Annotated in this window: 47 protein-coding genes (2 of these 47 cut by a window edge); 8 read left to right on the top strand and 39 right to left on the bottom strand. The window is 60.1% G+C overall.

Annotated elements, in window-relative coordinates; translation table 11 throughout:
- Nucleotides 1-1,848: the 3' portion of a methionine synthase gene (gene metH, locus E0L37_RS05640; RefSeq protein WP_133490800.1), read on the top strand. 1,854 nt of this gene lie to the left of the window's left edge; only the last 1,848 of its 3,702 coding nucleotides appear in the window; the start codon falls outside the window, past its left edge; it ends in the stop codon at nt 1,846-1,848.
- 117 nt (nt 1,849-1,965) lie between these two features.
- On the opposite strand, the gene E0L37_RS05635 is transcribed toward metH, so the two are convergent.
- From E0L37_RS05635 to E0L37_RS05490, 30 genes are all read right to left on the bottom strand, one after another.
- Complete coding sequence (locus E0L37_RS05635; protein ID WP_133490799.1) at nt 1,966-4,026, bottom strand: PEP-utilizing enzyme; 2,061 nt, start codon at nt 4,024-4,026, stop codon at nt 1,966-1,968.
- On the bottom strand, nt 4,023-4,763 hold the full coding sequence (locus tag E0L37_RS05630) for a DUF1461 domain-containing protein (RefSeq protein ID WP_133490798.1): 741 nt from the start codon (nt 4,761-4,763) through the stop codon (nt 4,023-4,025). Before E0L37_RS05630 ends, E0L37_RS05635 begins: the two co-directional genes overlap by 4 nt.
- Nucleotides 4,764-4,766: 3 nt before the next feature.
- Nucleotides 4,767-5,297: a type II secretion system protein GspM gene (gspM, locus tag E0L37_RS05625; RefSeq protein WP_133490797.1), complete on the bottom strand. Its 531-nt coding sequence runs from the start codon at nt 5,295-5,297 to the stop codon at nt 4,767-4,769.
- The gene (gene gspL / locus E0L37_RS05620; protein WP_133490796.1) at nt 5,294-6,496 is read right to left on the bottom strand and encodes a type II secretion system protein GspL; all 1,203 of its coding nucleotides are present in this window, start codon (nt 6,494-6,496) and stop codon (nt 5,294-5,296) included. The genes gspM and gspL overlap by 4 nt, the downstream gene beginning before the upstream one ends.
- A 77-nt stretch (nt 6,497-6,573) precedes the next feature.
- Entirely contained in the window at nt 6,574-7,665 is a 1,092-nt protein-coding gene (gene gspK, locus E0L37_RS05615; protein WP_133490795.1) for a type II secretion system minor pseudopilin GspK, read from the bottom strand.
- Entirely contained in the window at nt 7,656-8,279 is a 624-nt protein-coding gene (gspJ, locus tag E0L37_RS05610; RefSeq protein WP_133490794.1) for a type II secretion system minor pseudopilin GspJ, read from the bottom strand. Before gspJ ends, gspK begins: the two co-directional genes overlap by 10 nt.
- Nucleotides 8,279-8,686: a type II secretion system minor pseudopilin GspI gene (gspI, locus tag E0L37_RS05605; RefSeq protein ID WP_133490793.1), complete on the bottom strand. Its 408-nt coding sequence runs from the start codon at nt 8,684-8,686 to the stop codon at nt 8,279-8,281. The genes gspJ and gspI overlap by 1 nt, the downstream gene beginning before the upstream one ends.
- The gene (locus E0L37_RS05600) at nt 8,683-9,402 is read right to left on the bottom strand and encodes a prepilin-type N-terminal cleavage/methylation domain-containing protein (RefSeq protein WP_133490792.1); all 720 of its coding nucleotides are present in this window, start codon (nt 9,400-9,402) and stop codon (nt 8,683-8,685) included. The genes gspI and E0L37_RS05600 overlap by 4 nt, the downstream gene beginning before the upstream one ends.
- A 31-nt stretch (nt 9,403-9,433) precedes the next feature.
- Nucleotides 9,434-9,865, bottom strand: coding sequence for a type II secretion system major pseudopilin GspG (gene gspG, locus E0L37_RS05595; RefSeq protein WP_133490791.1), 432 nt, complete (start codon nt 9,863-9,865; stop codon nt 9,434-9,436).
- Nucleotides 9,866-9,910: 45 nt separating this feature from the next.
- Complete coding sequence (gene gspF / locus E0L37_RS05590) at nt 9,911-11,131, bottom strand: type II secretion system inner membrane protein GspF (protein WP_133490790.1); 1,221 nt, start codon at nt 11,129-11,131, stop codon at nt 9,911-9,913.
- Nucleotides 11,132-11,298: 167 nt separating this feature from the next.
- Complete coding sequence (gspE, locus tag E0L37_RS05585; protein ID WP_133491005.1) at nt 11,299-12,780, bottom strand: type II secretion system ATPase GspE; 1,482 nt, start codon at nt 12,778-12,780, stop codon at nt 11,299-11,301.
- Nucleotides 12,781-12,830: 50 nt separating this feature from the next.
- Nucleotides 12,831-13,964, bottom strand: a complete 1,134-nt coding sequence (locus tag E0L37_RS05580) for a response regulator (protein ID WP_166643011.1) — start codon at nt 13,962-13,964, stop codon at nt 12,831-12,833.
- A gap of 1 nt (nt 13,965) precedes the next feature.
- On the bottom strand, nt 13,966-14,541 hold the full coding sequence (locus E0L37_RS05575) for a chemotaxis protein CheB (RefSeq protein ID WP_133490789.1): 576 nt from the start codon (nt 14,539-14,541) through the stop codon (nt 13,966-13,968).
- A gap of 89 nt (nt 14,542-14,630) precedes the next feature.
- Nucleotides 14,631-15,110, bottom strand: coding sequence for a two-component system response regulator (locus E0L37_RS05570; RefSeq protein WP_133490788.1), 480 nt, complete (start codon nt 15,108-15,110; stop codon nt 14,631-14,633).
- 13 nt (nt 15,111-15,123) lie between these two features.
- Nucleotides 15,124-15,990, bottom strand: a complete 867-nt coding sequence (locus E0L37_RS05565) for a protein-glutamate O-methyltransferase CheR (protein WP_133490787.1) — start codon at nt 15,988-15,990, stop codon at nt 15,124-15,126.
- An 11-nt stretch (nt 15,991-16,001) separates the two neighbouring features.
- A complete protein-coding gene (locus E0L37_RS05560; protein WP_133490786.1) occupies nt 16,002-19,670 on the bottom strand; it encodes a response regulator in 3,669 nt (1,222 codons plus the stop codon).
- Between the two features lie 275 nt (nt 19,671-19,945).
- On the bottom strand, nt 19,946-20,647 hold the full coding sequence (locus E0L37_RS05555) for a hypothetical protein (protein WP_133490785.1): 702 nt from the start codon (nt 20,645-20,647) through the stop codon (nt 19,946-19,948).
- Between the two features lie 46 nt (nt 20,648-20,693).
- Entirely contained in the window at nt 20,694-21,752 is a 1,059-nt protein-coding gene (locus E0L37_RS05550; RefSeq protein ID WP_133490784.1) for a DUF6708 domain-containing protein, read from the bottom strand.
- Nucleotides 21,753-21,755: 3 nt separating this feature from the next.
- Nucleotides 21,756-24,464, bottom strand: a complete 2,709-nt coding sequence (locus tag E0L37_RS05545) for a T6SS effector BTH_I2691 family protein (RefSeq protein ID WP_133490783.1) — start codon at nt 24,462-24,464, stop codon at nt 21,756-21,758.
- 1 nt (nt 24,465) lies between these two features.
- Nucleotides 24,466-25,329, bottom strand: coding sequence for a DUF4123 domain-containing protein (locus E0L37_RS05540; RefSeq protein WP_166643010.1), 864 nt, complete (start codon nt 25,327-25,329; stop codon nt 24,466-24,468).
- Between the two features lie 55 nt (nt 25,330-25,384).
- Entirely contained in the window at nt 25,385-28,429 is a 3,045-nt protein-coding gene (locus tag E0L37_RS05535) for a type VI secretion system Vgr family protein (RefSeq protein WP_133490781.1), read from the bottom strand.
- Nucleotides 28,430-28,494: 65 nt separating this feature from the next.
- Complete coding sequence (locus tag E0L37_RS05530) at nt 28,495-28,845, bottom strand: hypothetical protein (protein ID WP_133490780.1); 351 nt, start codon at nt 28,843-28,845, stop codon at nt 28,495-28,497.
- A complete protein-coding gene (gene tssH, locus E0L37_RS05525; RefSeq protein ID WP_133490779.1) occupies nt 28,842-31,547 on the bottom strand; it encodes a type VI secretion system ATPase TssH in 2,706 nt (901 codons plus the stop codon). Before tssH ends, E0L37_RS05530 begins: the two co-directional genes overlap by 4 nt.
- 39 nt (nt 31,548-31,586) lie before the next feature.
- Nucleotides 31,587-32,681 carry a type VI secretion system baseplate subunit TssG gene (gene tssG, locus E0L37_RS05520; protein ID WP_133490778.1) on the bottom strand — a complete coding sequence of 365 codons (1,095 nt, stop codon included), beginning with the start codon at nt 32,679-32,681 and terminating at the stop codon, nt 31,587-31,589.
- Entirely contained in the window at nt 32,645-34,480 is a 1,836-nt protein-coding gene (gene tssF, locus E0L37_RS05515) for a type VI secretion system baseplate subunit TssF (RefSeq protein WP_133490777.1), read from the bottom strand. The genes tssG and tssF overlap by 37 nt, the downstream gene beginning before the upstream one ends.
- Before the next feature lie 2 nt (nt 34,481-34,482).
- Nucleotides 34,483-34,992, bottom strand: a complete 510-nt coding sequence (tssE, locus tag E0L37_RS05510) for a type VI secretion system baseplate subunit TssE (RefSeq protein WP_133490776.1) — start codon at nt 34,990-34,992, stop codon at nt 34,483-34,485.
- 117 nt (nt 34,993-35,109) lie between these two features.
- Nucleotides 35,110-35,601 (bottom strand): type VI secretion system tube protein Hcp, encoded by a 492-nt coding sequence (locus E0L37_RS05505; RefSeq protein WP_133490775.1) that lies wholly within the window; start codon nt 35,599-35,601, stop codon nt 35,110-35,112.
- Nucleotides 35,602-35,724: 123 nt separating this feature from the next.
- A complete protein-coding gene (gene tssC / locus E0L37_RS05500) occupies nt 35,725-37,215 on the bottom strand; it encodes a type VI secretion system contractile sheath large subunit (protein ID WP_133490774.1) in 1,491 nt (496 codons plus the stop codon).
- Nucleotides 37,216-37,220: 5 nt separating this feature from the next.
- The gene (gene tssB, locus E0L37_RS05495) at nt 37,221-37,736 is read right to left on the bottom strand and encodes a type VI secretion system contractile sheath small subunit (RefSeq protein ID WP_133490773.1); all 516 of its coding nucleotides are present in this window, start codon (nt 37,734-37,736) and stop codon (nt 37,221-37,223) included.
- Between the two features lie 35 nt (nt 37,737-37,771).
- Complete coding sequence (locus E0L37_RS05490) at nt 37,772-38,335, bottom strand: M48 family metallopeptidase (RefSeq protein WP_133490772.1); 564 nt, start codon at nt 38,333-38,335, stop codon at nt 37,772-37,774.
- Nucleotides 38,336-38,885: 550 nt separating this feature from the next.
- On the opposite strand from E0L37_RS05490, the gene tssJ reads away from it, so the two are divergent.
- From tssJ to tssA, 4 genes are all read left to right on the top strand, one after another.
- Nucleotides 38,886-39,479 (top strand): type VI secretion system lipoprotein TssJ, encoded by a 594-nt coding sequence (gene tssJ, locus E0L37_RS05485; RefSeq protein WP_240687428.1) that lies wholly within the window; start codon nt 38,886-38,888, stop codon nt 39,477-39,479.
- A 151-nt stretch (nt 39,480-39,630) separates the two neighbouring features.
- The gene (gene tssK, locus E0L37_RS05480; protein ID WP_133490771.1) at nt 39,631-40,959 is read left to right on the top strand and encodes a type VI secretion system baseplate subunit TssK; all 1,329 of its coding nucleotides are present in this window, start codon (nt 39,631-39,633) and stop codon (nt 40,957-40,959) included.
- On the top strand, nt 40,956-41,747 hold the full coding sequence (icmH, locus tag E0L37_RS05475; protein ID WP_133490770.1) for a type IVB secretion system protein IcmH/DotU: 792 nt from the start codon (nt 40,956-40,958) through the stop codon (nt 41,745-41,747). The genes tssK and icmH overlap by 4 nt, the downstream gene beginning before the upstream one ends.
- A gap of 31 nt (nt 41,748-41,778) precedes the next feature.
- Entirely contained in the window at nt 41,779-42,822 is a 1,044-nt protein-coding gene (tssA, locus tag E0L37_RS05470; RefSeq protein ID WP_133490769.1) for a type VI secretion system protein TssA, read from the top strand.
- Nucleotides 42,823-42,841: 19 nt separating this feature from the next.
- Here tssA and E0L37_RS05465 read toward each other — a convergent pair whose 3' ends face one another.
- From E0L37_RS05465 to E0L37_RS05435, 7 genes are all read right to left on the bottom strand, one after another.
- Nucleotides 42,842-43,627 carry an OmpA family protein gene (locus E0L37_RS05465; RefSeq protein WP_133490768.1) on the bottom strand — a complete coding sequence of 262 codons (786 nt, stop codon included), beginning with the start codon at nt 43,625-43,627 and terminating at the stop codon, nt 42,842-42,844.
- A complete protein-coding gene (tagF, locus tag E0L37_RS05460) occupies nt 43,624-44,622 on the bottom strand; it encodes a type VI secretion system-associated protein TagF (protein ID WP_133490767.1) in 999 nt (332 codons plus the stop codon). The genes E0L37_RS05465 and tagF overlap by 4 nt, the downstream gene beginning before the upstream one ends.
- Nucleotides 44,615-48,367 carry a type VI secretion system membrane subunit TssM gene (gene tssM / locus E0L37_RS05455; RefSeq protein ID WP_133490766.1) on the bottom strand — a complete coding sequence of 1,251 codons (3,753 nt, stop codon included), beginning with the start codon at nt 48,365-48,367 and terminating at the stop codon, nt 44,615-44,617. The genes tagF and tssM overlap by 8 nt, the downstream gene beginning before the upstream one ends.
- Before the next feature lie 8 nt (nt 48,368-48,375).
- Nucleotides 48,376-49,821 (bottom strand): hypothetical protein, encoded by a 1,446-nt coding sequence (locus E0L37_RS05450; RefSeq protein ID WP_133490765.1) that lies wholly within the window; start codon nt 49,819-49,821, stop codon nt 48,376-48,378.
- 6 nt (nt 49,822-49,827) lie between these two features.
- Nucleotides 49,828-50,322 carry a hypothetical protein gene (locus tag E0L37_RS05445; protein WP_133490764.1) on the bottom strand — a complete coding sequence of 165 codons (495 nt, stop codon included), beginning with the start codon at nt 50,320-50,322 and terminating at the stop codon, nt 49,828-49,830.
- Nucleotides 50,319-51,611 carry a PAAR domain-containing protein gene (locus tag E0L37_RS05440; protein ID WP_133490763.1) on the bottom strand — a complete coding sequence of 431 codons (1,293 nt, stop codon included), beginning with the start codon at nt 51,609-51,611 and terminating at the stop codon, nt 50,319-50,321. The genes E0L37_RS05445 and E0L37_RS05440 overlap by 4 nt, the downstream gene beginning before the upstream one ends.
- A gap of 159 nt (nt 51,612-51,770) precedes the next feature.
- Nucleotides 51,771-52,562 (bottom strand): M15 family metallopeptidase, encoded by a 792-nt coding sequence (locus tag E0L37_RS05435; protein WP_133490762.1) that lies wholly within the window; start codon nt 52,560-52,562, stop codon nt 51,771-51,773.
- Nucleotides 52,563-52,739: 177 nt separating this feature from the next.
- On the opposite strand from E0L37_RS05435, the gene E0L37_RS05430 reads away from it, so the two are divergent.
- From E0L37_RS05430 to E0L37_RS05420, 3 genes are all read left to right on the top strand, one after another.
- On the top strand, nt 52,740-53,576 hold the full coding sequence (locus E0L37_RS05430) for a hypothetical protein (protein ID WP_133490761.1): 837 nt from the start codon (nt 52,740-52,742) through the stop codon (nt 53,574-53,576).
- A gap of 72 nt (nt 53,577-53,648) precedes the next feature.
- Nucleotides 53,649-54,596 carry a pirin family protein gene (locus E0L37_RS05425; RefSeq protein WP_133490760.1) on the top strand — a complete coding sequence of 316 codons (948 nt, stop codon included), beginning with the start codon at nt 53,649-53,651 and terminating at the stop codon, nt 54,594-54,596.
- Nucleotides 54,597-54,792: 196 nt separating this feature from the next.
- Nucleotides 54,793-56,052 (top strand): MFS transporter, encoded by a 1,260-nt coding sequence (locus tag E0L37_RS05420; protein WP_133490759.1) that lies wholly within the window; start codon nt 54,793-54,795, stop codon nt 56,050-56,052.
- A gap of 38 nt (nt 56,053-56,090) precedes the next feature.
- Here the strand turns inward: E0L37_RS05420 and E0L37_RS05415 are convergent, their stop codons facing one another.
- Both E0L37_RS05415 and E0L37_RS05410 read right to left on the bottom strand, forming a co-directional pair.
- Complete coding sequence (locus E0L37_RS05415) at nt 56,091-57,491, bottom strand: amidase (protein WP_133490758.1); 1,401 nt, start codon at nt 57,489-57,491, stop codon at nt 56,091-56,093.
- A 103-nt stretch (nt 57,492-57,594) separates the two neighbouring features.
- A protein-coding gene (locus E0L37_RS05410; RefSeq protein WP_133490757.1) for an AraC family transcriptional regulator crosses the window boundary here: on the bottom strand, nt 57,595-57,671 show its 3' portion. It continues 859 nt past the right edge of the window; only the last 77 of its 936 coding nucleotides appear in the window; the start codon falls outside the window, past its right edge; it ends in the stop codon at nt 57,595-57,597.

Raw genomic sequence — 57,671 nt, 5'->3', positions numbered from 1 at the left:
GTGCTGAATCGCCGGGATGATGGCACCGAACGGCTTCTCGACCTGGCGGAGAAATATCGCGACAGCGGTGACAAGGAAATCAAGAAAGAGGATCAGGAATGGCGTTCCTGGCCGGTGGAGAAGCGCCTTGAACACGCCCTGGTCAAAGGCATCACCGACCATGTGGAAACCGATACCGAAGAAGCCCGCTTGCGGGCGGAGCGCCCTCTGCATGTGATAGAAGGCCCGTTGATGGACGGCATGAACGTGGTCGGCGACTTGTTCGGCGCCGGTAAGATGTTCCTGCCGCAAGTGGTCAAATCCGCCCGGGTCATGAAAAAAGCAGTGGCCTATTTGCTGCCTTTCATGGAAAAGGAAAAAGAGGAAATGGGCACCCAGGATGAGTCCAACGGGCGCATCCTGATGGCCACGGTGAAAGGCGATGTCCACGATATCGGTAAGAACATTGTTGGTGTGGTACTGCAGTGTAACGGTTACGAGGTCATCGACCTCGGCGTTATGGTGCCCTGCGATAAAATTCTCGAAGCCGCTCGCGCCGAAAACGTGGACATCGTCGGACTGTCTGGCCTGATCACTCCGTCGCTGGACGAAATGGTCCATGTGGCCAGTGAAATGGAACGGCTGGAAATGGATCTGCCGCTGATGATCGGCGGCGCCACCACCAGCCGCATTCACACCGCGGTGAAGATCGATCCCAACTATCGTCATGCCGTGGTCCACGTGGCGGACGCGTCCCGCGCTGTGGGCGTGGTTTCCCGGCTGCTGTCCGATACCCAGAAAGACGGCTATGTGGCGGAAACCAAATCCACCTATCAGGACCTGCGCGACCGGCGTAAACAACAACAGGTGGACCGCTCCCTGGTCAGCATCGAAAAGGCCCGGCAACACCGTTTTCAGCCTGACTGGAGCGGTTACACCCCGCCGGAGCCAAAGGTCAAAGGCATCAAGGTGTTTGACGACTATCCCCTGGAAGAGCTGGTGGAGCGCATCGACTGGACACCGTTTTTCCGATCCTGGGAATTGGCTGGCCGCTACCCGCGAATTCTCGAGGATGAGGTTGTCGGCGAGGAGGCCACCCGCCTCTACCATGACGCTCGTGCCATGCTGGATCGACTGCTCAAGGAGAAATGGCTCACCGCGCGGGGAGTGATCGGTTTCTGGCCGGCGCAATCGGATATGGACGATATTCAGCTGTTCCGGCAACCCGGTGATAGCGAACCGTTCATGACGCTGCATCACCTGCGTCAACAACTCGACCGGGAAAAGAACGATAAACCGGATTATTGCCTGAGTGACTTCATCGCCCCGGCGGACAGCGGAAAGCAGGATTGGCTCGGCGGCTTCGCGGTCACCACCGGCATTGGTATTGATGAGCATGTGGCGCGCTTCGAGGCGGATCATGACGATTACTCCGCGATCATGCTCAAGGCCCTGGCCGACCGACTCGCCGAGGCATTCGCCGAGCGCATGCACGAACGGGTACGCAAGGAATTCTGGGGATACGCCGCCGATGAGACCCTGGATAATGATGCACTGATTTCCGAGCAGTACCGGGGAATCCGCCCTGCTCCCGGCTACCCGGCCTGCCCGGACCACACCGAGAAGGCACTGTTGTGGGCGTTGCTGGAGCCGGAGAAAAACGCCGGCATGACGCTCACTGAGCACTACGCCATGTTCCCCGCCGCGGCGGTGTCCGGCTGGTACTTCTCGCACCCGGAAGCCAAGTATTTCGGTACTGGTAAGCTCGGCAAGGATCAAATGGACGATTATGCCGCCCGCAAGGGAATGAGCCGGAAGGAAATCGAAAAGATGGTTCCTCACCTGCTCGGTTATATCGACGAGGACTAGACGCCAGACGACAGACGCCAAGAGATGAAAAACCGGCCCTACAGCGCTGGCAAACATTAAAAACGCTTATTGAGATCCGCAAGGTTTGAATATCTGGTGTTCTAAAGCGTCCGGCGTCTAGCGTCCAGCATCTGGCGATTCATTCCGGGCCACGGTGCCCGCCGCGCCATCCAGGGATACCCACTCCTCGTCACGCACGCCATGGACGGCGTCGGCCAGTCCCCATACCGCCGGAATACCGCAGGCACGGGCCAGACTGGCGGCGGGATTGGCCGGATCCCGGCGGCTCAGGATCAAGGCGCCGGCGCGCGCCAGCCAGGGGGTCCAGGCCGCATCCACCTCATCCACCACCAGCACATCTCCCGGCCGGATATTGTTCAGCGCCCAGGCGCTGCAGAGCCGACGTACCGGCCCTTCCACCCGTCCGGGCACCAGCGGCAAACCCAGCAGTAATGGCTCCGAGGGTTTGCCCCCAAAACCATAGCCAATGCGGTCCATTTTCCAATCCGGCGCGCCAACCAGGGCGTCTTCCAGGAAACGGACCTTACGCTGGGCGATGATCCGCCCGGCGGCGGATTTTGGGATCCGTCGTTGCATCCACAGGATCCAGAGCTCATCGAAATACAGGAAATGGACATCGTCCGGATGCGCCAGTAACTCTTGTGATACCAGCTCCTTGGCGGCGTGCATCAGCAGGTCCCGCAGCTGTTGCGCCAACGACTGACGTAATGTCCGTGCCTGCCTTGCCAGCGACAACCAGGCGGCCGTTTCCGCTCCCAGCCGGTCATCGGAATCTTCGCGCCGGCGCCGTTCGCCAGCGGCTTCCAATACCGCTCTCAGGGTCGGGCTGTCCCGCACGGGCGCATGCACCGGGTCATCGCCGGGGCGCAGTGCCGCCAGTTCGTCCGCGGGTCCGACACTCGCCTGTTCCTCCCCGCTCTTCCCCTCATCCCTCGTTCTCAACTCAAGGGCCTGATCCAATGCCCGCAGTTCGGAGGCCGTCAGCAGCGAGGCCAGCGGAAAGGGTTGATCGGCGCAACCGGGCAACTCCGGTAACCATAGATAACACAACCGGCCTTCCAGGCGGGCCAGGCGCTCACCGATGCGATCCAGCGCGATCAGTTGACGCCAAAACGCATCCCGATCCGAGTTCATCGCCCGTTCTTGTTTCGATTGAAGCTGTTTCAGGTGACGTTCCAGCATCACCAGCGTCCAAAGCCAGCGCCGTCGCGGAGGAGACAACTTCCGGCGAGTGGCCATATCCTCAAGGGATTCCGGCGGCTGCCAGGCAGGCGGCACCTGGGACCAGGCCGCCGGCCAGGTTTCCGCCAGGCGGCGAAAGTAAATCCCGTTACTGTACAAATGACTGTGCTGGCGGCGGTAAGGTTCGACGTTCTCCAGCTCCTTCCAACCGTGGCGGCGGGCCAACGGCCACCAGAACGCGGTTTTCAACCAACGCCCTTCCAGCGTATACCAAAGGGGCGTCAGCGCCTGATTGAACACGGCGCCGCCGGCCCGCCGGTTCCAGGCTTCCTCGGGTACCGGCAGCGACCCCACCGGCAGGCTCTGCAGTAGCCAGATCCGGTCTCCGTCATACCCCCACTCTCCGGCCTGCGGATGGTGAAACTGGTTGCGCAGCAAGTGCCCCAGGGTCACCAGCGCCTCAGCGGGCACAATCCGCTCCAGACCCGGGGAACCGTCCCCGCGATGCACCAACCGTCCATCGGTATCGAACACCAACCGTTGCCGCTGCCCTGCCCCGGCGGGAACGCCCTCCACCACCATATGTGGCAGATCCTGGCGCAACGGATGGCGTGTGAACAGGACGCCCGCGGCCTGCAGGTCCGGCAAGGCCTGGATGATTGCATGGTCCGGTCCGGGGCGGTGTTCGAACAGTTCATGGAGGGCATGGGCCAGGGCCTGGTCACTGTCCAGTTTCAGCAGGCTCTCCCGCCGGGAGCGGGGGTTGATCACGCCGTGATGCAGTACCCAGCGGCGCTGCCGCCCGAACATTCGCGGCAAGGCACGCAGCCGGCGGGCGAGATCATCCACCTGCAGCGCCAGCACCGTTTCACGGCTGACCCGCCAACTGGGCGGTATTGGCAACCCGGATGCCGCCCAGCGTTGGACGTTCTCGGCCCCGTTGACGTCAGGGCCCAGTACCTCGATCCCGCTCATGCTTTGGCGAGACTCCCCCGCCCCGCCAACCGCAGACCGGTGAAATAAATCACGGGCGTCAAGACGGCAACCCCCGCCGACAGCACCAGGGCGATACCACCAAACAACACCGGGGCCTTCATCAAAGTGCTCATCAGCGAATCCTGCCAATAAAAAAACCATTCATGTTCCGGCGGAAACAGCCAGATATGAAACTGGTAAAACACGGCTTCCGGGCCCGCCACCGCGAGCCAGAGTGCCAGCCCGAGCAAGGGCACCGCCAGAGCGAGGGCCCGGCTGCTCCGGGACGGGCGGCGCTGTCGCCTTACCAATAGGGCCAGTGGCCACCAGAGACAAGCCGCGATCAGCGTAACCACCGTACCCAGCCGGATCAGATGGGCGACGTCCTTGAGATGCAGGATTTCCGCCTGCCGCAGCAGTGGGACCGGCTCACCCAGACGGTTTGGATAGTGGATCGCCTCCAGCCCTTCACCATTGTCATGGACGGCCTGGCGGATTTCGTGGAACAGCGTCTGATATTGCTCCGCCTCGAGCCGCTCGAAGTCCCTACGGTACCGGTTCTGAGGACCGTATTCCTGAATGTGCCCCTCAATATCAAGCGTTGGATACCAGAATGCGTAGCCGTAGTCGCACAGGCTGTAGAGTCCCCAGCTAACGCCGAGCGCCAGGATCATGGCATTGAGGGTATAGAGCCACCAGGCCGCCAGGGAGGCGGCGCCACGAGCAGGGCCGACCATCGCCTAGCGGCTCAGGGAGGCGCGGAGCGTGGCGGTGCCGGACTCATTGCCGGGTCCCAGCTCCAGGGTGCCCAGGTTCAGCCCCTGGTCCTCGAGGAAATGCAACCAGATCAACACCGCATTGGCGGGCTGGTCCTCCAACTGAATACGCACCGAGCGGTTACCATCCGGGGTGAACCCCTGCAGGGTCAGGCCGTGATTCTGCGCCGAGCGACTGATTTCACTGACCCAGCTATCACCGAAGGCACTGCTCTTGTCGCGATTATCGTTCTGGCCCCGGGCGGCGCGTACCGCCGGCGCGTTCAATTCAATCCACTGCCGTGTTTGCTCATTGGCGACGTAACGCTGACGGGCGGATTCCCGTGCATTCCAGACCGGCTGCCAGATCAACCAGTAAATCAGGAACAATACGACAACCGCACCCAGTAACTGCAGAATGGTCTGCTCCCGGGGCTCCCTGGAGGCATACCATTCAAAGGCCGGCTGCAACCGTTTGTTCATCTGGGTCCGGGCTTGCTCTATATGCTGTTTCATCCGGCCTGCTCCACCCGAATACGCGCGGTAACCCCATTGGGGCCGTTGCGATAGTTGGCGATGGACGCGTTAACGCCTTTTTCCCGTAATGCGGTTTGCAGTTTCTCCAGGTCGGCGTATTCCTTGGCACCCAGATCCAGCAGCAGGTTGCCCTGACGCTCATCGAATTGCAGCCGTTTGGGCTCCACCTTACTGGCGGACAGCACCGCGGCCACCGAAGGCAGCACCTGGAACAACCGGGCATTGCCCGTGGCGCCACCGCCATTGGAAAGACGGGCCAGACGGGCCTCGAACTGCCGTCGCAAACCGGCGGTGGCCCGGTCCCCGGGGAACAGGCTCTGATAGAGTTTGCCGGCGTCGGCGAAGGCCTGATCGGCGGCCCGTTCATAGCGCCAGGTCTGGACACCGAGCGCCACCAGAGAGAGCACGAACACCGCCGCGGCCAACCCCAACACCGGTTTCCACGGGGCCCATGGAGAAGGCGCGCCCCGGCGATTCTGACGCGGCGCCAGGGCCCCCTGCAGGATTTCCACCATACCGGCCTCGTTAATGCCGTCCCGAAGTTGCTGAAACAGCGCGGTGGGAGAGTCCACACGGGCCAGAGGCTGTTCCGGGTCATTCGGCGCGGGTTCCGCGGCAGCGGTGATGTCTTCCCCGTCCGGAGCCGTGCACAGCGCCATCAGTGAGCTGAGCTGGGCCTCATCGGCGTAACTCAGAGCCCGTTCGCGATCCAGTACCAGCGTCTGGCAACCAGGTATCGCCACCGCCACAGGCGCGGCGCGGGACAACACATCCCCCAGGGACTTGAGGCTGCTGATGTGCACTTGGGCATCCCTGGCCAGAGTCAGCAGCGCATCCAGCGCCTCGCGGTCCACCACGGTGACCGGGTAGCGGCCGTGATCGCCCTTGCCGGCGGCAAACCAGAGCCGCTCGGGCGCGTCCAGTAGCTGCTCCTCCAACAGAAAAGGCAGCACCCTTTGCAGGTGACGCGCCTGCTTCCGGGACAGATTGACATGGGTGCACAGGGCATCGGCGCCGCCGATGACGATCCGCGCACCGCCGCCCCGCAGCGCCTCCAGAGCCTGCGACAGACTGCCCTCGCTGACCGGGTCCGCCGGCGATTCCTGGTACAGCGCCGGGCTTTCGGCGAGTCCATTACGGAATGCCCCCGGGGCCAGATAAATCAGTGCTGTGGCCACAAATTTCGTCCTTTTCCGTTGTGGGAACAGGGTTCCTGTTCTCTGCCCGTTTTCACCACCCGCGCCACCTTTGCCGGTCAGCCATTCGGGTTCAGCTCCACGGTATTATTGCTTTCGTTTTCCGCATTGTAGAAGGGATTGCAGGCCGGTTCGAGGGGGCTCAGCAGTGGCGTTACCTGACGGCTGAACACCCGGGTTCCGTCCGGCCCGCCCTGGGAGGAACGGCGCAACCGGCTGACCAGGCGGCTGACCTGCCCGTCCACCTCCACATCCACCATGATCTGAAAGTATTCGCTGCCCACCGTCAGCATGCCTGACAGATTCTGTTTTTGCTCGTCTTCCAGGGACGTAAACGGGGCCAGAGCCATGACGTCCTCGACATTGGCGATCGGCCCTTCCTCGCGCAAGGCGATTACCGCTTCGGCGGCGTCGTTGCCCGCCACGGTCCCCAGTACCGCGTCCAGCACTGGCCGCGGCGCGGTGTTGACGTTCAGCTTGGTACCCGACGGCAACGCGGTGAACAGCCCCCACATCATCATGTCAGGAAACAGATCCTCGACGGTGAAGCTGCGCAATGCCCGCAATTCGGTTTCATGCGCCACCGCCATGTTGGGTGTGCGGCGGGAGCGGTACTCGGTGTCTTCCGCGCCTTCCACGTTGTCCACGATGTTGTTGGTATCAATCCAATCGGCCATTTCATTGGACAGCAGAGAAGCCTTGTTCGGTTCCGGCAGCAGTTGCTCCAGCAATCGCCGCAAGCGCTCGCGGTTATCCTCATTGCGCTCAAACCCGGGACCGCTGGCGGTGCCCAGCCAGTTAAGGTTGAACCGGCCTTGCAGGTCCTGCACCGAGGCACTGAGGATGGCGTCTTCATAGGGCGTGGCGGGCAGTTCCACCGCCCATTGTTCTTCCACGCAGTCGTCCACCATGGCGTTGTTGCGCTTGTCGTCCTCGAGATCGTCGATCAGACCCTGCGTGGCCACGACTTCCACCGCCATGGCGTATTGATAACGCTTGTCCCATTGCAACAGATTGTCAGCGCGGGTGCGGAAACGATCCTGGCGGAACATCACTTCCGTGGCCACGGCGGCGAGGATCGCGAACAGCATCAACACGATAATCAGCGCCATGCCACGTTGGCGTCGCGGGCTCATCGAGGTCACGCCCATGGATTCACCACGGTGCGGAAGAAACGGTGCAACACGTCGCCACTTTCCAGTTCGACACTGATTTCAACGCTGCGCGGCAAACGCTGCAGCCAGACCGGCTGGGTCGCCACGTTCGGCTCGGGCCAGAATTCCAGCCATTGCCATTCACCCTGGTCGTTCTGATCCAGGTAGCGCACGGTGAACCGCTTGACGTTGTCGATCAGAATGTCTTCCTGATACTCCGTGGCCACGGTGGTGTCGAGTACCGGCCAGTAGCGCCGGTACAAAGTACCGTTCTCGAAAACGTAGATGACCCTCTGCATCTCGCTACGGCGGCGCAGTTGGAAGGGGTTGGACCAGCCCAGGCGAGTGAACTCCACGTACTGCTCGGTGCCGATCATGGCCGGCTGGTAGTCGCCATAGCCATCACGAACAGGGCGGGAAATAAGCTGCTCGAAATCGAGGGTGAGATAGGTCACCGCGCGCTGGCTGTTTTCCATCTCGGCGGCGCCTTCCGCCAGTTGCTCCCGGCTGTCCAGCGCATTGCTGAGAAACTCCACCGCCACTATGTACATCATGGCGAAGATGCCGATCACCACCAGCATTTCCAGCAAGGTAAAGCCACGCTGGCGCATTATCCCCCCGGGTTATTCTGATTGTTCATGGCGGCGGCGGGTTTGCCAATCAGGCTGGCCAGGCTGTACGCCAGCCCCATCTCCTCATCACCGATCAGCGGGCCCACGTCGATATCCACGCGGCGGGTATCCGGATACGGACCGTCGCTGATTTTGGTCTGCACCCACCATTCACGCTCGCCATGTTTGACGCGGTCATCCTGCTCACCGTTTTCCGGCCACAGTTGGAAGGTTTGCATCTCCACCAGCTTGTCCGCCGCGACCATATAAGCGAGCCGGGTATCATCGATGTTGCGATAGGCCACCGCACTGGCACCAAGCGTTTGCCCGAGCGCGATCATCGCCAGGGACAGGACGGCCAGGGCCAGCAACACTTCCACCAGAGTGAACCCGCTTTGCGTTTTCATTCCTCGTCTCGCTTAAGGTTGAACAGACTGCCGGGATCCTCGCTGCTTCGGGTGCGCATCTCACGGATGGTCTGACTACGCTCTTCCTCTTCGCGCACGGCATCCACATCATCCGGATCGCGAATCTGCCCCAGAGCGGTGAGACGCCGGCGAACTTCCAGATCCGGCTCGTTGATGGCACGGAGTGTGAGCAACACCGGCGTGGTCTCACCACTGGGGAAGAAAAACACCTGGGGTAATGGCTCTGAGCGGGCCTCTTCATCCTTCTCGGACTGCTCTTTGTCCAGCAGCCCGATACCTCCGGAGAACTTGCTGTCATCCACCAGACGCTCCGCCACGTCCCCGAGATTCACTGGTGTCACCCGGTCATCGTCGTCGCGCTCCAGCTCCTCCACTTCCCACAGCAATTCGATGCCCTCGGGCAAGGACTCGGCACTCAGGCCGTTGCCCTCCGCCGGGCGGAATACACGCGCGCCCACATCGTATTCCACCGGAGTCCAGCCGCGGTCAGTAAAACGCATCGCCATCAGCCTGCCGGAAAACAGGCTTTGCTCGTTGAGCAATACCAGTTGGTCCGTGAGTTTGGCCACATTGGTGTCCAATTGACGGCCGTCATCGGTCCACACCGGCACCACCAGCACGGCCAGCGACAGCAATGCCATGAGGCCGATAACCACCAGGATTTCCAGCAGGGTGAAACCGCGCTGCATGCGCATGACAGATCCTTCCGGCCGTCGGTCGCCGACGCTAGTTGCTGCTTTCGCGCCAACTGATGTCGGCGTCCACGCCAGTGCCGCCTTCGGCGCCGTCCGCGCCCAGGGAGTAAAGATCGAAGGGACCGTCCACACCCGGACTCAGATAGACGTAATCATTGCCCCAGGGGTCTTCGGGGATCTGCGGGAGGTAGCCCCCTTCAGGCCATTTTTTCGCCGACGCCGGACGCTCCACCAGAGCCCGGATACCTTCCTCGGTACTCGGATAACGACCGTTATTGAACTTGTACATGTCCAGCTGCTGGACAATGCGGGACATATTGGTCTTGGCGATATCGACCTTCGCTTGCTCCCCCTGGCCGATCACGTTGGGCACGATCATCGCCGCCAACAGGCCGAGAATCGCCACCACCACCATGATTTCCAGGAGGGTAAAACCGCGCTGGCTCCGTCGCTTGGTTTTCATCTGTTCACCTTCTTTACGTTGTCGAGCATCTAGGAAAAAAAGGGATTATCCCGCCATGAAGTTGTTCATCTGCAAGATCGGCAGCATCACCGCCAGGACAATCATAATCACGAATCCCGCCATCACCAGCAGCATGATCGGCCCCAGCAGCCCCACAAGAGTACTGACCGTACTATTGAGCTCCCGTTCCTGGTAATCCGCTGCCCGGGTGAGCATATGATCCAGTTCGCCGGACGTTTCACCACTGGCGATCATCTGCACCAACATGGGTGGGAAAAAGCCACTCTTGTCCAGCGCACGGCTGAGGTTGCCACCTTCGCGCACCCGTGCCGCCGCATTCTTGACTGCCTCGCGGATGGCCAGATTACCGACCACCTGGGCCGCGATGAACAGAGCGTCCACCAACGGTACGCCGGAGCGCCCGAGAATCCCCAGTGTACTGGCCAGGCGGGCGCTGTCCGAAGCGCGCAGCATGGTCCCCACCAGAGGGGTATTGACCAGGCGCCGATGCACCCGCAGACGGAATGCCGGTTCACGCAAGGCACGGGCAAACAGCACAATGGCCGCGATGATGGCCAGTATCACCAGCCAGCCCCAATCGCGGGAAAAATCACTAAGCCAGATCACCACCTCGGTGATGGTGGGCAACTTCTGATCGCGGTTTTCGAACACCGCCACCATTTTCGGCACCACGAAGGTCATCAGGAAGGCGATCAACACCATGGAAAAAACCATGATGAAGGCCGGGTAGATCATCGCTTGTGATACCGACCGGCCGGTGTCATGACGGGTTTCCAGATAATCGGCCAGTTGCTCGAGTACCTGCTCCAGATGCCCGCTCTGTTCACCGGCGGCCACCGTCGCCCGGTACATCTCCGGGAACGCTCGCGGGAACTCCGCCAGGGCGCGGGCCAGACTGAAGCCCTCCAGAACCTTGGCGCGTACCGCCATCATGATCCGTTCGACGCGCGGGTTGGCGGCCTGCTTGGCCACCGCGGAGAGCGCCTGTTCCACCGGCAGGCCGGATTTCAGCAATGTGGCCAACTGGCGTGTTACCAGGGCCTGCTCGGCGCTCTTGAGCTTGTTGGAGCCCCCGGAGAGGCGTAGTCCGCCCTGCCCGCCGCGATCACGGGTTTCCACCACTTCCAGCGGCACCCAGCCTTTATCACGCAACTGTTGACGGACCTGGCGGGCACTGTCGGCCTCGGCGGTGCCTTTTTTGACTTTGCCCCGGTGGTCCAGGGAACGATATTCAAACGCGGGCATGATGGTGACCTGTTACTGCGTACCCAAAGGCGCAAAGTGCGGGCACTGTCACCGCAAACCATGACCGTTGCATGACAAACTCTTGCCGGCCGTCTTCGATTACTCGAATTCCATACTTCACGACATGTCTCCATGCGCCTTTCCGGCGTCTTATTGGAAGCGACGAATCAATCTTCCCGAGTGACCCGCAGCACTTCCTCGATGGTGGTTTCTCCGGCCAGCACCTTGCGCCAGCCGTCATCACGGATGCTCGGCGTCAAAGTGCGGGCGTGACGGGCCAGCTTCAGTTCGCCGGCGCGATCATGAATCAGCTGACGCATGGGCTCATCGATGATCACCAGCTCATAGATACCGGTACGTCCGCGATAACCTTGGTGGTTGCATTTTTCACAGCCCACCGGGCGATACAGGGTCGCCTCCTGGTCCGCCGCCAGCCCCATCATCTCGCGCTCGCTCTCGGTGGGTTGATGGCCTTCCTTGCAATCATCGCAAAGCACTCGCACCAACCGTTGAGCCAGGGCTCCAAGCAAGGAGCTGGAGAGCAGGAAAGGTTCGATACCCATGTCCTGCAAACGGGTCACCGCGCCCACCGCTGTATTGGTGTGCAGGGTGGAAAGCACCAAGTGACCGGTCAGGGACGCCTGCACGGCGATCTCCGCGGTTTCCAGGTCCCGGATCTCCCCCACCATCACCACGTCCGGGTCCTGACGCAGGATGGCGCGCAGGCCACGGGCGAAGGTCATATCCACCTTGCTGTTGACCTGGGTCTGCCCGATCCCTTCCAACTGATATTCGATCGGGTCTTCCACGGTCAGGATATTGCGGGTGGATTCGTTCAGCTCGGTGAGGGATGCGTACAAAGTGGTGGTTTTACCGGAACCCGTGGGCCCGGTGACCAGAATGATGCCGTGGGGTTTGTGGATCAGCTCGCGCATGCGCGCGTCACACACTTCCCCCATGCCCAAGTGGGATACCTGCAGGCGACCGGCCTGCTTGTCCAATAAACGCAGCACCACCCGTTCACCGTTGCTGGAGGGCATGGTGGATACCCGCACATCCACATCACGGCCACCCAGGCGAAGGGAAATCCGACCGTCCTGGGGAACCCGTTTCTCAGCGATATCCATGCGCGCCATGACCTTGATGCGCGATACCAACAGTGGCGCCAGTTCCCGCTTCGGGGTCAGCACTTCGCGCAGCACACCGTCCACGCGCATGCGCACCACCAGGCGGCGTTCGAAAGTCTCGATGTGGATATCGGAGGCGTTCTCGCGGATGGCTTCCTGAAACAAGGCATTGATCAGGCGAATGATGGGAGCGTCGTCTTCCTGCTCCAGCAGGTCGGAGGTTTCCGGCAGAGAATCCGCCAGGCTGGCCAGGTCCAGGCCTTCCAGGTTATCGGCGGCTTCCGCCGCGGCACCGCGCTGCTGTTCATAGGTCAGCGCCATGGCGGTGCTGAACGCCCCTTCATCCAGCGTCACCACCGGGGGCAAGGTGCCCAACCAGCGTTGCACCTCTGACAAGGCGGAGAGGTTCGCGCCACGACGACAGCATAACTCCTGGCGCCCTTCCCTCTCCCTAAGCAACACGCCAAAGCGGCGCGCGAAACCATAGGGCAACAGCAAGGGGCCGTCCTGCATTTCTTCCATATCGGCCGGTTGCCGTTCTTCGGTGCCTTCCAGGACTGCTTCGCTCATGGTCAATACCTGTTCATTAACGTCTCCACAATCTCCCGATTCGCCTCCGAGAGATCCAGGAACTGGAACCCCCCGTGATATTCAGAAGGACCGGTTCCTTGCTCACTCCACACCACCCGGGCGTCGAAGCTCATGGTGTTCACGTCTCCGATGCGATCCGGAAGCACCATGCCCAGTTCCCAGTGCTCGCCCGGCGCCGCTTCACGGCGCATGGCCAGCCGGAACCCGCCCAGGCTCAAGTTGGTCAGCCTGCCCACATTACCACCGGTGCCGCGATCAAACACCACCAATTCCCGAAACATCTGTTTACGGGGATGTTTGCGACGCTCCGGGCCACGCATCGGTTCCTCGCCATGGCGCGGCCGCAGCACGAATACCGTTCCGGTGAACGGATCGTCCTGGCGACACACCGGATTGGCGTGGACCCGCAGGTATTGAGGCGCTTCCTCGCTGCCGCTTTCCAGGGTCAGATCACCTTCCCAGGCTCCCCCTTGTGAGCAACGGGCGAATATGGGGCTATCCTGCCAGCTTGCGTTGCTGTCGTCACCTGCGGCGATAGGCAGCACTTGCGTAATCGGCAGGCTCAATAGCGAATCCCGCTCGCGATCCAGCAACGCACAGGCGGACGCGTTGCAGAAACTGACCACGCCGTCGGCGTCGGTACCGATGACGGCATCCCCCAGCGCCTGCAGCAAACGCTCGTTCTCGTCCTTGAGGCGCTTCATCTGCACCACCGCTTGCCGCAGGCGCCAGCGCTGACGATCCAGTTCGAGGAAGACATTGACCTTGGCTTCCAGGATCTGTTCATCCACCGGTTTGAACAGGTAGTCCACCGCCCCGTGCTGATAGCCCTTGAAGACGTAACTCTGGTCTTTGGAAATGGCGGTGACGAAAATGATCGGGATATGCCGGGTGCGACGATTCTGTCGCAGCAACGTGGCGACCTCGAAGCCATCCATATCCGGCATCTGCACATCGAGCAGAATCAGGGCGAGATCATGCTTGAGCGCCCATGCCAGAGCCTCGTCACCGGATTTCGCCATGATCAGGTTCCGGTCCTCCCCCTCCAGTACCGCCTCCATGGCGACCAGGTTCTCATGACGATCGTCCACCACCAGAATATTCTGTTTCTTCATGTCACAACCCAACCAGATAGTCCGCCAGGTACGGGCCGATCCGTTCCAGATCAAGCACCTCCCGTGCCGCGCCTTTTATTATCGCCGCCTCTGGCATCACCGGCGCCTCGCTACTTTGCGGTGACTGCACCAGAGTATGGCCGCCGCGCCGACGGATATAGTCGAGACCGTCGGAGCCATCATCGTTGGCGCCGGTCAGCAGCACCCCGACCAGCGCCGAGCCGTAGGCGTGGCCGGCCGAGAAGAACAGTTCATCGATGGACGGCCGGGAAAAGTGCACCGGCCGATAGGTGGAAAGTGCCACGGTGTCATCCTCACTGACCAGCATGTGGTATCCCGGCGGTGCCACGTAAACGTGACCGGGCAGAATCTCCTCTTTGTCCTCCGGGGACCTCATCGGCAAGGTGCTGTAGCGGGACAGCAGCCATGCCAACCGGTTATCGGCGCTGGCGTGCTGATGCTGGACCAACAGTACGGCCGCCGGAAACCGCGACGGCAAACCGGCCAGAATCGTGGAGAAGGCGTTCAACCCTCCCCAGGACGCCCCCATCACCACCGCCTTCACCGCCCGGCCCATGACGCCCACCCGGCACGGCGCCCACGGGCTTGCCGGTATCGTGTCATTGCCACCCGCTCCCTGTTCGCCACGCCTCCTGTCTGCTGATTTCAGCCGTCTCCCCGCTCACGTTGCATACGGGCCTTCTCCGCCTCATAGGCGGCACGGTGAGCCTGGGCTTCCTTCAGTTTGGCGAGCAAGTCCCGGCGTTGCCGGTCCAGCTCCAGGAAGAAATTGACCTTACTTTTCAGAATCAGCGGGTCCAGCGGTTTGAACAGGTAGTCCACCGCCCCGGCCTGATAGCCCTTGAAGACGTACTTTTTCTCCTTGGAGATGGCGGTCACGAAAATAATGGGAATGGTCTGGGTGTCCTTGCGCTGACGCATCAGCTCCGCCACCTCGAAACCGTCCATGCCTGGCATCTGCACATCCAGCAGCACCAGTGAAATGTCTTCCCTGAGCATGATTCTCAAAGCGGCCTGACCGGACTCGGCCTTGAGCAACACCCGCCCGTCCTCCTCCAGAATGGCTTCCAGGGATACCAGATTGGCGGGTTGGTCATCGACCAAAAGCAGCTTCTGCTCGATCATCACTCTTCTCGGTTTAGGCGTTATGTGGGATCTGTCGCTTACGGAAGATGCGCAGCGACTTGTTGATCACGTCGAAGGCATCTTCGTTACCACTGAAACGCAGGCTTTCCTTGGTCCCCAGGCAGAGGAAACCGCCCAGATCCAGGCTGTCGTCGAACAGGCGGATCACCCGTTCCTGTAACGGCCGGTCAAAGTAGATCAGTACATTCCGGCACAAAATCACGTGCATCTCGCCGAACACCTGGTCCGTCGCCAGATCATGATCGGCAAAAACGATGTTGCGCTTTAGCCTTTGTTCCATGATCACGCTGTCGTACCGTGCCGTGGCGTATTCCGACAACGACTTGCGGCCACCGGCCCGGCGGTAGTTCTCGGTATACTGCTTGAAGGCGTCGATCGGGTAGATGCCTTTCTTCGCCGCCAACAGCACGTTCTTGTCGATGTCGGTGGCATACAGCATGGTCCGGTCGTAAAGCCCTTCCTCCTCCAGCAGAATGGCCATGGAATAGATTTCCTCGCCGGTGGAGCAACCGGCATGCCAGATCTTGATGAACGGAAAGGTTTTCAGCACCGGGATAACATCCTCGCGGAAGGCGCGATAGAACTCGGGATCCCGGTACATTTCGGTCACATTGACGGTCAGATCGTTCAGTAAAGTGACGAAGAACTGCCGATCCCGCAGCACCCGCTCGGTCATTTGCGTCACCGATGGGAAACCCGACATGGTCAACCGGTGCATCACCCTGCGCCGCATGGACGCCCTGCTGTAGGCGCGAAAATCGTAGCCGTAGAGCTGGTAGATCGCCTCCAGCAGCAGGCGAATCTCAATGTCCTCGATTTGAATCTGATCATCGTCGATCACGTCCGTGGACTGCTGCACGACATGCCCTCCTAGCGATGCAGCCAGACCCGCATCAGCGAGGTCAGCTTGCTCATGTCGATGGGTTTGGAGCAGTAGTCATTGGCGCCCGCCTCCAGGCACTTGGCCCGGTCATCCTTCATCGCCTTGGCGGTAAGGGCAAGAATTGGCAAGGAGGCGAATCGGGCCTGTTGGCGGATATGCCCCATGGCCTGATAGCCGTCCATCTCCGGCATCATGATGTCCATCAACACGATGTCGGTTTGCGGTGAGGCTTCCAGGGCTTCGACCGCCTCACGGCCGTTGTTGGCGATCTCAATATCGAATCCGAGCTCCTCCAATTGAGCCGACAACGCGTAGATATTGCGCATGTCATCATCCACCAGCAGCAGCCGTTTGCCCTCGAAAATGTCGTCGCGGTGCTCGATCAGTTCCGGATTGCCACGCCGATGGCTCGGCAGCGTTGATTCCAGCCAGTGCAGGAACAATGAGGCTTCGTTGAGCAACCGCTCGTGAGACCGCTCGGTCTTCAGAATGATGCGGTCCGCGTACTTGCGCAGCTTGGCTTCTTCTTCCCGGGTCAAATCCTTGCCGGTGTAAATCACCACCGGCAGTGTCTCGTTCTCGTCGCCTTCGTGCAGACGTTCCAGCAACTCGAAGCCAGTCATGTCCGGCAGGGTCAGATCCAGGATCATGCAGTCGTAGACCCGTTCGCCCAGTGCCGCCAATGCCTCCTCGCCGCTGGTTACCGCGGTAATCTCCACGCCTTTCTGATCGAACAGCTCGCGGATACTGGCGTGCTGTGCCTCGCTGTCTTCCACCACCAGGAGGCGGCGAACATTCTTTTCGATGGCCTGCTCAATGGTGCCGAACGCGGCCAGCATTTGCTCCTGGCTGACCGGCTTGGTCAGGAAGTCAATGGCACCGAGATCCAGCGCTTTCTTGCGCTCATCCTTACCGGACAGGAAGTGCACCGGGATGTCCTGGGTGCGCGGGTCGGCCTTGAGGCGCTCCATTACTTCCCAGCCATCAATCCCCGGCAAACCGATATCCAGAATGATGGCGCTCGGGCGGTAGCGGCTGGCGTATTCCAGACCGCTTTCGCCGTCCATGCAGATATGGCTCTCCAGTCCGTAGTCCGCGGCCAGATCCACCAGCACATTGGCGAACTCCCGATCGTCCTCCACCACCAGCACGGTCTTCTCCCGGACCACATACTCTTCCGCTGACGGCTCCATGGCGAGGGGGGCGGTAGGCGCCGTGTGAGCCTCGGCGTTGGCCCCCACGTCCATACTCTCCTCCAGGGCCGCCTCGACGCCCAGCGCCTCGCCTTCCGGCAAATACAGAGTGAAGGTGGCCCCCTGCCCCAGCCCATCACTGCGCAGGCCGATTTCCCCGCCCAGCAGGCGGGCCAGCTCCCGGGAAATGGTCAGTCCCAGTCCGGTGCCGCCATATTTTCGGCTGGTGGTGCCGTCGGCCTGCTGGAAGGCCTCGAAGATCAACTTCTGCTTGTCCTCGGCGATGCCCACCCCGGTGTCGGTGACGGCGAAACACAAGGTGCCTTCACGCTCCAGAGTCCGTCCGGGAATGCGCTCGTCCTGGGCGGGACGCCCGATGGTCAACGTCACGCCGCCTGTGTCGGTGAACTTGAGGGCGTTGGAAAGCAGGTTCTTGACGATCTGCTCCAGACGCTGCTTGTCCGTGTAAAAATGCGGCGGCACGTCCTCCTGAATCACCACGTTGAAACCCACGCCTTTATTCTCGGCCACATGGGTGAAATGCCGCTGGAAGTAGTCGGAGACGTCCCGGGGTGTGATCTCATCGATCATCACATCCATTTTGCCTTCCTCGATCTTGGAGATATCGAGAATGTCGTTGATCAGCGATAGCAGATCGGAGCCGGCGGAATGAATGACCTGGGCATGCTCCACCTGCTTCTCTTCCAGGTTGCCTTTCTTGTTCTGCCCCAGGGCGTTGGACAGAATCAGGATCGAGTTCAGCGGCGTACGCAGCTCGTGGGACATGGTGGAGAGGAACTCGGATTTGTACTTGGACGACAGTTCCAGTTCCTTGACCTTGTCCTCCAGCTCCTCATGCAGTGTCTCCAGTTCGGTATTCTTGCGCGACATCTCCCCTTTTTGCTCACTGAGCATGCGCGCCTGGGCTTCCAGCTCCTCATTGGTAACCCGAAGCTCTTCCTGCTGCGCCTGCAGTGACTCCTCCGACGCCCGTAACGCCTGCGTCTGCGACTCCAGCTCCTCGTTAATGGCCTTGAGCTCTTCCTGTTGCTGCTGCAGGCGCGATTCCGACGCCGCCAGCTCGGAGGCCTGACGCTCCAGATCCTGATTGGCCCGGGCCATCTCCTCCTTCTGCTGACTCAACTCCTTGGCCTGCTCCTGGGTGCGGGTCAGCATTTCCCCCAAACGCAACCGGCTTTGCGCGCTATGCAATGCCACTCCGATCAGTTCCACCCCTTGCTCGAGGAACGTCAGATCATCATCCTCAAAACGTCGGAAGGAGCCGATTTCCAGCACCCCCTTGAGCTCTTCCTCATGGAAGATGGGAATTACCATCAGATTACGGGGCACCGCGTTGCCCGTGCCGGAGGACACCAGGATGTAATCTTCCGGAACCTCCTCGAGAATGATGGGCTTGCCTTCCAGTCCACATTGGCCGACCAGGGATTCCCCCAGAGCGAAGTCATTGGCCAGATGCTTACGGCGCTGCATGGCGTAGGCTGCCCGCATGTACAGGCGCTCGCGCTCCACATCGAAGGTATAAAAAGCGCCGATCTGAGCGTTCAAGGTGGGAATCACATAACCCAGCAAATTGCTGCCAAGCTTGTCGATGGCCATGTCGCCCCGCATCAGATCCCCCAATTGGGAAAGCCGGGTTTTGATCTGCTCCTGGCGTTTTTCGTCCTCGATGCGATGTTTGATTGTGTCCCGCATCTTGCGGATGGCACGGATCAGATGACCGGTCTCATCCCGGCTTTCACTCTGAATCGCCGTATCCCAGTTGCCGTTGGCGATGCTGTCCGCGGCTCCCGCCGCATCCTCCAAGGGGCGCGTGATCGAGCGCGTCACCCTCAAGGCGATCCAGCCCAGCAGAGTAAAGGCCATCACCCCCAGTGCCAGCCCGATCATCTGGGTGCTGCGGTTGTCTTCACGGCTCCGCAGCAGAGTGCCACGGAAGGCCTCATAGCGCTTTGCCTGGAATTCGTCCTGCGTCTGCTTGAGCTGCCGCTCCAGCAGCTCCACCCGATCAAGCCAAGCGTAGCTGTTCACCAGGGTCATGGGGTCTTCAATCAGCGCCTGGGCGAGCCCCGTTGCCTCGTTCAGATAATCGATGAAGGACATGCGGATCTTGTCCACGTCATCGGTCAGTGCCGGATCCAGCCGGTCGATATCACCAAGCCGTTCCAGAAACTGGTCCGAGCGCACCCTGGCCTCATCCAGCGGCCGCTCGTCGATCTGGGCGATGGCCGTACTGTAGGCGTCGGCGATCCCCACGAACTCGAGATTGTTGGCGTTCACCAGCTCCAGCACCGGGAAGTCATGGTTCTCGATGCGGCTCAAGTGATCAATATTGGTCGCGGCGATATAGTAGCTGTACAAAAAGTAAGCCAGAAAAAGCACGATCCCCAAAACCGCCACGGCGAGAATCTTCAGCCGGACGGACAGATTCTGAAACCACCTCATTAACGCGTCCCCATGCGTGCCTACAGGCGCTTTTGTTGTATTCCCCCCAAAAACGGGAATAAGACTAAATTCGTAGGCTAACAGAAAGGACGAAAGGGCCAAACCCAAAGCGGAGCTCGACCCGTGCGAGGGGCAAAAAACGAGATATGGCGCACACTTTTAGCCCGAGGGAGGTGTCCGAAAGGGAGTCGCGGGAGCGTGCGCTGGAAGCCTGGCCAGATGGCTTTCAGGGACTTGTGGACGGGGGCAAGGTTATCCGTCGCAGCACACCTTCGCTAAGGCTGTTCGGGCCCAATATATTTTTCTTCTTTACTCTCATGAATGCCTGGCTTGGGGAAAAGGGTTGCCGGCTTGCCATTGTCCGGCACCAAATACATAGGTTTGCGGTCTTTCAGCGGCATAGCCAATGCCAGTCCCCTAAGCTCTGGAGAGTTTTGATAGTGCATGCCACTACTGAATGCGTATACATCACGTCTGATAATATCCGCCATTAATTCCGCGATACATGGCATTCCACTGGCAGTATTACCAGCATTACAACAATAGAGCCAAACATTCGCATTTTTACGCATGTTGCCTGGAGTAAGGCCGAATACATTTGACAGATCGACATTCGTTCCGGCCCAAGCGTTCTCCCCGACAAAAATAGCCTGGCTACTTGCGTGGCCAAAAAAGTAAACACCGCTGACAACACGAGCCAAAAGAGGCGGTGTTTCCGGGGCAGCCCCTTCGATGGCCGCTTTGAACTCCTCAAAATTCGTCACCGGAGTTACCAGAGTTTCAGCGTTCTCTTGCTCTTCAAGCTCCCTGGCCTTGGTTTCCGCTGCCCACTGAAAGACTTTTCCGGCATTTTTTCGGATACCGGGCTCACCATACATCAATATATAAAAAGGCCTGACATCGACCTCTACTACCGCCCTTTTTGTATTGGTTGTTGATGAGGTCCGGGATATCCCGATTTGAACATAGGTGGCCATTCTCAGCTCCCTGCTTGTTTTTCAGTATTCTTTTTCCTAACACCCTTTAAAAAAAGCGCTTCACCGTCAAAAAAACAGGCCAGCAAATAGCGGTAACGGCTATGCTCACTCCGAGCACGGTACACAACAGAGGCCAATGGAAGTCCCACCATCCCAACTCACGATTGTCACGCCATGTTAGGACATAAGGGTCATCAGCGTCGATTTTATTGGCTTGCTCGACCTCCTCTGGCCATTCAGGCTGCTTACTGGTCCACATGGCGAACATGCGGCCAACGGCATTGAGACCCAGAAAGGGTGACCCAAGGAACTGGAGCCACGGCCAATGCACCGTCCACAGAAAGCTTTGCGTTATGCTCCAGCGCCAACCTTCCTTACGACCATCAAGCGGTGCCAGATATCCACTTTCCTGCAAATGCCGGATTGTCCGCTCTACTCCGTCGGGCGCCTCCATATAGGGCTGCAGGAACGCCCAAAATTTGTCAACTGACAGTGCATTCCCCAGCAGAGTTGCATAACCCAGTGAAAACGATTCGAGAACAGTAATGCCATCTTTATCCAAAACGTGGGCACGCAAATCGTGGGTCGTACCAGCGAAAAAGTTCTTGGATTCCCCTCGCACGAGATACAAATCATCCCACGGCACCATCAAAACCGTTCCGTTTTGCCGGAACACATGCACTTGCCGAGTCTTACGGTTAATCCGCATCGGATAGTGAGTCCAGCGCCCGACTTCAGTACGGACAACCCACCAGCCGGCCCAACCTAGACCAAGCCCAACCAAAAGGAAAAAGATCAATACTAGCCAGGAAATCCAGAGTTCTTCTTTGCCTATCACATGAAAGAAAGCCCGAACATTGACTACAGAAAGAAAGATGGAGGCCAGAATAACCGCACTCCCAAACCACACATTGAAGCCTTTAATCGGATACCAGCGATCCACCAAGTCCATATAGGTGCTGTTACACTTAATGACAGATAGAAAATCCATAGGTGGCGCATTTCTGGATTGCTTTTTTTGATAGCGGGCCGCCTTTTCCTCATCGGTCAGAGGGCGATTTACCGGGAAACGAAAAGGCCGAAAGTCGATACCTGTGTAGTCCACTGTTTATCCTTTTAGCGCGACATCGAGTTCAGCCAGTTCGGTTTCCAGGGCTTGATATCGATCTCTCTCATCGAACTTCCCAAAATAACAACGTTCTAACCAGTCCTGAATTTTGTTGTCTTTGAATATTTCGATTAACACTGCGATAACAATCACCAATACGACCAGAACAATCCCAATACCCGTCGCGCCTAACCAAAAAGCGAACATTGCTCCGACGGAAAGCGCCCCGGAAAGTTGGAACAACCGCCCCGCCGTGAAGTTCCCCTCTTCCATTTCCTGATCTCCCCGGTAAAAATCAAAAACCGCCATTGCAACACCCGTAGTAATCCCCAACCCCCTTCCAATGACACGTAGTGCTTTACCTACGTACTTTTCAATAATTCTTGCCAGTCTCGCGTCAGCCTGTGCCGCACTCTCCGACCATTTACCCACTGTCTCTCCCAGGGTGCCTATCAGGCCGGCTACCGCTGTGCCATAACGCCTGCTATTTTCATTGGCCTCGTGGGCCATGCTGCGGTCCACATCCTCCGCCAGCTTGCCCAGGGCCACCATCTGCAAGATGCCCGTTACAATCCCCAGCCCCGCCGCACCTGGCAGGAGTTGGCGCCAGCGAAGCTGGGTCAGGCGCCGCCTGTCCGCTTCAGTCAGCAGTGCCGATTCAGCGAACCGTCTTGCTCCACCTTGCTCATCTACTCCGGGGAAGTCCTCAACTACTCTAGGATCAGCCATGATCAGATAGCGGAAGCGTCCGGTTCCATGTTCGGGCGCGCCGTAAATTTCCGCTTTACGCATCTGGATATCGATGGCCCGATTCAACTCCTGCAAGTCGCCGACCTGGCCATTTGCCACTGTCATCCTTGCCACCAATTCGGCAATGGCATTGGCTCTGGGCATCGTCACATCCACCATAATCACTGGCGCCTTTCCAATTACTCCCAGCGCCACCAATCCTGGTCCAACCACGCTATCCACCGCTCTACCGGCGACTTCGGCAATCGGCCCACCTACCGCCGCCGCCAGTCTGGCCACCGCGTTCTTTCCGCCAGAGCCGATGGCCTCAACAGCATTGTCGTAACTTTCAATCAGACGGTCCCATGGCAACCCTTTAAGGGAATCCGGTGCCAGGCCTCCCTGGGAAAAACTGTTCAATTCCGCGACAATCGCCGCCTGATTAAAGCTCATTGCGCTCAGGATAAGGTTGCTCTTTTCAATGGTACCAGCCTCCAGCCACTGTTTATAAGCCTCAGCGCAGGGTTTGTACTCTTGTGTGTCTTGAATGCACAACAACACCGCATTAACAAAGCCCAGACCTGATTCCACATCCTTGGCATCACAGCTCGCGTGCAGATGCTCTGATAGTGTTGAGTGTCGCATCCACGCCACATGGGCTTCCGCCAAAGGCTTGATGACTCGCTGATCAAAGTCCGTCAGTGTCTCACGCCAGTGTGACTTCCAGTCCGCCCAGACGGTGGTGGCATCACCATCCGAACCTTCCGTTCTCAGTTTATCCTCGTAAGTTTGCCAAGCGTCCCTTCTGGCCTGCGCCAGTTGGTCCGGGGTTGGATTGCGCCAACGCTCGTAGGCCTGTTCACGCGCTTCTCGTTGCGATGGAAACAACAGGTCGGCCAGCGCCATTCCCACCACCGAAGCCCCCCCATCCTGAGGATTCATTCTTGCCGCCGTATGGCCAACATCAACGGTAACATCTCGTACTGCCCGTTCAGTCTCATAGATCTGCCGGTTTTCCGCATCGTCATGAATGGCCTCACGCAAGCTCTCGATAGCTGCGGATACCGCCAGCGGGCGCGTATGGTCGGGTTCAGTCATCAATTCACGTAACCGTGCCCCCATGAGTGCCGCCAATTCGGCAGTGACGCCAACCGGATCGTTCAGCGCTACCATCAATGGTGGTGCACCCGCTGTTTGAGTGGTGGTTCCCACCCAGCCCAATAACCCCATGGCCTCGGATTTGAATCCGTGGAACTGGTGAGGCGAGAAATCAAACGTTGGATAGCTCCGCACAGCAATTGTAGGCATAGTGGTCAGGGCTACCGGCTGGCCGGTTTCCGGGTTGGCCATATGCAACGTGGAGGCTGGGCTGTTGCCATAGTCCTGGCCGACACGATCATATTCATTAATCACCTGCATGAAGCTATCCATAGGGGCGGCATGAGGCTGCTTCCTGTTCCCAGCCACCCAGGCGCCAACATCAATCTTGCGCATGTGTTTTTCCCGGTTACCCTCTGTCCGGTTCCAAGCCAATACATCCTGTGTCCAGGCGGTGTCGGAAAAAGCGAACCAAATAGCTCCAGCATTCTCTGCATCTGGAATGGTAATACAGCGAGCCATATACTCCTCGCCAGTGCGAAAACAGGAGAACTCAATCTCACTGGCATCCGGCGGAGTCGTCTCCTCCACATCAAATTCGTATAAAAAGCCCAGCTCCGTTACCACATACGCCGACCAGACTCCGCGCACCTCATTGAATGCATAAAGATAGCCCGGCCGAAGCAGGCGCGTGGTGTATTTCGCACTTGAGGCTGGCAGGGTAACCCCCGTTCCTCCCTGAATGCCTTCCCCAAACTCGCTTGGCAGATCAAACGCCTGCGAGTCCTCTTCGCCGTCCGTGCGGGCAACTGCGTAACGCACCGGCATGATGGGCAGGCCAGTTTTCTGACAAAATGGGCAGGTGGCGGCCGGCTCGCTCATATCAACCTCCGTGTTGTGATCTCATAAGTTCCACGCGACATTGCCTCAAAACATTGTCACTCATATCCTGGCAAGCTACGGAATAGCTTGTAATCCCCTCATGCACACGACCAAGACGCTCGACAAGCCTTTCATGGCGCGTTACTCCTGGGTAACGAAGTTCCTGCTCCGCATAAAGGCGACGATCTGCTTCTTCGACCAGCCCAGCTGCCTCGCGTGAGAGGCGCAGCATCTCGTCTGAACGACGCCAAAAGTCTTCCCGGCCTGTCAAGCTGGGTACCAGCTTAGCCCAGTGCTTTAGACAACGATTGAGCAGCCCCATGCGCTTGAAACTCTTCCATTGCGATTTATCAGGGAACCAACGTTGTCCAGCATACCCTGGCTCGCGCTCATTCTGTCTCCAGCCTTGCTCCGAGTCGAACCAACTCCAGCAATCGATAGGGCCCAGGAGCGATCTCATCTGCCCACGTGTTAGCAGCCACATCATATGCCGAAACACAAGCGGATCATGATAGCGCAGTTGCCCTGTCTCACGAGCCGGTATAGGGGCCCGGAGTACGGATTGGCGGCGAAGGTGATCCGTCAAGGACTCATGCGACACACTGGAGATCAGCAATGCGCTAAAGAACGGCTTTTGACTGTAACGACCATGGGCATCGCTGCGTTTGAGCAAGGTTTCCAGCCCCTCGGCCGGTACTTCCGAAAGCTTAATCAACCGTGGAAATAAGTGCTGTTGGGCGATATATGCGGATGGGGCCAGAGACTCAGAAGGCAAACCTTGCCAAAACTGTGACTCGACCTGCAGCGGGTTCAGCAAAGCATAATCATGAGCCCGTAGGAAAGTAAGATGCGGCGTATTCTTCACTATTTACTCTCCGGCATCAGATCATGCCTCCTTCACTTTCCTTGTTTAACAACGCTCACTCTTCAATTTCAATAACCAGATTTTCAGGCACTTCAGTGGCGACAACATGAGTCATGCCATCCTTATCTGTTACCCCGCTCTCCACACTACCGTTTGCTCGGATAATTCGGTAACTGACGTTAGCCAGAGGTTTTTCCGTCCCTTTTTCTTTAAGTAAGAAAGCCTCATCGAAATTACCGATTTCTTCTTCAGTACTGTTTTCCGAACTGATGCCAGTAGTTAGCGCTCCGTCTAATAGAACCAGCGCCTCTAGGCCGGCATCAGCGGACCGAGCCTTGAAGTCACATGTCGCCAACTCACCACCACTCAACATCGGCGCCTGAGCGCTCCCCGAACCGGGCCCGACAAACTGTTTCATCGCCGCCTGCAGATGCACGCCGCCAGGCGCCCCCAGCTCGATGTTGCCGCCATCGAGTTTGAGGTAGGCGCCGCCGGAGGCGAGCAGGAGGGGTTGGTTGGGGGCGGCCAGGATGGCCTGGCTGTTGGTGCTGGCCAGGGCGACGTCCTGGGCGGCGGCGAGGGTGAAGGGCTGCTTCGGGGCCCGGGCGCTGACTTTGCCTTGGGCGGCGTGCAGTTGAATGCCGCTTTCCTGGTTGGGTTTGCCGCTGGCTGGCGAGGCACCGTTGTTGTAGAGGCTCAGTCCGCCGCTCACGGTCATGACCGTGCTGTTCTTGCTCATCCAGTTGATGTCCGCGCCGCTGACCAGCGTGGTGGTGGTGCCCGCCACCCAGGTTTGTCCCTGCTGGGTGACGCTGGCCAGCCCGTCCGGGCTGGTGGCGACGATCAGCGGGCGGGACCAGCCTGGTGGGGAGCCGGCACCGCCCTGCTCTCCGCCGGAGCCGGACTGGGTGCCTTTCAGCGTCTTCAGTACCCCGCTCAATGAGCGCTGGGAAGGCAATTCATCGGCTTCGTCCGCCTGCCCTGCATTCTGGTTGCGCGCGGCGTCGTTGAGTGTTTTCAGCAGATCCGCATTGCCTTGCAGCCGCGCCTGAGCGCCATCGGTACTCATTTGCCATTGCCCCGCCTCCGTGCTGAGCAGGACGCCTTGTCCGGCCCGAAGCGCGGCGCTGGAAGCCGTATTCAGGTCGGCGCCAAAGCCTCTTTCTCCTTGCCGCCGGTTGTCATTGCCCGCTTTCAGGTGACCCAGGCTCAGTCGGCTTTGGTGTTGGGTGCTGCCGGCTTCCGTACGCGCCTGCCCCTCTGTGCTATCCATCAACAGCCACTGGTGGCCGCTGTTGCCTTGCTGACTGGCGGATAGCGCCTGGCTCTTCAGGCCGGTGTAGACCGCCTTGTGATCGTTTCCGCTGAACCAGGGCGCGGCGTTGCCGGTGGCGTGGGCATGGCCGCCGCCAACCTGATTATGCTGCGCCTCGTCGTTGCCCTGGCCGTTGTATACGGTGCCGATGGCGATTGGCCTTTCCGGCTGGCCTTCCAGGAACAGGGTAAGGCTTTCCTGTCCGGTCCGGGGCACGGCGACGCCGCCCCAATCCTCGCCGGCCCAGGGGGTCAGGGTGCGCACCCAGGTCCAGGAGCCGCCGGTGGCGGGAGCGTTATCCGTGCCACTGTCGAGGGTACTTTCCGGGTGTGGTTCCCCGCTGCTGGAGCTCTCGCCCCGTTGCCAGGGGTATTGCATCTTGATGCGGTGGTCGCGGTCGGTATGCACCGAAGTGTTGTCCGCGGTCACCACGGCACTGTGCAGGCCCCGGCCGCGAACCCGGCCCTGGCTATGCCGTGATGCGCTATCCAGGGGACGAAAAGGCGTATCCACTTGCAAAGCGACGAAACCATTGCGGTAGAAATCAGTCTCTGGTGCGCTATCCAGAGACGGTAACGGGCCGTCGCCGAGATGCTCGGGCGCGGCGGGAAAGCAAGGCGATGGCGTCTCGAACCGCTGATTGGCCTGCGCCATTAGGTTCGAGCTCAAATTATTGCGGGCATCGTGGGTCACCGCCAGGCAGAGAAAAGAAGCCTCCTCTTCATATCCGGGATGCTGATGAAGCTGGAATTGCCCACCGGGACGCAGGCGCCGCCAGGTTCCATTCCCCTCCACCCGCTTGCCAGCGGCTTCCAGAACTTCGATGTAACGGCGGCCGCGCCATTCGGTTTCCGCCTGATTGTGCCAGGCATAGGCCGTGGGGCTGTCATCATCCTCCGCTCCCGACCACGCCATGTCGGCGCTGTTCTGCTGCGAGGACAATGTTTTCAGCGACCGGTAATCCCAGGTGGCCCGGCGGATACCGGCGGCGTGGGCGCTGCGTCCCGGGCGCCATTGCTGGATAGCGTCTTCCTGTTCAGTGACATCACTGCGGTGATAGCGGACTCCGCCGATATCCGAGAAGGCACTGTTGTAATCAGCGATAACCAGCGTATGGCCGCCCGCCACCTGGAACTCGCCGGCTTTCGCTGGCGCGGCCTGATCCTCTTCCTCGATGTCCTGATGCTCGAACCAGAAGAACAGACCCTGCTCCGACAGGATTCGGGTCATGAAATCCAGACCGTCCTCTTCCAGTTGCGCACCGAGGCTGTGCCTGAGGTAAAGCGCGTTGTCCGCCAAATCCCAGCGCCAGCGGGGCACCACCACGCCGCCACGGGCCGCCAATCGTCCGAACAGCGTGTCGATGATCTCCATCATCGTCATGTCCTGATAGACATGACTGTCCACCCACTGCCGCAGAAAGACGGTCCACGGTTCCAGTACCAGGGCATAGCGCGCCAGCCCGCCATTACTCTCCAGGTACTCGAAATGGGTAACATGGCCGTGAAAAGGCCGGCGGTTTGTACGGGAATCGGCGGTGAGCAAGGTGAGCAATACCGGCTGCCCGAACACATCCTCCGCCCGCAGGCGAGCGTCCACCGAAAGCGCGGTGATATCAAAGCGAAACCCGGCCCCGGCTGATACGCCAGCGCCGGAAACCGCTTCCACACCGTGGCAGCTTTCCGGCACCAGCACGTCCGGCCCCAATGGAGTGTGGAGCTGCAATATGCGGGCTCCTTGCCCCGGTGCGGACAATGCACTCATCAGATTGGCGATCACATCCATGTCAGCGGTCCTTCTCGATTAGCCGGTTACCCCACTGAGCGCTCGACGGCGCTGTTCGATTCCGGCTACGCCGAGATCCGCTCCAGTTGAAGCGAAGGCGACTCCGAGCAGTGCAGCTGGTGGTTTCGGCCGGCGATCGTCAACACAATCAATCTTACGTCACTGACCAGCCGCCCGGCCCGATCCTGCGCTTGAGCCGGCGCTTGGATCCGCCAGGGCATGTGTTCCATCATGCCAAGTAGTTGCCTGGCCTGGTGGCGCTGTTCAATCGGCGAGTCAACCAGTAACTCGACCACATGGCCCGGGGCCACACGATGCCAGCGGCGCACTTCATCCAACGGTCTTTTCCGGCCAACACTGGGGCCCGAGTCGCAATTGGCAATGGCTTTTTCCTGATCCACTCCGTAGACGGTCATGATTCACTCCTGTGATGAAAAGACAAAACTTGTGGAGACTCTGCTCCGGTTAACGGCGCCACCCCTTCGGGAGTTACCGTGTACTGAAAATCACCGTTGTCATCCGCGGTTACCCGGATACCGGCAATTTTAGCGCCCTCGGCCATGGCGGCGAGGACCGACTCGGCAATTTCGGGCAAAAGAGTGCCGTTGAGAATGTGATCGACGTTGCGGGCCCCGCTGTCCACCTCGGTGCAACGGGCCAGAACGGATTCCGCCAACGCTTCGTCCCATTCAAACAAGGCGCCATGGTTCTCCGCTACCCGCCCCGCGATACGATTCAGCTTCATCTCGATAATACGGATCAGAACATCATCGCTGATCGGGTAATAAGGGACGACTTTGAGGCGCCCCAGGAAAGCCGGCTTAAAGGCCTTATAAAGGGCGGGTCGCAACAGCTCGTGCAGCGCCTCCGGATCCGGCACTTGTTGCGCCTCCTGGTTCAGACAGGATTGCATGATCTGCGAGGAGCCCACATTGGAAGTGAGGATGATCAAGGTGTTGCGAAAATCAATCTCGCGCCCTTCGGCATCATCCATCACACCTTTATCGAAAACCTGGAAGAACATCTCCAGTACGTCCGGATGCGCTTTTTCCACTTCATCCAGCAACACCACGCTATAGGGGTTACGGCGCACCGCTTCGGTAAGCACCCCGCCCTCGCCGTACCCGACATAACCAGGCGGAGAGCCCTTGAGGCCGGAAACCGTATGCGCTTCCTGATACTCGCTCATATTGATGGTGATCAGCTTACGCTCGCCACCATAAAGGATATCGGCCAGTGCCAGCGCGGTTTCGGTTTTACCCACGCCGGAAGGGCCGACGAACAGAAACACGCCTCTGGGTTTGTTGGGATCTTCCAAACGCGCCGTGGCGGTACGCACCCGTTGCGCGATGGCGTCCAGGGCATGCTGTTGTCCCGTAACACGCTCGGTCAGCAGGCCCGACAGATTGGAAATGGTCGCGATCTCATCCTTGACCATGCGACCCAGGGGAATCCCGGTCCAGTTGGAAACAATCTCCGCCACCACCGATCCATCGGTCTGCAAGGGCACCATGGGCGACTCCCCTTGCACCTCTCTCAGCCGGGATAGCAGTTCGGGAATACCATGATCGGGATCGGTCTGATCAGAGGTCGCCGCCTCCCGACCATCCCGGAGCTGCTGGATGTTCTGTACCAACGCCACTTCGCGGTCGAGACGTTCCCGCAGGGTGGCGATGCGCTCCTGTGTCTCCGTTCGTCGGCTTTCCAGATCCGACAGACGTTCTCCGTGGGACGCCCCGGCCTGCTCGTCCCGGGACAGAGCCGCGATTTCTTGCTCCAGACGTTGAAGATACTTGTCGGCGTCCTCGATGGCGGCCGGGGTAGCCCCCTGCCCCAGAGCCACCTTGGCGCAGGCGGTGTCCAATACCGATACCGCTTTATCGGGAAGCTGCCGGCCGCTGATATAACGATGGGACAATCTCACCGCCTCGGTAACGGCTTCGTCGAGGATTCGCACGCCGAAATGCTGCTCCATCAAGGGAACCATGGCGCGCAACATGGCGGCGGCCAGGTCCTCTCCGGGCTCATCCACTTTCACTACCTGGAAACGCCGGGCCAGCGCCGCGTCTTTCTCGAAGTAGCGCTTGTATTCGCTCCAGGTGGTGGCGGCGATGGTTCGCAGCTCGCCTCGGGCGAGCGCCGGCTTCAGCAGATTGGCGGCATCGTTCTGGCCGGCCTGACCGCCCGCGCCGATCAGGGTATGGGCTTCATCGATAAAGAGGATGATCGGGTGAGCGCTCTTCTTGACCTCGTCGATAACCGTCTTGAGCCGGTTCTCGAATTCGCCTTTGACGCTGGCACCGGCTTGCAACAGGCCCATATCAAGCACATGCAGCGCCACGCCTTTCAATGGTTCCGGCACATCGTCCGCGGCGATCCGCAGCGCCAGTCCTTCCACCACCGCGGTTTTGCCCACTCCGGCCTCACCGGTGAGGATCGGGTTGTTCTGACGCCGGCGCATCAGGATGTCCACCAACTGGCGGATTTCCCCGTCACGGCCGATGACCGGGTCAATGGCGCCGTCCCGGGCCCGGTCAGTGAAATTCTGGGTGAACTGATCCAGAGCCGGTGTCTTGCCAAGCGCCTTGTCCTCGCCTTCCTCGCCACCGGGAGCCTCTTCCGTCAGCGGCGCGTCACGATGACCTTCCTCCGAGCCTTCGGTCATCTTGTCGAAATCGTGCTTCAACTGGTCCAGATCAAATCGGGTGAACAGCGCGGAACTGCGCTGTGCCAGACGGGACAGGTCCGGCTCGGTCAACAACGCCAACAACAGGTGTCCGCTGCGAATACGGGTGGTGCCGGAATCCAGCGAGGCCAACAGCCAGGCGTGTTCGAACAGGGACGGTAGATGCGGTGAAAATACCGGGGTGCGTTGGTTGCCGGTTTTCAGTCTTTCCATTTCCACGCGAAGATCCCGTTCCAGAGCCTCCGGTGCTATGCCGCTGCGGCGAGCCACCAACACCAGATCGCTCCGGGGGTGCTCCAGCAACGCCACGAAAAGGTGTTCCAGATCGACCTCATAGTGCCCCGCGGCCATGCACAGACTGGCGGCCCTTTCCGCTGCCTGCCGGCACCGGTCGTTGAGTTTGCTGATCAGGGTTTTCAGATTAATGCTCATCGCGCGGCTTACGCTCCTTGCCGGTCATCGTTGCGTCCTTCATTGAAGTGTATGGATACCGTAGGTGGTATCCGCCCGGATGCCCGCACCCGGGCGGGTGGACAGGAAGCCGTCCCAGCCAAGACGCCCCCCCTGCTCCGGATCGCCCAACTGGCACCCACTGATCTCATCCGCTTTCAATACCAGGCGGACTTCATACTCGAGGCTGGCACCGGTCAGCATGGTCAACCACTTTTCCAGAGCCTGGGCGGCCTCGCCACCAGGCAGAAAGTCATCGAAACCTCCCTTCGCCAGAGGGCCCACCACCAACCGCATCCTGAGATCCCGCTGCCAGACTCGCTCTCCGGCGACGGCGCTGGTGCCAAGCCGGGCGTTACCCGAGCCCAGGCGGGTGCGCTGCTGCTCTGGGATGTCATACCAAGCGCCCACGAACTGCTCCACCTTGATCGGCACCTGAAAATAATCGGTCAGCAACCGCTGCATCTGCACCGCGGCCACCGGCCGCTGCCCCACGGTGGCCGCGTGGAAGGCCACCGCCTGATCCGGAATCGCTCCCGGCGCTTCGCCCAAGCGGTCTCGCAGCCCGGTGACGCCCACGCCCGCCAGTGACAGCAGCAATGGCAGGAACCGCTCACGCTGATCCAATTCATACTGAATCGCCAGGCGGTATTTCTTCCAGGCCCCGTAATGCAGCGCCACGGCCCGGTTAGTGAAGATATCGAGAAAGGCCCGCGCCGCCCGGTCTCGCTGAAAGATCTCCCGTTCATGCAGCCATTCACCATAGTGCCAGGGCAAGGCGCCCTTGACGCCAAGCAGCCCCATGAAACTCGGCGTCAGATGAACCTTTCCGAGCTTCTCCATGGTCAGGGTGTAATCCACCGCCCCGGGCCGGTCGAGCCGTTCGCCCTCTTCCGACCAGGCTTCCAGCTTTTCAAGCTCACTGGCGGGAAAGCCCAGGGACAGGCTGCTATCGAAGCGCATGTGGCGGGCCACCGCATCGTCATCCGCACTGCGCGTTTGGCGCTTGAAGAGCTGTTCGATGATCCGCACCGACTGGAAGAAACCAAAGCGGTGAGGCTCACTGAGCAGCTGCTGGGCTACACCAGCGTCGATTCGCCGCTTCGGGGTGGGCATTGAATCAGTACCTCATTGCTTTGACGGGAAACAATATTCAATTGAGTAAAGCTGTTGGCATGGACATAGAGACCGAAAAAACGGTCCAGGGCGGCCACGAAAGCCGACAGCCCGGTGCCGACGAAGCTGCTTTCATCGATGGTCAAATTGATTTCCACCCCTCTTGCCACCGCGGCAAAAGGCCGGCCCGGCAACCAGCTGGTGACGGGACGGTGCTGCACCTCCACCAACCCCTCAATCTGGCGCCGCGCTACCGCGGCCGAAGATAAGTCATACAGCGAGAGCATCTCTTTCAGTGCCGGCAGACCGCTGCCGGTGATCGACAGGTGATTGAGGGACAAATGGGAAATCAGCCGCCAATGCGCGTTTCTGCCGCCCGTGAATCGGCGTGGACGGGTGGGCTTGCGCAACATCGTGATGCTTTTGACCGAGGTATCGGTCTCCATGGTCAGGTCACCGCCGCTGACGCCGTAAGCCAGATGGCTGGGCAGATCCCGATTGGTACAGGTGAGGTCCAGCCCCACCACGTCCGTTTTCGGCACCGCCGGGTTGAAGCGCAAGTCCACAAAGGTGATCTCGGTTTCGTAGCCAGGGCTCTGCTCCGCCAATTCCTCATCCCGTCTGGCCATCCAGTACAGCCCGTCCCCTCCGGCATCCTCACCATGATGCAATGAGTAGAATGGCCGGAACGTCTGAATGTCCTCGCCCAATGGTGTTTGCCTGACCCGCTTCACCGTATCAATGGAGTAAATTTCGTGAGCGAAGGCATTGCGGGCATCGGCGACCACCGGATAGCTGGCCTGGCGCTCATGCACATGGACCGGTTCGCCCCGCTGGCGGAACAGATTGACAACCGGCGAACATCCGAGAAGCACATTGTCCCTGGTGAGCCCTTCAAGCAACTGCTGCTGCTCACCGTCGGTATGTGGCGCGTTCAAGGCGAAATGCACGGTAAAGCTGCCGGATGCCATGGCCGAGAGTGACTTTATATCAAGATCGAAGAAGCCGAACTTCTCCGGAAACGCGAACAACTCAGTCAGCAGACGGTAGGCTGGGTGGGATCGGCTCGGATAGTCGATCAGGGATTCCTCGTCGTCGAACCCGACCTGCTGTATTGGTGTCTGGTCCAACGCCAGCCACCGTCCGCTGTCATCCGGTTCCACGTAGGTGGCGCCGATACCGTAAGCCAGCGCGTCGCGCAGTACGGCGCAAAAAGACGGCTCACCGTCGGTGAACAGTCTTACCGTGTCCACGCCCAACGTGGCGAACGACAGCTGCGTGGAGGCCAGCTCGAATCTCAGAGAGAGCTGCGCCTGCCCGGCGCCAACGCCTCCCATCGCCATCGGGGCCCGCATCACCGGACGGTAGGTCGCCTCGGTCAGCACGATCGGCACCAGCGTCACGTCATAGGCGGTGCGAAACCGGCAGTTCACACCTCTTACCGGTCGTGATCGCAGTGCCGTGCCTCGCGGAATCCGCAGTGGCTCGCTGAGCGTGGATAAAGCATTGCCCATGTCAAAGCGGGCAATCGAGCAAGACGGGAATGGACGCAGGTAATGCGGATATAACACTTCCAGAAGCGCATCGGTGAACTCCGGAAAATCGTCATCAAGCTTTTTCGAGATGCGCGCGCTCAATAGTGCGAACGACTCAATCAGCCGCTCCACATGGGGATCTTCGCTAACGTCCGCTGACAACAGCAGGCGGCTGGCGATCTTGGGGTAGCGCTCGGCGAATTCCTTGCCATAGCGGCGCAGGAAGCCGAGTTCCCGTTCGTAGTACGGCAGCAAATCACGCATGTTCAGGATGCCCTGGCGTTACGGCGGAGCCCGCTTACCGAGTACTGCAGCGTGGAGGGCTGAAGCATCGCGTCAAAGCTCACCGGCTCCCGCGCTGGACGAATATCCAGCAACGCGTGAATAGTAAAATGCAGTCCACCACCTGGCGCATTGCCTTCGTCCAGGCTGACGGTGACATCGTGCAGTCGGGGTTCGTGGCGGGAAATCGCATCCTCCAGGGACCGGCAAATCAACGCACGGTCATAGGCGTTCACCAGGCTCATGGCGGAAAAATCCCGCAGCCCGTAGACCATCAGGGATTTTCGGCATTGTGGAAAAGCCTCGAACAGCGTTTCCGACAAGGCCATGCGGCTATTCAGCAGACCTTCCAGGTCTCTGGCCACGGTTTCCTTGTATTGCCCCAAGGAAGAGGCTTTAAAGATATTCTGGTCGCCCGGCTGCTTCGGTGCATCATCAAACAGCTTGTCGAGCAGACTGGGCTCAAGTCCTTTATCCCATCGTTTCACGCTCATCCCCTTTTTCGCCCTGACTCCATGACATTATCGGGATTGCGCCAGTCTCACCGCCCATTCCCTGGTTCGGTGCGGACAAAAGTGCGATGGCGCCCGACCGGGCGCCATCGCCGCTCATCAGAATTGAGGAGCGTTTTTGTTGAGGTTCCACTGGCCCATGGTCTTGCCGCCAATGCCACCTTCCGGTTTCTGCTGGTTGTAAGTCCAGCGGATCGCGGCGAAGCTGAGCAGCACGACTTCCTGAGGCATGCCATCTTCACCGATGGTGGTGGTCACCCGGTGTACAAGAACGTTCTTGAGTTCGATCTTGTAGTAGTTGATGGCGTTGCCGTCTTTGTCGGCACGCATGAAATCGATCTCGGCCTTGGCGAAAGTGGTCCCGTTGGAGCACGCCTGGCTCAGCACGGTGCTGGACAGGTCAATGGACTTCACCACTTCGATCGGGCCAAAGCTAACCCGTTCCGCGGTCTGACCACCAGAACTGGAAGCGGTAGGAGCGCGCGGTTGCAGGACATCCTGCGAAAACGATTGAATCTCGATCCATCCTGGATGCTTATCGTCACTGGATTCGCCTTTAATGGAATCGATGTTTAAGAATGCATGTTGCATGTCAAGTTCCTTCCTTCATGCGGTCTAGACGACGCCATGCCGCCCATCTTTGTTGCCCCTTCTTTGGCAACGGTTTAATCGGTCCGGCAGCGACACCCCGCCACGCCGAACCCCGTAAAATCGCTATGACTTTTTAGCGGAAGCCGGGAGCTCCGCCACCAGCCGCAGCGATACAGACAGTTCATCAAGCTGAAAATGCGGCCTGATGAACGCGACTGCCCTGTAGGAACCCGGCTTGCCGGGCACTTCCGAGACCTGGATGGATGCTTCGCGCAGCGGATACTGGGCTTTGGCTTCCTGAGTGGCGTTGTCGTCAAGGAGCACGTACTGGGAAATCCAGCGGTTAAGAAATTCTTCCACATTGCCCGCGGAGGCGAAGCTGCCGATCTTCTCTCTCATCATCGCCTTGAGATAGTGGGCGATGCGGGAGACGGCGAACATGTATTGAAGCTGCGCGGAAAGAATGGCGTTGGCATTGGCGGCGTCGGTGTTGTACTTCTTGGGCTTCTGCGCCGACTGGGCGCCGAAGAACGCGGCATAGTCCGTGTTCTTGCAATGCACCAGCGGGATAAACCCGAGATCGCTCAATTCCTTCTCGCGGCGATCGGTAATCGCCACTTCAGTGGGGCACTTGAGCGCCACCTCGCCATCATCGGTACGGAAAGTATGGGTTGGCAGGTCCTCAACCAGACCGCCCCCTTCAACGCCACGAATGGCGGCGCACCAGCCGAAGTCCTCGAATGCGGCGGTGAGTCGGGCGGCCATGGCGTAGGCGGTGTTACACCACAGATACTTGCCGTGGTCCGCCCCGTCCACCTCCTCCACGAAGTTGAAGCCTTCGACGGTGGTGCCATCTTTCGGATTGTAGGGCAAACGGCCGAGGAACCGCGGCAGCGTCAACCCCACGTAACGACTGTCTTCCCCATCACGGAAAGAGCGCCACTTGGCGTATTCCACGGTGTCGAACACTTTGGCGAGATCGCGAGGTTTGCCAAGATCGGTGAAGCTCTCCAATCCCAGCATGTCTTCCGAGGCGGCGGTGATGAACGGCGCATGGGCAGCCGCGGCCACGTGGGACATCTGCTCCACGAAGTACATGTCCTGAGGTTGCCGGCCAATGGCGTAATCACCGATCAGGGTTCCGAACGGGGCGCCCCCGAAGGTGCCGAATTCCTCTTCATAGACTTTCTTGAACAGCGCGCTTTGATCGAAATCGATGGCGGAGTTGAAGTCCCGGATCAGATCCTGCTTCTTGGCGTTGAACGCCTTGATCTTCATCATCGAACCGGTGGAGGTATGCTCGCAAAGATAGTGCAGGCCGCGCCATGTGCTCTCCAGGTCCTGGAATTCCGGAGCGTGCATCACGGCGCTCAATTGTTCGGAAATCAGACGGTCCAGCTCGGCGATTCGCGCATCCAGGGTCATATTGAGGTTGTCCGACACCACCACGGTGCCTTCCATTACCTCTTTCGCCAGTTCGGAGATAATATCCTTGGCCCGGCGATGCTCCTCATCGGATTTCGCCACCCGGCTCTCTTCGACGATCTGGTCGAGAAGGCCCTCGGTCTCGGTTACCGTTCCCGCCTCGTTGGCGCTTGCCACCTCTTTGCCCATGGTCATCACTCCTGATCGTCGTCGGCACCGCTATCTTCTCGCAGCGCCTTGAGTTGCTCGGTGTTTTTCAGCACGTCGGAAAGCAGATCTTCCAGCTTTTCGTTGCCGATCAGTTTATTGCGCAGGTCCGCCAGTTTCGTGCGTGATTCCAACAGGCGGCGCAGTGGCTCCACCTGTTCAACCACCGCTTCGGGACGGAAGTCCTCCATGGACTTGAACTTCAATTCGACCCCGAACTCGCCGCCCTCTTCGGTCAGCTTGTTCGGCACCCGGTACACCGCCCGAGGCGTCATGCCTTCCATTACTTCGTCAAAGTTATCCATATCCACATTGACGAATTTGCGGTCCTTTACCTTCGGCTGTGGCTCTTCCGGGTTGCCACTGAAGTCGCCTAGTACACCAACGACAAAGGGCAGTTCCTTCTGTTCTATGGCATCGCCCTTCTCCACGTCATAGGTGAGCTGTACTCGCGGTGGACGTACCTTCTGAAGACGTTTTTGAGTGCTATCCTTCTTGGACATGGAGCTATCTCCTGGCTGAATCGACGGGGCGGGACTCAATCACCGCCAATACCACTGAACGGATCGTTGGCACTGCGTTTGCTGACCGTGGTGCTTGTCTTCGGCGGCGCGCTGACACGGGGTTTCGGGCGCGGCGCGGGACGACTGACACGGGCACTGCGGTTATCGTCCTCGTCGTCAACCACCGGCTCCTCGCCAATAGCGGTTTTCAATGTCTCCGCCAGCGCCCGCGCTTCGCGACGCGCGGTTTCGGATCCCAATGCGTCCCGCTCACCGAGTCGCTGCAGCGACTGGCTGGCGATGCGCAAACCACTCAGGGTCAGGATGCCTTCCGCGATAAGATCGCGGGCGTCCCGCTGCAGGGCTTCTTCAGCGGCAACAATGGCGTGGGCGTAGTTATTACGGTCAAACTGAATCTGGGCGATACGGACCCAGGGCTCCTTGCGAGTCGGGTCGGCTTTGGCGGCATTGGCGAACGACATCAAGGCGGCGTCCACTTTCTCGTTGCTCAGCGCCCCTTCCGCGCGCCCCATCTGCTCGCCGTATTCCGCGGACTTACGACCGGACATCATGCTGCAAGCGCTCAGCGTGGCGAGCATGACCGCTACCGTGACAAGACGTATTAGGCGTTCCCTGTTCAATACCATCTCTATTTATCTTCTAAGGTTATGTTTTCCGCCCGCGACCGCCTTGGCGGCAAACGGACGAACCATAATCAAAGAGCGACAGGGGAACGGCGAATCAGCGCTGAAGCGCTTAAGTGATGTGGATTCAGGGGAAAAGGAAAATGATGTGTTGATCCAATCCCTGGACATCCTGCGCTGTGTCATCCCTGCTCTCATTGAGAGGCCTTCCGATCTTCACAAACGTGATGCGTTTCCCCGCTCGATCGGTGGTTACCGCCGTTCAAGGTCACTCAAGCATGTTCATACTAACGCGCACGAATGTCAGCTTTGTGACGAAAAACAACAGCATGGCCAATTCGGCCGAGTATAGTGAGCATGTCCGACCTGTCAAGCGAGGCCATATTCCGCCGCCGTTTGCCGCCACCTCAAGGTCGGGATTGGACTGGGCCGGGCAGAACTAAACTGCTAAAGTGCGTGCCATCGAAGTACGGCCTCCTCAGGACAAAAGCAGGACTTTTTACGTATGGATACGATGCGCCGCTCCAACCCGCGCCGCTTCATTTTTTTGAACCAGTTCACAAAAATAATTTTTTTTGGCGCTTTGCTATTATCGCTGCAAAGCTGCGCTCTGCTTGGCTCCGGCCCCCCAAAGGATACGGTTATTCCCGTTCGCCTCTACGGTGGAGACAATCTGAATGCCGGCATGGGGCATCAGGCCTATTCTCTGGTGGTACGAATTTATCATTTGCGCGAAACCCAACGTTTTTATGAGGCGTCATTGCAGGATTTTCTCGATGACGATGCCGAGGCCCGTGCTTTGCGCAATGATTTGATTAGCGTCAGCGAAGTGGTTTTGACGCCCGGCGCTCATCACGTGATTGAGGCCCGTGTACCGGAGCAAGCGAAGGCGATCGGCGTTGTGGCCCTGTTCCGCTCTCCGGCGAGGGAGCGCTGGCGCTTTGCTTTCGATGTTACCGAAAAGCCGGTCATAAAAACCGGGCTTACCCTGGGCTTTCACGCCTGCGCGGTAACCAGCGATGGTACCGGTCTGATCCGGACGCCCACTGGTGACCCGACCAGTCTGGTGGCCGTGAGATGCCCCGCGTTACCGCGCTGAAACCACGGCAGGCGCGGATTCCATTATCCATTGCATCACCCGAAAGGGGCCGGTAGTCTTGCGCGGACAATCGATTAAGGACAAAGCTCGACGCTAACCGCGCGGAGCCGGATTGATATCAAGGGACGATACTGTGTCGCATGTCAGCCGCATGTCGAAAGTGCTTTGGGGGGAAGGTCTGTTCCTCCGTCCACAGCATTTTCAACGTCAGGACACTTACCACGAGGCGCGTCTTCATCACGTCGCGCAAAGCCTGCACCCCTATCCCTGGGGTATCCGCCAAATCCGCCTGGATCCGCGCGCGCTTGAAAGTGGCGCGGTTCGTCTTCTGGAACTGTCTCTGGTGTTCCCCGACGGCGAAATCTACCAGGCACCCGATGCCGACGCTCTGCCCGATCCTCTGCGCCTTGAAGAACTCCCCGCGGGTGTATCCAGCACGGTAATCCATCTGGCGCTGCCGCTGCTCAAGGAGCATGGTGGCAACTGCAATGACGATGGTGGCAACGCCCGCTTCACGCAGGCATTGCTGGGCACCGCCGATTTGTATACTGATTCCGCCCAGGCTGAACTGACCTATTTGAAAAAGTCCGTGCGGTTGCTCACCGATGACACTCCGCGCGACCGTTATCTGACCGTGCCTTTGTTACGGGTCAAGCGCATCTCTACTGGTGGGTTCGAGCTGGACGACACTTTCATGCCACCGTGTCTCCATCTGGATGCGTCCGATTATCTCACTCGTCAGCTGCGTGGTCTGTTGGACGCCTTGCAGGCCAAATCCGAGGCTCTCGGTAACCAGCAACGTCAGGCCTCCCAGGGCCTGATCGAGTTTCGCTCTTCGGACGTGGCGTCATTCTGGCTGTTGCATACCGCGAACACCGCCTATGCCACCTTGTCGCATTTCTTCGCTCAGCCCAAGTTTCATCCGGAGCGGCTCTATCAGGAGTTACTGCGCTTGGCCGGGAATCTGCTGACGTATTCCACACAACATGGTCTGGCGGATCTTCCCCAATATCGCCACGAGGCTCCTGATGAAGCGTTCGCGGCGCTGTTCCATTTGGTGCGGGACCTGCTCGATACAGTGATTTCCACCCGCCACTTCGCCATCCCGCTGACGGAAATCAAACCGTCTTACCATCGTGGCATGCTGGATTCGCAGCGAATTGATGCCCAGACCGCGCTCTATCTGGGCGTCGCCGCGGATATGCCCGGCCAGGAGCTGGTGGAAACGGTACCTGTCCGGTTCAAGGTAGGGGCACCGGACGATGTGGAGAAGTGTGTTCTGGCCGCCATGCCGGGCGTCAAACTGATCCATGCCAACCAGATTCCCGCCGCCATTCCGGTCCGTCCCGGCAGCTATTATTTTTCTCTGGAGCCCCGCGGGCCGCTGTATGAGCGAATGCTGAAGGGGCAATCGGTGATGGTCTATGTGCCTACCGGGGTACAGGATCTGAAACTTGAATTGATCGCGGTGACGTCATGACCGAAGGCCCTTCTCTCTCCGCTCGCCCTTCCCTGACCGGCGCCGCCACCGCGGACACCAGTAGCGTGCCACGTGATACCGCCGCCGGCGGCCGCCTGCTGGATATGATGTTCGACGGTTTCTATTTGCTGGTCCTGCTGAAACGAGGTCAGCTACCGAATCATGCGGAAACCTTTGCCAGCGAGATTCAGAGTTTTCTGGAGGGGGTGGAACGCAGCGCGATGAAGAGCGGCGTCGCCTCCGAGGATATCTATGCCGCCAAATACGCCTTCTGCGCGGCGGTGGATGAAGTCATTCTGTCACAGCCGGGCGCCCTCCGCGATGAATGGGAGCGCCATCCGTTACAGCTGCGTCTGTTCGGCGACCATCTGGCGGGGCAGCACTTCTTTGACTATCTGGAAGACTTACGTGCCCAAGGCGCGCCCAGATTGGCCTCGCTCGAGGTGTACCACTATTGCCTGCTGCTGGGATTCGAAGGCAAATACCGGCTCGACGGCACTGAAAAGCTGGGCTACCTGATTGCCCGTCTCGGCGATGAGATCGCCTATTTGAAAGGGCAGCGCAACGGCTTCGCTCCGCACTGGGCGCCACCGGACAACGTCCGTCATACCCTGCGCCGGGTGGTGCCGCTCTGGTTGCCATTGATGTTCCTCGCCGGCTTCGCGGTACTGGCGTTTTTGGGTCTGCGCCTGACACTAAATCAACAGACCGAAACCAGCCTGGCGGCTTACCAGGACATCGTGCAAATGCCGGAACGCACCGCGCACATCACCATCACGCTGCCTTGACGCGGCGAACGCCACGGAGTCGTGCCCCGTTATGGATCATTGGCAAGATTTGATCAGCCCAATTCGAGACGACGCCCCCGCCGGTGACGATCTGTCTTTTTCGATGGAGTTCGATGCCATTCAGGAAGCCCGGCGCGCTGACGATCCCACCCTGGATCAAGGGGATTGGGTCACCGATATTAAATACGCGGATTGGCCCGGGGCGGCCAAACAATGCCGAGAGTTACTGCGGAATCGCACCAAGGATTTGCGGGTAGCCTCCTGGCTGGCGGAGGCCAACACCCAATTGCATGGTTTTGCCGGCCTGGCTGGCGGCTATCGCCTGATCGCTTACTTCTGCGATCACTATTGGGACACCGTATACCCGATGATGGACCAGGGCGACGCGGAAGAACGAGTGGGCAATCTGGTCTGGCTGCTGACCCAGTCACAGCAATGGCTGCGTACTCTACCCCTGGTGAACGCGCCGCAGGGACGCTTCGGGCTCAACGATTTCGAGACGGTGTTCTCCCGGTCGGAAAATACCGAGCAGGAGGCTGGCGACCATCCAGACCAGGATCAGTTGCAAGCCGCTCGGCGGGACACCTCACCGGATTACTACCGGCGTCTGCTTGAGGAAATTCCTGACTGCGGTGCCGCGCTACGCGAACTGCGGGATGCGGTGGACCGACATCTGGGCGTGGATGGTCCCAGTTTCAGCGCGGCCGAGGATCTGCTGACGTTGCTGAGCCAGACCGCCCGGCGCTTTGCCCGGGATGCTAATGTGGAAGTTCCAGGCGAAGACACCGACAACGGCTCCGGCGACCCCAATCCGCCAATTATCTCCGACTCACCGGCGGCCAATCACGGTGGTCCGATCCAAACACGCCAACAGGCACTGGAACAGCTGCGTGAGGTAGCGGCCTTTTTTCGCCGCACAGAGCCCCATAGCCCTGTGGCCTACCTGGCCGAACGCGCCGCCCGGTGGGGCGAGATGCCTCTGCATCAATGGCTGAAAACAGTGATCAAGGACGACAGTATCCTGTCGCAGGTGGAAGAATTACTGGATGTGGAGCGGGATCAGGATATGAACTGACCCCGCTCTCCGAGCGTGGTCAGAGAATGCGGAATTCGATGCGCCGGTTACGCGCGCGCCCTTCGGCTGTGGCGTTGTCCGCCACCGGTTCATCCGGCCCTTTGCCGACCACCCCCAGCCCCTCCTCACGCACACCCTGCTCGATCAAGTAACGACGCACCGCGTCCGCCCTGGCATAGCTCAACGCCACATTGCTCTGACGGCGGCCGACATTATCCGTATGACCAATGATCTGGACATGGGCCTCGCCCATATCGCGCATCACCTCGGCCATCTCATCGAGGATGCGTTGTCCGTCAGGCGTCAGCCGGTCACTGCCGCTCTGGAACCGGATCAGGCGATCCGCCAGAGTATCGTCCAGACGTTGTTGGCGGGACTCTCCAAGACGCAGACTGTTGGTCACCGTGTAGTCCCGGCTGCTCGCCATGCTCAGGGCACTGGCGACGCGCTGACGCAGAGCCTCGTTATCCACTTCTCCCGTGATGCGGACACTCTGGCCTTCGATGCTGATCTCGCCGCCGCGGATCGATTTGAGTTCCGGCGACAACATATTGGCCACGTATTGCCCCCAGTTCGGCGGCGCGGGCACCGCTTCCACCTGGATGCGATCCACAACCCGTTCCTCACCGTAAATATCGTGCAGACGCTCCAGCACCGCCGCCCGGGTGGCTTGATCCGGAACCACGCCCTTGGCCACCACCGGCGGCAACGAAGGCTTCTCCGGAGCCTCCTCCGCCTCCTGCGCGAACGACACTTGCATCAAGCCGCCGCACAACAACGTCAATATCCCTTTGCGCCAGCTCATATTTCACCCCCGAGAAAGGTTTCCATGAAAAAGCGCCGGGCGCTGCCCAGGGACAGATCGCCACGGTCGATGTAGCTGGCGAGCCGGTTCAAGCTGACATTCATGGCCATATAGTCCTCTACCCAGTCGGCATCCTGCACCGCGATCAGATGGGATTCCGCCACGTTCGGATCCCATACCGAGCGTAATATTTGATGATCAGCGCCATTGAAGCCGACGATCATCGCCGGTGTCTCGCCACCGCGAATCAACACCGCCAGTTCGAAATCACCGCGACGAACAAAACCGGTCAGCATGTCCAACCACCAGGTCGCTGTCAGCGCCTGCGTTTCCGCCTCCGCCGGCAGGGGCAGGATCAACCCCTTGTCGATGCTGACTTGTTGCTGGCTCATCAACGGTTGCAGCAATAGCCCCAGCGCCGGCAGGCTTCGTTTAAGCGCGACCGAGGGGTATCCTGCCCGGCGCATGCTGCTCTCAAGTCCGGCCAGCGTCTCCTGCTCAAGCAATTGTTGAAAACGGCTCTCAAACGCCTGCGGCTGAACGTCCACGGTGAAATCCCGTTGCCCCAGTTCCACCAATTCCGAGGTCGCGTCCTTGCTATGAACCGCCCGGCTCGATTCCGCCGCCAGTTGCCGCCAGGCCGGAAACAGCGCCAACGGGCTGCGGGCGATGAATCCGGCGGTATCCGTCACCTGCAGCCGTACCGCCGAGAGGAACGGATAACGGCGCTGGGAAGCGTCGCAGCTGGGCAGCATATGGCCGGCAATCGCCAGTTGGCTGCGTGAGCCGAGAAACGCGAAGTGGAGCCAGGGCGCCTGATCGTACAGTGTTTTCCAGTCCGGATTATGGCTGAACTGATCCAGGCTGCCGGCCGCCCAGCGGTCCAAGAGCGACATCAGGCGATGTTGATCGCTACTGCGAACAAAATCCCCGCGAGAAGGCAGCTTGCCGAAGTATCCTGCCTGTACGGTTTGCGTATCCGCCGTCTCACTCATCCTCGCCTCCCTGGCTGGCAAGCTGCTTGTCCGCGCCTTGTCCGGCAACGATCCGAGGCAATCTCAACCCTCGCTGCCAGCTGTCACTGTCGCTACCGGCCCCCGCTCTGCGGACAGTGCGCATTTCCATGGAAATGGACACCGTGCCTTTACTCCAGGTCACCGTGCTGCTGTCGGACCGGCTTTGCAGCCTGGCCGCGTCCATCAGTTGAACGAAACCGTTCTCTCCGGGGAAGTCTGCCAGCTGCACCTGGCGCCCGTCGCTGGTGGTGGCCACCAGCTTGGCCCCCGGGGTGGCGCCACGATTGGGCCATTGCATGGTTTCCCATTGCGGCGGCGTGTTTCGATAACGCAGCGACTGGCCATCGATTTCCAGCACGTACTCCACCGCGCCAATAGCCGGCGCCGGCAGGATTTGGAAGATGGTGACGTCGGTTTCACCGGCGCCGCCACTCTGGCCGCTCACCCAATCGCCATAACCGCTGACCAGTTCGGGGGAAAGACGGATTCCCATTCCGGCCCAGCGACGTGGTGTCAAAACATTGCCCCGTTGAATCACCAGGCTTCCCAGTGCCTCCTTGTTGAAGGTGGCGATGGCGCCGGAAGGACCAAAGATCGTCGCCACCTCGGTTTTCGGCGCGTCCTCATCGGCGCTCAGATCGAAGGGGAATTGCTGGCCGATGCCCTGATCAAACGGTTGGTATACCTGGGCTTGCCAGGTCCGGTTGATTTCGTTTTCGGCCGCCGGAACCAGCGCCGCGAAGGTCTGCGTGAGCGGTTGCAGCAACAGCGGCCTGAGCGCCTGTTTTTCTTCCGCGCCCATCCCGGTGAGCAACTGCTCGTCCACCAGCCGCAAGGCGGAGCTCAGTTCCGATCCCTGATTGCTCAGCGTTTCCTGCATCAAAGTGCGGGCGCCGGGGCCAGGCACTTCCGCCATTTTGATGTCGTTCAGACGGGAGCGTGTCGCCGCCAGGGCATCGAAATAGGCATCAATGGCCGGGGCTTGCCCACCGCGTTTCTCCATCAACTGAGCAAACCCTTCGAAGGCCTTGCCTACCGGCCCCAACGGCGGCAGCATGGCCTCCCCGGTTTTGTCGTCGATTTCGAAGGACATTCCGGACATACCCGCCGGAGCACGCCGCAGGATCACACGCTTGAACCAATTGACGATACCGCTGCTCTGCTCTGAACGCTCACTGACCCGGGCATACAAAGCTCTCGGGTTATCCCACACGGTCTGCTCGTGCACCGCTTGCAACAGGGCTTTCAACGGAGAGCTCTCGCTGTTGCCGAGCCGATTCATGGCGCTGGTGGCGTCATCAAAGCCGGATGAGAAACCCGCCACGCTGACGCCACGCAGGAAGCGCTGCCATTCCGCGGCATATTCCTGCTTGTAGAGCGCGGTGAGCTGACGGGCGATGTGTTCCGGACTGCCGGCCAGGGAGAGATCACTCTGCTCAGTGGTGTCGAGCACCCAGTCCGTGGTGTTGAGCTCGGTATTGGCGGCTTCGTGGATGGCGTCCTTGATGTAATCTTGCCAGGCTTCCCGCGAGAATGCCCCGGAAATGGCGTAGCTGCCGTTCAGCAGGTTCTCGCCGTTGGCGCCGGCCAGCAAGGAGTTCACCGTAATGGTGGAGAAACGGGCGGCGGCACGGGCCTTGATCTGGGCGAAGACCCTTTCCATCGCCGGCTGCCCTTGCATCACGCCACGCAATGCCTGACGGGTGTCGTTGACCAGGGAGACACGGGTGTCGATCTCCGGCCACCCCGACTTACCGGCGTTGGCGACATAGAACGTCATTAGTTTTTCCGCGGCCCGCGCCACATCCTCATGGCTCATCTGCCCCCGGTTGGCGTCGAGCCAGCCACGCCAATAACGGGTCAGTTGGTTGGCCAGATGGGTTTGTTCCACCCGTTCATGATCGCCGAGCATCAGATAGGCTTTGAGCGCATTGTAGGCCTCGGCCGGATTCCTCGGCGAAGGCGGTACGTACAAGGTGGTGCGCGCTTCTTCTCTGTTTTCCTCCATGGACAACTGGTCGGCGTTCGCCACCACCTTGCCCAGATATTCTTCCAGGCGGGCCCGGGTCGGCCGCACCATCACCTGGTCCATGCCGGCGAAGTATTCCCTCCATAGGGCAGCTTCAATGTTATCGCCCTGATAAAGCCCCATGGTGGTGGTGATGCCGCCGTCACGGCGGTACTGACGCAACTGCTCCAGCCGGTCCTGCAGCAATAGCAAAGCGTCGATGCGGGATTGCAGGTCGAGCCGCCCCTCCTGGATCTGAACCGCCTGCTGCAAGTCACGGGAGGCGTTCGCCACCAGTTGCCGGTTGGTGGTGTAAGACCATGCCCAGGTGCCAAGCAGCGCCGCCACCACCAGGGCCCCCGCCAGAAAGGCACCGTAACGCATGCGGGTACGGTAAGGGCTGGAGTACTGACGAACCAGTTCCTTGTCGGCGAAGATCACTTTCCGAAACAGGTCCTTTAGAAAATGGGCCTGATCCGGTTTGCTGCTGGTCGGTTCGTCCTTGTCTTGCCGCGGCGCCAGGGAAAACTCGTCGGCAATTCGTTCGGAGGCATGCAGTACCGTTTCCCCTTCGTGCAATGCACTGGTGAAGTAGAAACCACGGAATACCGGTTTGAACTGATACGGATTGTCCTCGAACAGACTGGCGATAAAGGTCCGCAATACCGGCTTCAGGCTGACGAATTCCAACGGTAGTGTCAGCAGGCCCGGCGCCACCTCCCTGCCCCTTTGCATCGCCATGTGCGAGAGGCCCATTTCCTTGAGACCTTCCGCCAGTTCATCGAAGTGCTGGTCGAAAATCGACAGTTCGTCCACCTGGGCCTGGGGGTCATAGGGCAAGGTAGCGCCCCACACTTTTTCCCGCTCGGAGGGGTCCAGACCGCTGAAGAACGACATGAAACCGGCGATCAGATCGGCCTTGGTAAAGACCACGTACACCGGCGCGAACACTTCCAGCCGTTCGGTCACCTCCTGCACGCGCTGGCGCAGATTGCGGGCCAACTCGATGGCGAATTCCGGCCGGTTTCCGGACAGCTCGGCGATACTGGCGGCGATGATAATGCCGTTGATCGGCGCGCGCGGGCGGTGTTTTTTCAACAAGTCGAGGAAAGACAACCACTCGCCACGGTCCTCGCCGCCCACCGAGTAACGTCCGGCGGTGTCCAGCACAATACCCTCGGCGGTAAAGTACCAGTCGCAATTGCGAGTGCCGCCAATCCCCTGCACCACGCTGTTGCGATTGTCTTCAAACGGAAATTTGAGCCCGGAGTTAAGAATGGCGGAGCTCTTCCCTGCCGCCGGATTGCCGATGATCACATGCCACGGCAGCTCATAAAGCGCCGCCTTGCCTTTGAGAACGCCCAAACGGGAGGATTTGATGGCTTTGACCGCTTCCTGCATGCGGCCACGGACCTCCTCGATATCACCCCGGTCCTCCGCCTTGGCATTGCGGGAAGCGCGCTCGGCCTGCTCGTTCATCAAGCCGTCGATATCCCGAGTGGCACGCCTTTCCCGCCAGCGCCGTATTGCCCAGCGGATCAGCGCGAACAGTCCGAGCACCAGCGCCACGACCAGCAGTACAAAACCGATCTGGCTGCCAGGGTCTCCGCCCCGCCACAATAAGAAAATCCCGATCACCAGCGCCAAGACCGCCCACAATCGGTAATTGATCAACCAGGCGCCCAGGCTGGCAAGCCCCTTTCTCATGCCCGACATAAGTGTCCTTACTCCGGTTCCGCTGCCGCCGTCAGCGACGGCTTGGTTTGATTCTGTTGTGCCCGCGCGGCGCTAAACACAGCCACTTGCCGGCCTCTCTCTTCATCCACGAACAATACTGCGACGCTTTCATGACCCTCACGTAACGCCTGCCACACCAAAGCCAGCATGACCGCCGGCGTGGCACCCTCCAGCGCTCCGGTGCGCCCCAATGCCAGTAACTGGCGGCTGGCGTCCAGTTCCGGGTTTAAACTCAGAGCCAGCAACGCCGCCTCCTCGAAAGAGCCGGCGCGATAATCCGCATTACTGATCAGCAGTCCCGGCCGCGGATGATCCGCCGCTTGCTCCGGGCGCAATGCTTCCGCCAACTTCCGAGCCCGGGTCTGCGCACTCTCCGCCCCCTGGCAGGTCACCTCATAGGGGCCCCGGCAGGACATCCTTGCGGTGCCGGTTTGGCCTGTCCCCAGCAGCACACCGGCGACCCCCTCTCCGGGGATCACGCCTTCAGGGGTGCGGCTGGTCATCAATGCGCCTCGCTTCTGCAAAGTCTGCATTCGCGCCGGATCGATCAACGAGTCCGCTGCCAGCCACAGTTGCCACTGCTCTTCCCTGTCCGGCCGGGCCAGCCGACGCCAGAATGCCGTTCCCGTACGGGTATCCTCGAACTGAAACCGCCAGTTCAGGCCCACCGCCAGGCCCAGGTCCTCGATCCGGCCGCGCATCATCTTCTCGCATAGGGGCACCAGTGAAGGAGAGGCCGCCGGCAACGTCACCGACACCAGTACCGGTGTTGGCCGCATCGGCGAGGAGCGATGCCTCAGGCCCGCGATGACGCGTTCATCCGTGGGCCCCTCCTGCTCCGGAAGAACGGCGGCCAGTTCCATCAGCAACTCATCAAATACGGGAAGCAGCAATGCCAGGCTACGACGGGCCGACTCCTCCACGGGCAGGGTCATGCCCGCGAGCCGGTTCAGCTCCGATGTCACCGCGTCCAGTGAGGCCGCGGTCAGCAGCGGTAGCGGCGCGGCGAATAATGGGAGTCCCTGGGCGTCACGCAAAGTGCCATGGAGCTTCGGCGCTTGCGGCGTCATCAAACCTTGCAGCGCTTCTTCCGGTGTTTCACCCGCCGGCAAGCGCAGCGCCGCGGCAAGCAGATTCAGACTGGTCTGCTCGGCATCCGGTCTTTCGGGGGACTCCGCTGGCGTATCCGCTTTATCGTTGGCGGCGGCCCGACGGTTACTCCGCCAACGTGCCACTGCCCATAGCAACACCAGCACCACCAGTGGCGCCAGCAGAAGCCAGCCCACCGCCTCGCCTACCCCGGGATCGGTGTTTCGGATGCGCCAGAAGAGAATCGTCCCTCCCCAGAACAGGGCGAAGACAACAATGACCAGCACGATTCCCTTCAGTGTTTTACCCAAAGTCACCAGTTCTTCCCGAAACGTTTTTGCCATTCATGTTTAATTTGCAACGGGGCAGGCATCGGGCTTCACCCCCAAGTCATGAACCACCCGGCCTCCGGAGGGGGATTGGGACAAGCAAAAGTGGCTGGAATACCATCGGCCGCTACGGTCATCCCCAACGCGGGAGGTGTTCATCTGAACTGAATAGATTAGCCCTGAATGAAGTTGTTCAATGGCAGGCGGCAGCTCATGCATCTGTGCATCTACATTCTCGAAGGCCTGACGCCAGAGAATACAATCCTTCTTATTGATAACTGGCCTGGGAGCATCAATCCCGTCCACCCAAAGGATCTCCCCTTTTTGCCCACCCTGATCAAGGCGGGAAACTTGAAGAAAGCTCACCGTCCAATCCGAGAACCCTGAGTCCTTCAACGCAAAACAAGGAACGCCATTTTGATCCAGAACACGGGCTGTCCCTCCATAGTGAGAAACACTCGCAAAACAGCCGTTTAGAAGAATCAGTGCAGGGATTAACAAGACGAATTTCCTCATTCGTTCTCTCCATACTGATAATAATCGGCGCTGCGTTCCTCAGATCTCTTCTCGCGGCGTGCATCCCGTCTTTCCTTTCCGCCGCCGGGCAAATTGGCCACGTCACCGGGGTCACGCAGAAAATTTTCCAGAATCATTTCAAGCAAGGGCAAATGGGAGAACACCTTATAACGGTCCTGAGCTACCCCATATCGGTTGCCAAGAACTTTCAGCGAGAAATAGTCACCTATGATGTCGCCCTGCTGTTCCATGTTGTAATCGGAAAACCGTGCGGCAGGGTCGGCATCATACTCATAGGGCATGAGCCACCCGAGAGGGTTACCGCGCTTCCACTTTACCGGAAACCCCAACTGGTACTGCCAGACATGGGTCATTTCATGCATGAACCAAATCTGCCCCGAAGGACCAGAATCACGATCATTAGAGAAATCTTGTTTGAATTCCTTCGGATTGAAATACATCTCTCCATTAGGGGTCATTGCCGTATCGTTGGGCTGCAGCCCAAACCACAAATACTCGCCGTTGTGGACGCGGACCCGTCCGTAGTCGATGGAATCACCAAATATCAGCCGGGCCATGGCGATTTCCCCGGAGGTCAACCCTCGTGATTCGCCTTCCGGCGTGGCCACGGTGGCCAACGAGCTGCCCACCTGCTGGTCGCTGGTGGTTACATTGCCCACGTCGACCTCCAGACTGGATGCCTCATGCCCGTGTCGTTGATCACCGCAGCATTCCGGCCGCGAGGAGGAAAGTGTCGCCTTGACCACTTTTCTAGGCTGGTCGGTTTCAACACGACGGCTGCGCCCGTCATCATCGGTTTCCCCTTCGACCACGCTGCCGTCGTCCATTTCCAGCCGGTAGCTAACCCCGGCCAGGGGCGCTCCCTTGGCGTTGACGAAACGTATTTGCTCATCGTATCGGGAAGTGCGGGCACCGATGACCGCGGCGGAAACGCCCACGACCGTGGCAAGACCGGCAGCCACCGCGCCGAGATCGCTACCTTTTTTACCGCCACCGGCATCCACCACGGACCCTGCCTGACTGGAAATCAGGGTCGCGCCGCAAGCGGTCTTGTCACCATGGCGGGCCACGGGCTGGCCGTCGACGAGATTGGTGGGATCGCCAGTGGCGATGGTGGTGATGATGGGGGAAGGGCCGTGTTTGGGGCAGATGACCTTGTCGCCGACCCGGGCCACTCCCTTGCCGTCGATATCGGTGGTGGTGGAAGCACCGATGACGGTGCCGCCATGGTCGGTCTTGTCACCCAGTACTATGATCGGCCGTGACATATCGCCAATCCTCACATCCTGTGAACGGAATCTTTCCTTGCGCCGGTACCGGATCGCTTGCCGGCCAGTAAACCGTGGGGAAGTATATCAGGGTTCCACCTCGGGGAACCAATCGCGTTGGCATTGTCGGGAAATGGACGGTTGGTAAATGGACGGGCCCTAGGAACCATTCCGGGCGTCGAGCCGGGCCTGACGCGCCCGCCGGGCCGCCAGGCAGCGGTCACGCGACTCCACATGGACGTAGTCCTTGAGGTTGGTCCAATCCCCTCCCCAGGTTAACCCCGCCTCCTTGGCCAGCTCTCCGTACAGGAAGTAGGCCTGGCGGGTCCACGCGTCCTCCATGTCCCATTGCAGCATGCCGTCCCTGAGCGGCGCGCTGTCCACCGCCAGTCCATATTGGTGGCAACTGCGCCAGGCTCCGGCCAGACTGGCCCCCTTGCCCATCAGTTTCTTCTGCCGCTCGGCGTCACGAAACCCCTCCACCAGCACCATTTCGACGCCGTATTGCTGTTTCATCACCCGGTAGATCGCCAGTACCCGCTGGCGCAGAGCACCGTCGACCTTGTCCCAGCGGCGATCAGCACTGATCACCTCCGGATGGAATCGACGCATTTCGGCATTGGTGAAAACCTCCGGAGGCGGCGCAGGCGGCGGCACCAGCCTTTCGCCGCGCAGCAGTTCCGCGATCATCGAGTGGGATTCCGCCAGATCGGTGCCGCGAAAGGGCTTCAGCTCCACGTTTTGACGCAGCGAGACCACCAGCAGCGGCGGCACCACCAGAACCAGCGCCACCACCACCGCCAGCACGCCATGGCGCCGCATCTGGTCAGGCAGGCGCCATCGGCGCGTTGGCGCGGCCCTCATCCCCCGTCTGCGCTCGGGTAGCATCCACCAGCCAAGCCCGAGGCACAGCAGCAAAAACAGTGTGATCAACACTACAATCAGAAACACGCCATGCCTTCCATGTCGATACCGTCGTTGACGGCACTCCCCCAGTAGTTAGAATGCGGGTGGGTAATTTAACGGCAAGGACAGCTTTTGAATACCGGCCACTCAGCGGCGCCAAGTCTTGTGACCTCCGGTAAGGACGCGCCCGATACTGCCCAGGGAGGCAGAATACTAGCGGACATGGAAGAACGCCCGGCCAAAAAGGGCGTTCCCGATGCCCTGTCGCGCCTGCGTCGCCTGTTCTCACCGATCACACTGGTCGCCGTCGCGCTGTTGCTGGCCTTGCCCTGGTTGTTCGCTCAATGGTGGTCCACGCCCATTCCCCCGGCTCAGCCTCCCTCGTCTCTGGCGTCCTCCTCCCAGACGAAAATCACACCTCCCGCGGCCGCCACGGCGCCAGAGCCGGTAACCGGAACCGTTTCGCAAGCGGATCCTCTGGCGCGGATCGGCGGGGCGGTGATCATCGATGACCGGACCGATGAGATCGCCGGGGAAGCCAAGGTGTCCCGGCCGGCCCCTAACGGCATATCGTCCCCGGTGGCATCATCCTCCCAGGTGGCCACGGCCGGGCAACCACGAACATCGGCACCCCGCCGCACCGACAGCCGCCTGGCCACCGCGGCTACGACGGTACGCTCCGGTTCACGGGTGAACCGGCTGGACCCGGTGGAAGTGAAAAACGACGGCACGCTGGGCCCGGTGCTGCACGATCTGGTGCGCGACGGCCATCTCAGCGAACAGCATCGAGACACCGAAAGCAGCCGCAATGAGGCCATTGATGCGCTGATGTTGCGGATTTACGGCGAAACCCGGCAGACCCTGGCGTCCCTGTCGGAGCCACCGGTACCGCCGGTGTCCACAATTCCGCAACTGCCCACATCGCTGGCGGTGCAAAAGCAACTGCGCGCCTGCCCTCCACCCAATACCCTCAATGGCATTCAATGCCGCAATGAGGTCTGTAGCCGTTACGCCGGCCAGGACGCGGCCTGCCCCACGCCTCGCGCCAGAGCCCGCTAAGCCGCTTTACCCGACCTGTTCCGGCGGGGATACTGAAGTTCTCCCCCAACACCCCCTGCCCGGGAGCCAGCCATGAGCAACGTCACCACCGGGGCGGAGCTGATCGACTGTCCGCAAAACTGCGAGCGTCCCACCGTCCGTGCCCTGCCCTCGCAAAGCAAGATTCTCGGAAGCGGCCTGCCGATCGTTCGCCATCTGCCGGTCCGTGAACAACGACGTATCGGACCCTGGTGTTTTCTCGACCATATCGGCCCCACGGATTTGGAGGCCGATAACGGCGTCAATGTCGGCCCCCATCCGCATATCGGATTACAGACCGTCACCTGGTTGTTCGAGGGTGCGCTTTTGCATAAAGACAGCCTCGGCCATGAGCAGGTTATCCGCCCCGGCCAGCTCAACCTGATGACCGCCGGCCGGGGCATCTGTCATTCCGAGGAAAGCCCTCCCGGCTTCTCCGGTCCGATCCATGGCTTGCAGTTCTGGATTGCCCTGCCGGAATCGGATGAAGACACCAACCCGGCCTTCGCCCACCACACCGATCTGCCACAATGGCGCCAGGGTGATGCCCTTGTCACCCTGGTGGTCGGCGAGCTGGACGGCCGTCGGTCTCCAGCACGGGTATTTTCTCCTTTGGTTGGCGCCCACATCCGCGCCGATGGGGATACCACCCTGAGCCTGCCAGTGCCGGCTTCCTTCGAGTTGGGCGTCTGTGTCAACCAAGGCCATGCCCGCCTGGAGGGCGCTCCCATGGATACCGGCAGTCTCTATTACCTTGGCCAGGGTCGCGAGCAGGTGACGCTGGAGTTGGACGACGGCGCGGACATCATGCTGCTTGGCGGCGAGCCTCTCGGGCAACCGGTGTTGCTGTGGTGGAATTTTGTCGGTCGTGACCAGGCGCGTATCGAGACGGCCATCAAGGACTGGCAGCGCTATCCCAACGACCGCTTTGGCGCGGTGGAGGCCTACGACGGTGCGCCGTTGACGGCCCCGCCCCTGGATCCTCGCACCAAACTGAAATGAGCCGTTCTCGCCTGGGCGGCGTTGCCCGCCCTGTTGCCCTCACGTCGGCGACTGTTCCGCCGCTCTTTGGTAATGATGGAATTGACCTACCGCTCGGAATGTAACGCTTGCACTTTGGTTCTTTAAGATGTAAATCATAGTCGGCCTGATCACCGGAGCCGGCCCGGCGCCGGTTTCGAAAGAAGGAATGCATACCATGACTCGTCAGCAGACCGGCTCCCTCTATTTTGGCTGGTACATTGTCGGCGCCGCGACCACCATCACGCTGCTCACCGTGGGCATGCGCATGGGAATCGGCCCGTTCTTCAAGCCCATCGCCGAGGACCTGGGGTTGAGCCGCACGGTGCTCTCCACCATCGTCGCCCTAGGCATGCTTGCCTATGGAATCGGCATGCCGATCGCCGGTTTTCTGGCGCAAAAGTACGGCAGCCGGGCAGTCTTGCTGCTGGGGACCGCCATCGTCGTCGTTTCCAGTATCTGGTCGGTTAATGCCACCGATCCATTCAGCTTCTTCATGGCCTTTGGCATTCTGTTGTCACTGGGATTCTCCTTTACCAGTCCGGTGGCATTGACGCCGGTGATCAGCCGATGGTTCACACGCCAGCGCGGCAAGGCCCTGTTCTATCTCTCCACCGGCTCCATGGCCGGCATCGCCGTGATGACGCCGCTGTTGACCTTTACCATTGAACGCTACGGCTGGCAGCACACCCTGATCGGGTTCACCGTGCTGTTCGTGCTGCTGGTGATCCCCGCGGCACTGATGATCATCCGCGACGAGGCCCCCGAGCATACAGATCTGCTGCCCGGCGACAGCGGCGGCGGCAAATCCGCGCCGCCACTGGCCCCCTTGGCACAACTTACCAGCCTGGCGGCGATGCGCACCCTGCCTTTCTGCAAAATCGCGCTGGGCCTGTTTGCCTGCGGTTTCAGTATGAATCTGCTCGGCAGTCATGGGGTTCCGATGCTCACTGACCACGGTTTCGATCCCATTACCGCCGCCCTGGGTATCGGTTTGATCGGCCTGGTGGCGATCCCCAGCACACTGGTGCTTGGCCATCTCGCCGACCAGGTCCCTCGCCGCAACCTGCTGGCGGCCATCTATTTGATTCGTGGCCTCGGTTTCATAGGTCTGATGATGGTGCCCTCGGTGTGGTATCTGTACGCCGTGGCGGCGGTGGGCGGCATCGTCTGGGCCGGCAGCATCGCGCTGTCCTCGGCGATTCTGGCCGATGTCTACGGTATCCGTTCGGTGGGCGTGCTCTACGGTTGGGCCTACCTGGGGCATCAGATCGGCGCGATGATCAGTTCCTGGCTGGGTGGCTGGGGTTACGAAACCTTTGGTACCCATTGGGTGGCCTTTGGCAGCGCTGCCGCCATCCTGGTGGTGGCCGGATTGGTGTCCTTGCGCCTGCCCGACGCCCGCTTCTTCCGACAGCCCGAGCCGAGCCGGGCATGATCCGGCGGGGCACGGGCCCCGCCTTTGCGTACCGACAGTCAGACCTGAGGATGACGGCGGTGCCAGTCCGTCATGCGCTGAAAAGCCCAACCCCCGCGAACCAGCAGGTCCTCCCGAAAATGGGGCGCGACCAGTTGCCAGGCCACCGGGGCACCCTCCCCGGTGACACCGCCAGGCAGTGTCAGTGTCGGGTGTCCGCTGAGGTCGAAGGGACAGGTGTAGCGCATCATCCCCCCCATCAGGGCCTCATCGTCGGCGAAGGAAGCCATGGTCTCCACCGTCACACCAGTGTAGGCGACGGCGGGGATCAGCAATAAATCGACATCGTCGAACACCGCCTCCACCCGTCCGCGGAAATCCGCCCGCCGTAGTTGCAGCTTCTGGTAATCCATGGCGTTCAGCGAGCGCCCGACTTCAATCAGCGCCGACAGCACCGGGCCATACTCGGAGCGACGGGACGGGTAAGTCTCTTCATGGGCCACCGCCGTTTCCAGGCCACACAGCGGGCTCCAGTCCGCCACCGCCTGATCAGTGTCGGGGAAACGCACTTCACGGGGTTGCGCACCGGCACTCTCCAGTACCTTGAGGGCTTCGCTCACCGCCGCCTGGGTGGCCTGGTCCGCCGGCTTCATGCCCCAGTCGGGATCAAATCCCAGGCGCAGGCCGGCCACGCCCCGGGTCATCAGTGCCAGATAATCCGGTACCGGTTGCCGCGCGGCGGTGGGGTCCAGAGGGTCGGCACCGGCGATGGCGCCCAGGATAGCGGCGGCATCCGCGGTATTTCGCGCGATTGGACCGATGTGGTCCAGCGATGCCGCCAATTCGAACGCCCCATGCCGACTGACCCGCCCCCAGGTGGGCTTCAAACCGGTGACGCCATTGGCGGAGGAAGGAAAGCGAATTGAACCGCCCGTGTCGGTGCCCAGGGAACCAAAGCACAGCCCGGCGGCGGTGGCCACGCCGGAGCCACTGGAAGAGACACCGGACCACAAGGTCTCTCCCCAGGGGTTGATCGGCGCGGTGACATCCGGATGGTGGTCGGCGAAAGCGCCTTCGGTTTGCTGCAGCTTGCCCAACAGCACAGCGCCGGCATCACGCAACCGCCGTACCGTGGTGGCGTCCTCCGTGGGCACATGATCACGCAGGATCGGCATGCCATGGGAAGTGGCGGTGCCGGCGGTCCACAGCAGGTCCTTCACCGCCAGTGGCACGCCATGCAGCGGACCTCGGGCCTGCCCCGCGGCGATTTCCTTGTCGGCGGCGCGGGCCTCCCGCAGTGCCTGATCCGCCATCACGGTGACGTAGCTGTGCAAGCACGGATCCACCCTATCCACCCGCTCCAGCATGTGGCGGGTAACCTCTTCGGAGGATCGTTGCCGGCTCTGGATCTGCCGGCCCACTTCCATCAAATCCAAATAGTGCAGTTCATTATTTGTCATTTTCATTGCTCCTCGAGCCCGGATTAGCAGCGTCAACGCTAGCAAGCCCGTCGACCTGGTGCTGGACTGAGAAGGACAAGGCGGTGTGCCTGGAAGGTCAGAATCAGTGATGCGGCCTCAACAGGGTATGCGGTGCCCTACCGAACGCCCGCCGGAAAGCACGACTGAAATGGGAAACGT

The organism is Alcanivorax sp. 24 (assembly GCF_004360225.1).
In the GTDB taxonomy this organism is placed as follows: Bacteria; Pseudomonadota; Gammaproteobacteria; order Pseudomonadales; family Alcanivoracaceae; genus Alloalcanivorax; species Alloalcanivorax xiamenensis.
The sequence above is the reverse complement of the archived record's forward strand: the minus strand, read 5'-3'. Positions and strand labels throughout refer to the sequence as shown.

Coding starts and splice junctions, on each gene's coding strand:
- gspF (WP_133490790.1), bottom strand. CDS start 11,131: ATGCCCGCGTTTGAATATCGTTCCCTGGACCACCGGGGCAAAGTCAAA.
- E0L37_RS05580 (WP_166643011.1), bottom strand. CDS start 13,964: ATGAAGAAACAGAATATTCTGGTGGTGGACGATCGTCATGAGAACCTG.
- E0L37_RS05560 (WP_133490786.1), bottom strand. CDS start 19,670: ATGAGGTGGTTTCAGAATCTGTCCGTCCGGCTGAAGATTCTCGCCGTG.
- E0L37_RS05555 (WP_133490785.1), bottom strand. CDS start 20,647: ATGGCCACCTATGTTCAAATCGGGATATCCCGGACCTCATCAACAACC.
- E0L37_RS05490 (WP_133490772.1), bottom strand. CDS start 38,335: ATGCTCGCCACGCTGAGCGCTTGCAGCATGATGTCCGGTCGTAAGTCC.
- E0L37_RS05420 (WP_133490759.1), top strand. CDS start 54,793: ATGACTCGTCAGCAGACCGGCTCCCTCTATTTTGGCTGGTACATTGTC.
- tssG (WP_133490778.1), bottom strand. CDS start 32,681: ATGCCCACCCCGAAGCGGCGAATCGACGCTGGTGTAGCCCAGCAGCTG.
- E0L37_RS05570 (WP_133490788.1), bottom strand. CDS start 15,110: ATGATCGAGCAGAAGCTGCTTTTGGTCGATGACCAACCCGCCAATCTG.
- E0L37_RS05440 (WP_133490763.1), bottom strand. CDS start 51,611: ATGTCACGGCCGATCATAGTACTGGGTGACAAGACCGACCATGGCGGC.
- tssB (WP_133490773.1), bottom strand. CDS start 37,736: ATGTCCAAGAAGGATAGCACTCAAAAACGTCTTCAGAAGGTACGTCCA.
- E0L37_RS05575 (WP_133490789.1), bottom strand. CDS start 14,541: ATGGGCCGGGCGGTGAAGGCGGTGGTGATGGGGGCGTCCTGGGGAGGG.
- E0L37_RS05630 (WP_133490798.1), bottom strand. CDS start 4,763: ATGGTCGGCCCTGCTCGTGGCGCCGCCTCCCTGGCGGCCTGGTGGCTC.
- E0L37_RS05445 (WP_133490764.1), bottom strand. CDS start 50,322: ATGAGGAAATTCGTCTTGTTAATCCCTGCACTGATTCTTCTAAACGGC.
- tagF (WP_133490767.1), bottom strand. CDS start 44,622: ATGAGTGAGACGGCGGATACGCAAACCGTACAGGCAGGATACTTCGGC.
- tssM (WP_133490766.1), bottom strand. CDS start 48,367: ATGTCGGGCATGAGAAAGGGGCTTGCCAGCCTGGGCGCCTGGTTGATC.
- tssJ (WP_240687428.1), top strand. CDS start 38,886: ATGGATACGATGCGCCGCTCCAACCCGCGCCGCTTCATTTTTTTGAAC.
- icmH (WP_133490770.1), top strand. CDS start 40,956: ATGACCGAAGGCCCTTCTCTCTCCGCTCGCCCTTCCCTGACCGGCGCC.
- tssA (WP_133490769.1), top strand. CDS start 41,779: ATGGATCATTGGCAAGATTTGATCAGCCCAATTCGAGACGACGCCCCC.
- gspJ (WP_133490794.1), bottom strand. CDS start 8,279: ATGCGCCAGCGTGGCTTTACCTTGCTGGAAATGCTGGTGGTGATCGGC.
- gspE (WP_133491005.1), bottom strand. CDS start 12,780: ATGGAAGAAATGCAGGACGGCCCCTTGCTGTTGCCCTATGGTTTCGCG.
- E0L37_RS05545 (WP_133490783.1), bottom strand. CDS start 24,464: ATGAGCGAGCCGGCCGCCACCTGCCCATTTTGTCAGAAAACTGGCCTG.
- E0L37_RS05600 (WP_133490792.1), bottom strand. CDS start 9,402: ATGCGCATGCAGCGCGGTTTCACCCTGCTGGAAATCCTGGTGGTTATC.
- E0L37_RS05450 (WP_133490765.1), bottom strand. CDS start 49,821: ATGGCAAAAACGTTTCGGGAAGAACTGGTGACTTTGGGTAAAACACTG.
- E0L37_RS05635 (WP_133490799.1), bottom strand. CDS start 4,026: ATGAGCGGGATCGAGGTACTGGGCCCTGACGTCAACGGGGCCGAGAAC.
- gspG (WP_133490791.1), bottom strand. CDS start 9,865: ATGAAAACCAAGCGACGGAGCCAGCGCGGTTTTACCCTCCTGGAAATC.
- gspI (WP_133490793.1), bottom strand. CDS start 8,686: ATGAAAACGCAAAGCGGGTTCACTCTGGTGGAAGTGTTGCTGGCCCTG.
- E0L37_RS05425 (WP_133490760.1), top strand. CDS start 53,649: ATGAGCAACGTCACCACCGGGGCGGAGCTGATCGACTGTCCGCAAAAC.
- gspM (WP_133490797.1), bottom strand. CDS start 5,297: ATGAAACAGCATATAGAGCAAGCCCGGACCCAGATGAACAAACGGTTG.
- tssK (WP_133490771.1), top strand. CDS start 39,631: ATGTCGAAAGTGCTTTGGGGGGAAGGTCTGTTCCTCCGTCCACAGCAT.
- E0L37_RS05430 (WP_133490761.1), top strand. CDS start 52,740: ATGGAAGAACGCCCGGCCAAAAAGGGCGTTCCCGATGCCCTGTCGCGC.
- gspK (WP_133490795.1), bottom strand. CDS start 7,665: ATGGGCGTGACCTCGATGAGCCCGCGACGCCAACGTGGCATGGCGCTG.
- tssH (WP_133490779.1), bottom strand. CDS start 31,547: ATGAGCATTAATCTGAAAACCCTGATCAGCAAACTCAACGACCGGTGC.
- tssC (WP_133490774.1), bottom strand. CDS start 37,215: ATGGGCAAAGAGGTGGCAAGCGCCAACGAGGCGGGAACGGTAACCGAG.
- E0L37_RS05415 (WP_133490758.1), bottom strand. CDS start 57,491: ATGACAAATAATGAACTGCACTATTTGGATTTGATGGAAGTGGGCCGG.
- E0L37_RS05505 (WP_133490775.1), bottom strand. CDS start 35,601: ATGCAACATGCATTCTTAAACATCGATTCCATTAAAGGCGAATCCAGT.
- E0L37_RS05465 (WP_133490768.1), bottom strand. CDS start 43,627: ATGAGCTGGCGCAAAGGGATATTGACGTTGTTGTGCGGCGGCTTGATG.
- E0L37_RS05530 (WP_133490780.1), bottom strand. CDS start 28,845: ATGACCGTCTACGGAGTGGATCAGGAAAAAGCCATTGCCAATTGCGAC.
- E0L37_RS05535 (WP_133490781.1), bottom strand. CDS start 28,429: ATGGATGTGATCGCCAATCTGATGAGTGCATTGTCCGCACCGGGGCAA.
- tssE (WP_133490776.1), bottom strand. CDS start 34,992: ATGAGCGTGAAACGATGGGATAAAGGACTTGAGCCCAGTCTGCTCGAC.
- tssF (WP_133490777.1), bottom strand. CDS start 34,480: ATGCGTGATTTGCTGCCGTACTACGAACGGGAACTCGGCTTCCTGCGC.